We start from the raw sequence: 55,534 nt of genomic DNA on the forward strand, positions 1-55,534 counted from the left end.
AGTCGATCGACGTGGAGGGAACGGACGCGAACGCGGGCGAGACGGGGAAGCCAGTCATCGAGTCCCGCGACCTGAACGTGTTCTACGGCGAGACGCAGGCGCTACAGGGTATCGACCTGGCTATCCCGGAAAAACAGGTGACGGCCATGATCGGACCCTCCGGCTGTGGCAAGTCCACGTTCCTGCGGTGTATCAACCGCATGAACGATCTCATCGACGCGGCGCGGGTCGAGGGAGACCTCTACTTCGAGGGGAAAAACGTCTACGATGCCGACGTGGACCCGGTGGCGCTGCGGCGACGCATCGGAATGGTGTTCCAGCACCCCAACCCCTTCCCGAAGAGCATCTACGACAACGTCGCTTACGGCCTCCGGATTCAGGACCAGACGGAGGACATAGACGACAAAGTCGAGACGGCGCTCAAGCGCGCCGCGCTGTGGGACGAAGTCAAAGACCAACTGGACAAGAGCGCGCTCGACCTCTCGGGCGGCCAGCAACAGCGGCTCTGCATCGCCCGCGCTATTGCCGTCGACCCGGACGTAATCCTGATGGACGAGCCGGCGTCGGCGCTTGACCCGATTGCCACCTCGAAAATCGAGGACCTCATCGAGGAACTGGCCGAGGAGTTCACCGTCGTCATCGTCACCCACAATATGCAGCAGGCGGCCCGGATCTCGGACAAGACCGCCGTCTTCCTCACCGGTGGCGAGCTGGTCGAGTTCGACGACACGGACAAAATCTTCGAGAATCCCGACAGTCAGCGCGTCGAGGACTATATCACCGGCAAGTTCGGATAGCCGTCGCGGCTCGCTTTTGCCGTCGCCGCCTACCGCTCTAGCGTCGCCTCGGTGTCGATGCCGTACGCGTCTGCCGGCGTCTCGACGTGTGCCGTTCTGACTGCGTCTTCGTGGCCGTTCTCCAGTAGCCAGCGGACGCGCCGTGGCACCGTTTTCGGGCCGAGCACTGCGCCGGGACGGTCCGGGTCGTCGATGTAGTCGGTCTCCATCAGGAACGGCTCGTCCGTCTCAACCGCAATCTCCAGTTCGTCCTTATCCGCAAGCACTGATTTGACTGGGCCACGGAGCCGCCCGCCGGAGTAGTGTTTGACGACCTGCATACGGTCGAGGCCACGGTCTTCGGCCCAGCCAGCCACTGTTTCGAAGTCTTCGCCGCCTTCCGTATGGAGTTGTATCGCACAGCCCACGTCGGCGGCGCGTTCGAACCCGTGGCACATCACCGCATTGGAGGCCTCCCAGACGGCGTCGTCAACGTCGTAGTGCGGTCGCCCGGACTTCATCGCGAGCGCGTCACCGTTATCGACGTACTCCGCCGCCACGTCGAGGCCGGTCTGCATGATGTCCCGTGCTTCCGGCGGCGTGTAGCCGTCATCAACGAGTTTCGAAATCAGCGCCGGGTGGACGCCGAGGACGGGCCAGGCGCAGCCATCGAGCACTTCGGACGCCGCTGTAGCGGCCTCGACGGTGAGGTCGAACACCTCGCGGAACGTCTCCGCCTCTGTCGCCTTCTCGACGAGGTGCCAGGACGGCTTGTTGAGCACTAACAAGTGTGTGCCGCCCTGTGAGGCGAACTCCTCGGCTGCCGCGACGTTCCGGCCGTTGACCGGATCGAGATGGAGGTGGTTATCCAGTACCGGCGTGTCGTCGATGTCCATACGTGGCCAATGCACTGGCGGAAAAAACAGTTGGCGTCACGGAGTTCGGCCCTCAGAGCGTCACTGCGTCTTCGGCCGCGTTGCGTAACGCGTCCGAGCGGCCGTATTCTCCCGGCGCGATGGCGACCGTTTTGACCCCTTCCCGTGCAGCCACTTCCAGCGCCGGCTTGAAATCCGTGTCCCGCGAGGCGACGACCAAGACGTCGATCTGTCCCGAGGCGACGGCATCTGTCGCGTCGACGGCGAGTCGGACATCAACGTCACCGCTGGTGGTTCGGACCTCGAAGCCCCGGGCCTCGGCGGCCTGAATCAGCCCCGGCGAGGCGTTCTGGTCGACGTAGAGGCGAGTCAACGCCATCGGGCCGTATTCGACTGCAATGTCCCGGACCTCGTCGAGGTCGACATCGAACTCAGACCTGAGCACGTTCGGACCGTCGACGAACAGTCCAACACGCTGTTGCGAGTCTTTCTCCCCGAATATCCGACGAAACAGCTCCATGCGCCCCTTTCCCTTCCCGGCCCGCTTATGCGTGCCGTTTCATATCGTAAATCAGTAACCGCTATATCAAATGCAACTGCACAACACTTAGGAGGATCCCCTCCTCACTTCATGGATAGTCTTTCCAGACAGCGGCGACTGGCGGCAACTGCTCGATATTCGGTACTATGAGTAAGGAATCTCTTCACAATCGAGACGTCCTAAACGGGCTTTGCGAGATAATTTCCGACCCAGCGATCGTACTAGATGCTGATGGCGTCTTTGTCGACGTCATCCATAATGCCCACAACGGGGCACTATTCTTCAGACAGCCGGAAACGTTGTTAGGCTCAGATCTCTGGGACGTCTTCTCCACAGCACAGGCTGACCAGTTCTACACAGTCATCGAGGACGCTCTGCAGGCAGGCGAACAGCAACACATCGAGTACCACCTATCGCTCGACGACGGGGATCGGTACTTCGAGGCTCGCGTCACGCCGGTTGGCAGTGACAGTACAGAACACGTGCTATGGCTGGCCGAGGATATCACGCAGCGAAAGCGACGCGAGGAGAAGCAGGTCCTCATCGAGCGAGTGTTCGAGATAAGCCCGGTCGGTCTCGTCGTCGTCGAACCGTCAGGCAAGATTTTGTTCGCCAATGACCGCGCTGAGGACTTGCTCGGCCTCGAACGCGGTACAATCACTGGGAGGCGGTACGACGAAGCGGAGTGGAATATCTTCTACGAAGACGGCACTCCGGTCCCTGAAGCGGAGCATCCGGTTACGAGAGTACTCGAATCCGGCGAGCCAGTGTTCGGATTCGAGCACTGGATAGAACTCGCCGACGGGACCGAACGGTGGCTTTCGAGCAATGCCGCGCCGATACTGGGTGATGACGGGACCGTCGAGCGTGTCGCCGTTGGCATGGACGACGCAACGAGATTGAAACAGCGGGAGGAGCAACTGGAGTGGCTTATCGGGACGGAGATGCTCGCCGACGTCGGCGGATGGGAACTGGATCTGGAGACAGGTCTAATAGAGGGAACCGCGGGGATGAAACGCCTGTACGGGCTCCCGGAGTACAATCCGACGCTCGAGGAGGCACTCGAGCAGTACCATCCCAACGATAGAGCGGCCCTTCGTGACGCTATCGAGACCTGTCGCGAAACCGGCGGCCCGATGGAGCTGGAAGCGCGCCGCCAGACCGCGGACGAAACCGAGCGCTGGTTCCGACTCCGGGCAGAAAAAACCGTCCGGGGCGGGGAACCGAAACTGCGAGGCATCGTTCGCGACATCACTCAGGACAAGGAGCGAGAACAGCGGATAATGGTCATGAGTCGGATTCTCCGGCACAACATCCGAAACAAGTTGACCGTGATACGGGGTAATTCGAGGCTCCTCAAAGAAGAACTCGGCTCGTCCGAGTTCTCAGTCGACGCTGCCAGAGGACACATCGACAGAATCGAGAACGCGTCGAAAGAGCTCGATTCACTGGCCGAACGAGCACGGACGTTCGACCGGGTCATCGAGCGCGACCTCCGAAGCGGGACAGTCCACCTACGGCAAGTCCTCACCGATGTCCGTGACGATCTTGTAGACCAGCATCCCGAGGCCGCAATCGAGGTGACACTTACCGACGCGGAGGTGGCTGGTGATAGGATGGCTATCGACCTGATGCTGGAGATTCTTGTCGAAAACGCGCTGGAATACAGTGATCTACCTAGCCCGAGGGTCAAACTTACGGCTGAAGAGACCTCGTCGGGCCAGGTGACAGTCAGCGTCGATACCGACGGGTCCGGTATCCCCGACATGGAGCGCAAGGTCCTGGCTTCGGAGACGGAAGGGCCAGTGGCACACAGTCGCGGTCTCGGGCTGTGGGCGGTTACATGGCTTGTCCGACGTCTCGGCGGGTCTGTGACGCTCGACGAAGACGCCGATGGCGGCGGAACGCGAGTTCGACTCGCGTTCCCGCTGGCGCGGAGCGAGTAACGAACGACAGCGTATTTTCCGTCCCGGTTCTGTCGCTCCATCTAGCGCAATCGGCGATTTGATATCGCCACATATGATTTATCATGAGGCCACAGGCGGTCAAGGGCCAAACGGTAAGACCACGCGGTACGAGAGGTCCGCGTATGACACTGCGGGCACCACCGCTCTCTGCGGTTCACCAGCGAGCCGACGCTTCGTTCACCGATTTCGGCGGGTGGGAGATGCCGGTCGAGTTCGAGTCGATCCGCACAGAACACGAGGCCGTCCGGAGCGAAGCCGGGAAGTTCGACGTTTCGCACATGGGACAGATAACCGTGGCCGGTCCGGACGCGGCGACGCTGACACAGCGGCTGACCACCAACGACGTGACCGTGCTGGACCCGGGCGAGGCCCAGTACGGGGCTATCACAGACGAGGACGGAATCATGCTGGACGACACCGTCGTCTACCGACTGCCGGAAGGCGCAGCCGATGAATTCCTGTTCATCCCGAACGCCGGGCACGACGGGGAGATGACCGAACGGTGGCTCTCTGAGCGGGACGAACGGGGGCTCGACGCGACGGTGGCGAACCGGACCGAAGAGTACGCCATGATCGCCGTTCAGGGGCCCGACGCGCCGGACCTGCTGGCAGCCGAGACAGCTGTCTCGCTCGCTGACCTGTCGCGGTTCGAGGTGGCTGACGGGGCTGTCGCCGGTGTCGACTCGTTGATCGCTCGGACGGGATACACGGGCGAACGCGGCTTCGAAATCCTCTGTCCGCCCGACGAAGCCGAGGCGGTCTGGGGCGCGCTTGAGTGCCAGCCCTGCGGGCTCGGCGCGCGCGACACCCTCCGCCTTGAGATGGGCTTTCTGCTCTCCGGTCAGGAGTTTCACCCGGTCGACGAGCCCAGAACGCCTTACGAGGCCGGTATCGGCTGGACCGTCAAGCTCGATACGGAATTCGTCGGCCGGGACGCACTGGAGGGCATCGCCGCGGACGGTCCCGAAGAAAAGCTCGTTGGCATCGAACTCGTCGACCGCGGCATCCCGCGCCACGGGTACGACGTGACGACGCCGGACGGGGAGCCCATCGGCCACATCACAAGCGGCACGATGAGTCCGACGCTCGGAGCGCCGATCGCCCTCGCCTACGTCCCGGCGGCGTACGCCCAACCGGACGAGTCCGTCCGCGTTGTCGTCCGCGGCGAACCGAAGAAAGCACGTACCAGGAGCACACCATTCCTCGATAGATGAGCTTCGACGTTCCCGACGACCTGCGATATCTGGAGTCACACGAATGGGTACGCGTCTCCGGCGACACCGCCGAGGTCGGCATCACGGCGTTCGCACAGGACGAACTCGGCGACGTGGTGTTCGTCGAACTGCCCGAGGAAGGGGCGGAGCTGACCGCGGGCGAGGACTTCGGCGTGGTGGAGTCTATCAAGGCCGTGTCCGACGTGTACGCCCCCGTTTCCGGTACCGTCACAGCAGTCAACGACCGGCTCCGCGACGAGCCGGAACTGCTGAACGAGGACCCGTTCGGTGACGGGTGGATGCTTGAGGTCGAGATCGCCGACGAGAGCGACGAGCTGCTCTCACCCGCCGCGTACCGCGACCAGATCGAGTAACTTCCCGGTGGGAGTGATCTCTTGCGGGGGTGAAAGGAGTAACCTAATGTGGACACGGTCGCTAGCTGCCGATATCATGTCACCCCGGCGCTACTGGGTGGTTCTCCAATGAGCAATAGTGACTCACACGCGACAGGCAGTCCGTACGCACCGCAGACGGCCGCAGAGACCGCGGCGATGCTCGATGCAGTCGGGGCCGACGACCTCGAATCGCTGTTCGACGTTCCTGAGTCCGTCGCCTTCGACGGCGAGTTCGGTATCGACGCCCGGAGCGAGCGGGCGGCGCGCCGGGAAGTCGCCGGCCTCCTGGGCCGCAACGCCGACCTCACCGAGTTTCTCGGCCGTGGCCACTACGACCACTACGTCCCGAGCGTCGTCGACGACCTCGCCAGCCGCTCGGAGTTCCTGACCTCCTACACGCAGTACCAGCCAGAGGTCGCACAGGGCTTTCTCCAAGCGTTGTTCGAGTTCCAGTCGATGCTGGTCGAACTCACGGGACTGGGCGTCGCCAACTGCTCGATGTACGACGACGCGACGGCGCTGGGCGAGGCGGCGACGCTCTCCCAGCGAGTGCGCTCGGTCTCGGGCGACCGGATTCTGGTTCCCGAGCACCTCCGGGAGGGCAAACGCACCGTTCTGTCGAACTACGCCGATGGCCCGGACCTTACCGTCGAATCCTATCCGATGACCGACGGCGTTGTCGACGTGGCGGCGCTGTCCGACCAGATCGGCGACGACACTGCGATGGTGTACGCCGAGTCGCCGACGGTCCGGGGCGTCATCGAAGAACGGCTCGGGGCTGTCGGCGACCTGGCCCACGACCACGAGGCGCTGTTCTGTCTCGGCTCGGACCCGATAGCGCTGTCCCTGCTGGAGCGCCCGGCCGACGTCGGAGCCGACGTAGTCGTCGGCGACGCCGCGTCGCTGGGGACCGGCACCGCCTACGGATTCGGCCTCGGAATGTTCGTCACCCGCGAGGAGTACCTTCGGCAGGTCCCCGGCCGGCTGGTCGGGGCCAGCGAAGACGCCGCCGACCGCCGCGCGTACACGCTGACGCTCCAGACGCGGGAGCAACACATCCGCAAGGAGCGGGCCACCTCCAACATCTGTACGAATCAGGCGTGGGTCGCGCTTCGGACCGCAATGCACGCCGCGTGGCTCGGCCCGGACGGGCTGATCGACCTCGCCGAGGACTGTGTGACCCGCGCCCGCGACCTCGCCGACCGCCTCGACGACATCGTCGGGGTGCAGGCACCAGTCCACGACCGCCACCACTTCAGGGAATTCCTCGCCCGTACGGACCAGCCGGCCAGCGCCATCGTCGCCGACCTCGCAGCCGAGGGCTTTGCGGTCCACGCGGTCGGCGACCATCTGGTGCAGGTGTGTGCGACTGAGACGACCGCCGAAGCCGAAGACGAGTTCGTCGCGGCGCTCCGGGAGGTGGCGAAATGACACTCGCCTCGCGCTACTCAGCGAAACACCGTGGGACAAACCGCGTCCCACGAGCTTCACGCTCGACACGGGGGTGTCTCTTCGCTTCGCGCTACTCAGCGAAACACCGTGGGACAAACCACGTCCCACGAGCTTCACGCTCGACACGGAGGTGTCTCTTCGCTTCGCGCTACTCAGCGAAACACCGTGGGACAAACCACGTCCCACGAGTTTCACGCTCGACACGGGGGTGTCTCGCGTGAAATACGACCAGGCGCGCTGGACCGACGACAGTGACGACCGGTACGAGCCGCTGCTCTCGGAGAAAGCCAACGAGACGGTCGAGGTTGAGGACTCGCCGCTACCCGACGATCTGACACGGGACTCGCTTTCGATGCCGGACCCCGCCGAACCCGAACTGGCCCGGCACTACACGCGCCTCTCCCAGATGAACTACGGCGTCGAGAGCGGGCCGTTCCCGCTTGGCTCGTGTACGATGAAGTACAACCCCTCCTTCACCGAGGACGTGGCCGCACGGGCGGATGCCGCCATCCACCCGGACCGGCCTGATTCCACAGTGCAGGGGACGCTGGCGCTGTGTCACCGGCTACAGGACTACCTCGGCCGTATCGGTGGGATGGACGCTGTGACACTGCAGCCGCCGGCCGGCGCGGCCGGTGAGTTCACCGGCATCCAGATCGCGAAGGCCTACCACGAGAACAACGGCGACGAGCGCACGGAGGTCGTCATCCCGGACTCGGCACATGGCACGAACTTCGCGACGGCGGCGATGGCCGGCTACGAGGTCGTGGAACTGCCGAGCGGCGACGACGGCCGCGTCGACATCGAGGCACTGGAGGCTGCCGTCGGCGACGACACCGCCGCGCTCATGCTCACGAACCCCAACACGCTGGGGCTGTTCGAGCGCGACATCGAGCACGTCGCCGACATCGTCCACGACGCCGGTGGCCTGCTGTACTACGACGGCGCGAACCTCAACGCCCTGCTCGGGCGGGCTCGCCCCGGCGACATGGGCTTCGACGTGATGCACTACAACGTCCACAAGACGTTCGCGACGCCCCACGGCGGCGGCGGCCCCGGGGCCGGCCCGGTCGGCGTCCGCGAGGAACTGGCCCAGTTCCTCCCGGACCCACACGTCAGAGAGCGCGGCGGCAACTACGAACACTACGAGCCGGACAACACGATCGGGAAGGTCCACGGCTTCTACGGTAACTGGCCGGTACTGCTCAAGACCTTCGCCTACATCGCCAGACTGGGCGACGAGGGACTCCGGGACGCCAGCGCGAAGGCCGTGCTGAACGCGAACTACCTCGCCGAGCAGATCGAGTACGAGGTGCCCTTCGGCCCGTTCCACCACGAGTTCGTCGCCAGCGCCGGCGAGCAGGACGCCGCCGACGCGGCCAAGCGGATGCTCGATTACGGCGTCCACCCGCCGACGACGAAGTGGCCCGAAATCGTCGACGAGGCGCTGATGACCGAGCCCACGGAGAGCGAAACCAAACGCTCGCTGGACCAGCTCGCGGCCGCGTTCAACGCCGTGGCCGGCGACTCCGACGCCGAACTGGCCGACGCGCCGTCGCGTCCGGCGGCGAAACGCATCGACCAGGCGACTGCGGCCCGAAACCCGCGGCTCTCCTGGCAGGCGCTTGACGACACGTAGCTGCTCGTTTCGACAATTGATACTCCCGCCCGAGCGTATATGCCACCTCGTTGTATAGCAGTTACAACGCAACGCTATGTCCGATACGCCGCACCTGTTGTACGTAGGTCCTACCGACGATGACGCGGACACAGCCACACCAGACACACCGGCCCCAGCCACACTAGTCACCAGCGCGGCAGACGCGCTGTCGGAGCTGGCCGACCGCGACTACGCCGCCGTCATCTGCGAGCAAGAGCTCCCGGGGGACGAAACGGGTCTGGACGTGCTGGCGGCGATACGCGAGCAATACGACGCCCTCCCGGTCGTTCTCTGTACGGCCGAACCGGACGGCGAGGTCGCCGCCCGTGCGACGCAGTTGGCCGTCACCGAGTACGTCCCGCGGAGCGACGTGGACCTGGCGACACGGGTCGGCGACATCCTGACAGGGACCGACACGAACGCCGACAGTCCAGCCGATCCCATCGAGCGCAAGCACGAGCTACAGACGAACAACGCGGCGCTTCGGAAGCTAGCACAGCTCGCAACGGAAGACGGGCTCACGGAGACCGAAACGGTCGAACGAGTCCTCGAAATCGGATGCCAGCGGCTCGGCGTGTCACTTGGCTTTCTGAACCGGATCGCGGACGGGACACACGAGGTCGCGGTAATGGTCGGCGATCACCCCCGCTTCGAGCCCGGGGCCACGACCCCGGTCGAAGAGACCTACTGTGATCGGGTCATCGAGACCGGCGAGATGTACGAGGTCGCCGACGCTACTGACGTGGCGGGCGGTCCGCCAATCGCACAGAAACCCGGGATATCCTGCTATATCGGGAGCGAACTCAGCGTCAACAGGACGACCTACGGGACGCTGTGTTTCGCCGACAGCGACCCGCGTCCGGAGCCGTTCTCGGACTCGGAGCAGGCATTTCTCGAACTGCTGACCGAATGGATGAACCGCGAACTCGAACGCCGCCGCCGCGAGGACGAACTCGAACGATACGAGAACATCATCGAAGCGGTCGACGACGGCGTCTATGCACTCGACTCAGAGGGGTATTTCGAGTTCGTCAACCAAGCAATGACCGACCTCACTGGCTACTCCGAGTCGGAGCTGCTCGGCGCCTACACCGGGTTCATCAAGAACGACGCTGTCGTCGAGCGCGCCGAATCAATCGTTCAGGAGATGATATTCGGGGACCGCGACGACGAGGAATCGTTCGAACTGGAGATTCAGCAGGCGTCGGGGAACTCGTTCCCCGCCCAGGACCACATGACGCTGCTGTACGACGACGACGAGCGATTCGCTGGGACCGCGGGCGTCATCCGGGATATCACGGAACAGAAACGGCGCGACGAGGCGCTGTCCGGACTGCTTGATACGACTCGGTCGCTCATGCAGGCCAAGACACCCCAGGAGGTCGCCGAAACAGTCATCGAGGCGACCGAGTCGGATCTCGGGTTCGACCACTCGCTCGTCAGGCTGTACGACGAGGAGGCGGACACGCTCCGACCGGTCGCAGCCAGCGACAAGGTCCCGGAACGACCGGTGTACGACGCCGACGAAGGGTTCCCCGGCGACGCGTTCCAGCGCGACGAGCCGCTGATCGTTGACGAGTTCGAGCGGATCGACAACTACGACTCCGACGTGCTGACAGCGGTGATGTACCTCCCGATGGGAGACCACGGAGTCGTGAGCATCGGTGCGCGACAGGGCCACGAGTTCACCGAGTCGGACGTCTCCGTCGGCAAGATTCTCGCGTCCAATGCGGCCGCCGCGTTCGACCGCGTCGAGCGTGAGCGAAGCCTGTTACGGTACGAGTCAGTGTTCGAAAACGTCCGTGACATGATGTACGTCCTCGACGACGAGGGTCGGTTCCAGCTGGTCACCGAACCGCTCGCAGAGTGGCTCGGCTACGAGCGGGCGACGCTTCTGGGCCAGCACCCGCGCGTTGTTCTCGACCAGGACACTATCGACGAGTTCGCCTGTCGTATCGGCGACCTCTGCCGCGCGGGCGGAACCGGGGCGGTCCAGCTCGAAGCGGCGCTGGAAACGGCCAGCGGAGGGACGCGTCCGGCCGAAATCGAGGTATCGCTGCTCGACGCGGACCAGTTCCGCGGCACTGTCGGCGTCGTCCGGGACCTGACCGAACTCAAGCAGGCGCGGGCAGAGCTGAAAGACGAGCGTGACCGGTTCTCGTACCTGTTCAACACGCTCCCAGACGCCGTCATCGAAACGGAGACGGTCGCGGACGAGTCGGTCGTCAGGTCGGTCAACCCCGCGTTCTCTGACGTGTTCGGGTACGGTCAGGATACGGCTGTGGACAGTCCTCTGTCCGACCTCCTCCGACCACCGGACACTGCACACGACGAACTGCCCCAGTTCGACGACAAGCAGACGAACGGCGACCCCTTCCAGACCGAACTCCGACTGATGACCGAGACGGGGTTCCGTGACTTCCTCTTCCGGGGCGTGCCGTACAGCCGGGACGGTGACAGCGTCCGCGGGTTCGGTATCTACACCGACATCACTGAGCAGCGCGAGCGCGAACGCCGGCTGAAACTGCTCAACCGCGTCCTTCGGCACAACCTCCGGAACGACCTGACTGTCGTCCTCGGGATGGCTGACGCGCTGGACGAGCGTATCGACGACGAGGACCAGCGGGCCATTCTCTACAGGCTTCAGCGAAAGGCGGAGGAGATGGCGTCGCTGAGTGAGCGGGCGCGCGACATGGAGCGTTCCGTTCGCCGCGACCAGTACGGCGTGGACCCGGTCGACGTGCCCGCAACCGTTACGGATACCGTATCCTCGTATCACGACGAGTACGCCGGTGAAATCAAAACAGACCTCCCGGATGTGTCGGTTACGGCGGGTGATGGGCGGCTACATCGAATCCTCGGTGAACTCCTCGAAAACAGCCTCGAACACGCCGGCGACGACCCGTCGATTAGCGTCGACGTGACGGCCGACCAGCGAACCGTCTCAATCACTGTCGCCGACGACGGCCCGGGGATTCCACAGCACGAACTCGACGTCGTGACCGGCGACGAACCGATTACACAACTCCGTCACGGGACGGGACTCGGCCTGTGGCTGGTCGTCTGGGTGACCGAAACCTACGGCGGCACCGTCGACTTCGCTAGCGGCCGGGACGGCGGGACAGTCGTCACGCTAGAACTGCCTCGGTTGGATACCTAGATGGCGTCGCGGATCCGGTCGGCGAGCACGCTGTACTGCTCCGTGCCCGTCCCCTTCTGGACCACGGCAGTGACGCCGTGCTCCGCGGCAGCATCTGCGACGTCGTCGTACTCGCGGGCCGTAAACAGCAGGAACGGGATGTCAACGTCGTTCTCTCGGAGCGCAGCACACAGCTCCATCCCGTCGAGTCGGGGCATCTTGTAGTCACTGACGACGGCGTCGAAATCGCCGTCAGTTGCCAGGTCCAGTGCCGCCTCTGGGTCGGCTTCCGTCGTGATCTCGAACCCGTCTTCCTGTCCCAGAAACGTCCCGACGATGTCCAGAACGTCTACATCCTCGTCTACCAGTAGGACCTCGATACTCATCGGTTCTAGGTCCGTGGTTCCCCGATAAAAACTCTCGGTCACCGCATCGTATTCAGGTCGACGACGACCGCCTTATCCACGGTAATCCACGTCGACAGTTTGGCAATGCCGGAGAGCCCCCGTGGTGACACGGTACAGCGGTCCGGTTCGCCGGTGTACTCAACCACGGTCATCGACAGGTCGTGCGGGGCCTGCGTTCGCTCGGCGGTCGCGTTTCCCGCACCGTCCGGGTCGAGACTCATCGGTAATGGATATCTCTCAGGGACGATGTAAAACGGCTGCTAAGAGGTCTCTATACCGCTCCGGAGAGCTATGCCGCCTGGCCGGTGTCGACTTCGCCGTCGATGCGGACGAACCCGTAGTCACACTCCGGGCAGTGCCACTTGATCTTGGTCCCCAGGTGCATCGTCGTGCTCGCGACCTTCCAGAAGTCGCGGTACTCTTCGCATTCAGGACAGTAGTGTTCGAGTTCGAGGCCCATATCCAGTTGTTTCCGCGGGGGTACAGTTGAATTTCCCGGTTCCACTCGGGGCGTCGAAGCAGGCAAACCGCTCGAACCCCTGTATCCCAGTATGATTCCGAGCGCGTACGAGCCGACCCATCCGACCGAACTGGCCGTCGACGCTGAATCGCTGCCGCCGTCGGCGACCGAGACGGCGACGTTCGGCATGGGCTGTTTCTGGGGGCCGGACGCCCGCTTCGGCGCGACACCGGGCGTGGTTAGGACACGAGTCGGCTACGCCGGCGGCACCGACCCGGACCCCAGTTACTACTCGCTGGGCGACCACACCGAGGTCGTCCAGGTCGAGTACGACCCCGAGGTAGTGCGCTATGAGGACCTGCTTGACGTGTTCTGGGCGAATCACGCGCCGTTCTCTGCCCCTCTGAAACGCCAGTACCGCGGCGTGGTGCTGGCTCGTAACGATCAGCAGCGTGAAACCGCCAAGCGGACGCGCGAGGAACTCGAATCGCGGACGGGGAAGTCAGTCGAGACGGCAATCGAAGCCCTCGACCGGTTCTACTTGGCAGAGGGGTATCACCAGAAGTACGAGCTCCGCTCGACGCCGGTGGTCGCCGACGAGCTCGAAGACCGCTACGGCGACGCGTTCGTCGATTCGACGGTCGCCGCCCGGCTCAACGGCTTCGTCGCTGGCCACGGCGAGGGTGACGAACGCGAGGCGCTGTTCGCCGAGCTGGATATCTCGCCGGCTGCGCTCTCGGAAGTGCGCCGCCGGCTCTGAACGCGGTGTTGGCGGTCTCCAGTCGCCACGGGCTGCCCGCGCGCCCCAACGATTCGCCCACGGCTATAAGACGCTGGCAGTGCCAGATTCAGCTATGACTATCTATACCGGCCGCGGCGACCAGGGCCAGACGGATCTCCGGAACATGGAGCGGGTATCGAAGGACAGCCGCCGTATCGAGGCCTACGGGACCGTCGACGAGGTGAACGCGCTGGTCGGGGTCGTGCGGCCGACCGGCCACGACGACATCGACGAGAAGCTCCGGGTGATTCAGAACCACCTCCACATCGTCCAGGCCGACTTCGCCAACCCCGACCCCGACGAGGACGACCCGCGGATACAGGAGTCCCACGTCGAGACGCTCGAAGACCTCATCGACGAGGCCGATTCGGAGCTTGACCCGCTCGAATCGTTCATCCTTCCCTCCGGTTCCGAACCCGGGGCGAAGCTCCACCACGCCCGTGCGGTCTGTCGGCGCGCCGAGCGCCGCTGCGTCTCCTTTGCTGCCGAGGAGGCTGGCGTCAACGAGACGGCGATCATCTACCTGAACCGCCTCTCTGACGCCCTGTTCACGCTCGCTCGCCTCGTCAACAAGCGCGAGGGCATCCGCGAGGAGAATCCCGACTACTGACGCTGTAGGACGTTTTTTGTCGGGTAGGTAGCCGTCGTGACTTGACTCCATGCTAGCGCCGGCGGTTCGCAATAGCAAAGTGACCGGCCCGGAAGGGTGAGGTATGAAAGCGACCGCGAAGGCACATCCGATTCAGGGGCTGGTCAAGTACCACGGGATGCGCGACGAGGAACTGCGACTGCCGTACCACGACAGCATCTCCGTCTGTACCGCACCGAGCCACTCGAAGACGACGGCCGCCTTCGACCCGGACCGCGAGGAAGACGTGTACGTCATCGACGGCGAGGAGGTCACTGGCCGCGGTGCCGAGCGCATCGACGCCGTCGTGGACCACGTCCGCGACCTGGCGGGCATCGACCACGGCGTCCGCTTCGAGTCGGCGAACAACTTCCCGACGAACATCGGCTTTGGCTCCTCCTCCTCGGGCTTTGCCGCCGCGGCGATGGCCCTCGTTGAGGCAGCAGGGCTCGACATGACGCGACCCGAGATATCGACGGTCGCCCGGCGCGGCTCCTCCTCGGCCGCTCGCGCGGTGACGGGCGCGTTCTCCCACCTGCGGACCGGCATGAACGACAAGGACTGTCGGAGCGAGCGCATCGAGACGGACCTCGAAGACGACCTGCGGATCGTCGCCGGGATGGTCCCATCCTACAAGGAAACCGAGGAAGCCCACAAGGAGGCTGCCGAGAGCCACATGTTCGAGTCGCGGATGGCCCACATCCACGGCCAGATCTCGGACATGCGCGACGCGCTGTACGACGGCGACTTCGACGCCGTCTTCGACCTCGCCGAGAAGGACTCCCTGTCGCTGGCCGCCGCGACGATGACCGGTCCCGCCGGCTGGGTGTACTGGCAGCCCCGCACCATCGAGATTTTCAACGCCGTCCGGGAGCTCCGGAACACCGAGGACGTGCCGGTGTACTTCTCCGTCGACACCGGCGCGAGCGTCTACATCAATACGACTGAGGAGTACGTCGGCCGCGTCGAAGAGACGGTCGCCGACTGCGGCGTCGACACCCGCGTCTGGGATGTTGGCGGCCCCGCACAGATTCTCGACGAGGACAAGGCGCTGTTCTGAACCGGCACTGATCGAATCGTCGCTCCCGAGCACAGGGTTAACCCGACGCCGTCCTAACCGGAGAACACAATGCGCGTCGCCGTTCTCGGAGCCGGATACGCCGGGCTCACGCTCGCCAGAAAGCTCGAACAGACTCTTCCCGATAGCGTCTCGCTGGTCGTCGTCGACGAGGAGCCCGAACACCTCGTCCAGCACGAACTCCACCGGGTCGTCCGCCGGCCGTCGCTGGCCGACGAGATCACTGTCGACCTCGACGCCGTCCTCGACTGCGAGGTCCGACAGGCGACGGTCACGGACGTTTCGCCCGACGAAGGGACGGCGACGCTGGATGGCTCCGAGACGCTGTCCTACGACGTGGGTGCGGTGTGTCTCGGTGCGCAAACGGCCTTCTACGACCTTCCGGGCGTGCGCGAGCACGCGGCGCCGCTGAAGCGCCTCGACGACGCCCGCGAGATCCGCGAGCAGTTCCTCGACCTCGGCGACGGCGACCGCGTGGTCGTCGGCGGCGCTGGCCTGTCTGGCGTGCAGGTGGCCGGCGAACTGGCCGAAATGGCCTCGGACAGCGATATCGAGGTGCTGCTGCTCGAACAGGAAGACGCCGTCGCGCCGTCGTTCCCGGCGTCGTTCCAGTCGGCCGTCCACGACGCGCTGGTCGACGCCGGCGTGACAGTCAGGACCGGAACGGGCGTGGCCGGAGCCGATGCCGACGCGATTGCGCTCGAGGACGGCACGGACCTAGCGATGGACCAGTTCGTCTGGACCGGCGGTATCGAGGGGTCGCCAGCGCTCGATGCCGACCGCCCCGTCGTCCGGGCGGACCTCCGACTCGGCGAGTCGACGTTCGCCGTCGGCGACGCCGCCCGGGTCGTCGACAGCGACGGCGAGGCCGTGCCGGCGAGCGCGGCGGCGGCCATCCGCGAGGCCCGCGTGGCCGCGGACAACATCGGGACGCTCGTCGACCAGCAGCAGGGTGGCCCCGGCGATTTCCAGCCCCGACTGACCCAGTACCAGTTCAACGTCCCTGGGTGGCTCGTCTCGGTCGGCGACGACGCCGTGGCGAAGGTCGGCCCCTCTATCCTCACCGGGCGGGCCGCGCTGGCGCTCAAGACGACTGTCGGCGCGGGTTATCTCGGAACGGTCGGAGCCGTCCAGAACGCGGTCGACCTCGTCAGCGAGGAACTGGACCTCCACGACGAGAAGCCGGACAGTGAGTAAGAGGCAGGAAAGCGGCCCGGGTGACCCTCTCAAAGACGAGAGATTTTCACGGGCGTCAGCACGAGCGGGTACCTGAAACCCACGGCGGAGCGGAAGTTAACACATATATCCGACACCCGTGTATCCCGACGTTATATGCAATTCTGTGATGAGTGTGGTTCGGTAATGCACACGGAGGGCGACACCTGGGTGTGTCGCTCCTGTGAAAACGAGGCGCCCCGGGACTCGCAAGCAGAAGCGGCGATGGCGACCCAGGATGCACAGCGGGATGACGGGGCACCCGCCGTGGCCGACGCGACCCAGAGCACCTCCGAGACGATGCAGGAGCCCTGTCCGGCGGACGACTGCGACAGCGACCGGGCCTACTACGAGATGCTGCCGAAACCGGGCGGTTCCTACGAGGTTCGGCTGTTCACCTGCGTCGACTGCGGCCACAAGTGGCGCGAGTCCTGACGGCGTATCTCGCGAACCCCGCCGGGTACATATGCAGAGACCGATTCAGCCCCGCAACTCCCGGTGGTACTCGGTCTCACGTAGGACCAGACATCGACTTCGAACCAACTCTCACACCGTTCTTGTCGGTCAACGAGCGGTTGGTTCAACGTCTCCGACACGAAAGGAAAGGAGCCTGTGCTGCGTGGAACCGCTCTATGCAGCACGGCAGTTCTGTCCGTTACGAGGGGATGCAGTCAAGCTGAAAACAGTACAGCGGCGCGTCAGTCCTCGCTGTCCGCAGTTACGTTCCCGAGTACGTCGTCGGGCTCGATCCAGATGACGAACTCGTCCTCGCCGTCGCGGTCGACGACGCCGTTGATGTACTCGCCGTCGACCGGGGCGGTGTTCACTTCGGATTCGGCGACAGGGACGACCTGCCGGACCTCGTCGACGATCCAGCCCATCGCGCCCTGTTCCTCGAACACACCTGCGTCGAAGACGACGATGAGGTTCTCAGTCCCGTCGCTGTCGATGTCCATCATCGCCTTGGGGTTGAGAATCGTCGTAATCTGCCCGCGGAGGTCGACGACGCCCTCGACGTAGTCCTCGGTGTTGGGCACGCGGGTGACCGTCTCGCGTTTGACGATCTCCTCGACGTAGTCGATGTCGAGACAGTAGTACTCGTCGCCGAGCGCGAACTCGAGTACCCGGACCATCTCTTCCGTCTGGGTCGCGTCGTCGTCGATAGCCGCGGCGCGAGCGCCGCCTTCGGTCGTGGCGGTGTTGTCCGACGCCATCGCCTCCTCGATGAGTTCCTGGTCCGGCAACTCGACGCCGGTCGGCCCCTGCATCGGGCTGGCCGACGCCGAAAGGTCGTCCGTCGGCTGGTCGGCAACACCGGTGTCGTCGTTCTCAGTGGACACCTGGGCGGAGGCCTCAGCCGCTCGCTGTGCGGCGGCCATCGCGTCAGTGTCGCTCTGATCAGTCGCTGCGCCGTCGGCGCCAGTGTCGCTGCCGCCGTCGTCGGTGGCCTGTTCATCGGCAGCACCCGCTTCGTCAGCCGCGTCACCGCTGGCGGCCGCTGAGTCCGTGGCGACTGCCTCAGTTGCTGTCTCCTCGGTTTCGCCCTCGTCGGTGGGCTGCTCACCGGAGCCGTCCGCGGAGGCGTCGTCTGTCTCCTCGGTGTCGTCGGTGGTTTCTGCCTTGTTCCCCTCGCGCATCTGCCGGATGCGCTCCGCCCTGTCCATGCGTTCGTCGTCACTCATGCTGGTACCTCTGTGTCGGTAAAGCCGAACTGCTCGTCGAGTTCAGCGGCGATGTCCTCGAAGACGGCCGCCATGTCACACGATTCCTCGGTCGCGAAAATCGATTGGCCGGCGCTGAACGCGCGCTGAAGCGCTACCCGTTTGCGGACCTCCCAGACCGGGCTGTCCGGGAACGCCATGTTGAACCATTCGAGCATCGTCTCGTCCTCGGACGTGGTCTCGACGCGGTTGGCGACGACGCCGAGCGTGTTGATCGACGCGTCGGTCTGGCGCTCCATCGCGGCCATCTGATCCATCAGCAGTTCGATGGCCCGCTCGGAGGTGGCTTCTGTCAGTGCGGGGATGAGGACGTTCTGTGCGGCGTACATGCCAGTGTCGGTCAGCTTCCCGTAGAACGGCGGGCAGTCGATGATAACGTAGTCGTAGTCGGCATCGAGTGTCGACAGCGCCCGGTCGAGCGTGTCGAGCGCATGTGACCCCGTGACCATCTCCGGCGTGATGTTGATCGCGAACGAGGCCAGCGCGGCCTGATCGATATCCCCGCCCTGGGTGTTGACCCGGGCGATGAGGTCGGCGATGGTCAGTTCGTGCTCGGCCTGGAGCATATCGATGCTGGAGGGGATCACGTCCATCTCCTCGCCTTCGCAGATAAGCTCACCCAGCGCCGATGGGTCGCCGGTCAGTGCGTCGAACAGCGTCGGGGGGTCGGCGTCGTACGCCTCGACGAGACCCACGCCTTCCGTGGCGTTGCCCTGGGGATCGAGGTCGATAAAGAGGACGTCCCGGCCGCGGTCGTTCAGTGCACCGGCTACGTTGATAGCAACTGTCGTCTTTCCGGTCCCGCCTTTCGCGTTGGTCACACAGAAGCGGGCTGGACCGGTTTCTGATTGCCGGTTCATCATCCAAGTGTCCACAGGTCGACTCCGAGTCACTATAAAAATGTGGTCCCGATTATCAACGTCGCAACTGGGGGACGGAACGCGGACGAGACGGAAACGCCCGCGAGCGTGTGCATGACGGCCGTCTGACGGTGTGCAAGATTTATGATTGTGTAGATTGAAGGGTCAGTATCATGACCATCAACCCGCGTGACTACGACCTCGACGAGTTACGGAAGATGGCTCGTCAGCGGGGGAACGGGATGAGCGACGAAGACGTCCCGGACCCGACGGGCCTCGACATGGGCCTTGACGACTCCGACGAAGAGGTGCTTGCGGGGAGTTCGTTCCGCTCCGGGCTGTACCGTGAACTGCTGCCGTTCCTCGGCGGCGACGCCAACGAGAAGCCCTATCTCGAAACATTGCCCGAGACCTACGCCGCGGAGTTCGTGGTCTTCGAGTGGCTGGAGTTCCTGCTGATGCACTCCGGGTATCAGGGGGCCGACGAAGCGCTCGAGTACTACCGATCCATCGACTGGATCACCGAGGACGTACAGGACGACCTCTCAGACTATCTGCTCGGCATCGACGAGTCGGCGACGAACGACGACAACGAACTGAGCGTCGACGACCACATGCTGAGTCTCGTCTACGTCGCGAAGCTCACTGCGATGACGTAACTCTCGTTTTCAGCACCAGTTTTTCGCTTCGAATCCCCGCTACGGAAGGGGTTTCAGTATCAGCCACCTGAGAGGACAGCTATCAGTCCTGAATACTAGGGAGAGGATATATATCGGGCGGTCGACAAGGACGACCGTATATGAGTGACGAGGATGCGGACGACGGCACCGGGTCCGAATCGGACGCCGGTGTGTCGTCGGACGGCGCTGCCGCTGTTCCGGTCGGGGTCAAACTCGGGAGCACCCGGACCGTCATTGCCCTGCCGGGCGAACACGGCACGGAGAACCGGATCATCAAGACACTGACGTGCATGGCGACGTACGAGGACGCCCTGACCGGTGAGGAGAAGATCCTCTATGGCGAGGAAGCGGCCCGGGAGTATCCGGACCGCGTCGAGTACATGCTTCGGTCGGGGCTCCCCGAGGACGCCGACCGGGCCGAGATGACCAAGACGTTCTTCGAGGCGATCATCGAGGAGCACGACATTCCGGCAAACAGCGGCGTCGTGTACGCCATCCCGACTATCGACAACCCGACCGGGCTGGAGAACCTCCAGAACGTCATCGAGAACTCCTCTATCGGGCTGGAACTCGTCGAGAGCTATCCGGAGTCCCTGTGTGGCTCCATTCCGGCCTTCGGCGACGACCTGGAAGCCATCGACGAGATCTTCGTCGCCGTCAACATGGGGTCGACGAACCTCGAAGCCTCCGCGTACCGCCGCGGTGAACAGCTCTCTCCGTTCACGACGGGTGCGGTGACCGGGAACGAAGTCGACCGGATGATCGCCAACTACGTCGAGGAGGAAACGCAGGGCCGTGTCAACATCGACAACCAGACCGCCCGCGAATACAAGGAAGAACACGCCGACTTCGTCGATTTCGAGCCGTTCACGGACATCATCCAGCAGCCCGGCGGCGGCTCACACGAGTTCACCATCGAGCGCTCGGTGATGGACGCGGTCAACGAGTATCTCGACGATGCTGTCGACGAACTGGCGAACACGTTCCTGCCGGAGCTGGCGAACGATTACATGAAAGTGTACCAGCTAGCACTGGACCGGCCGATCGCCATCACCGGCGGCATGGCCTGTATCCCCGGCATCGTCGACGAGTTCGAGGAACGACTCAGTGCGGAGCTGAACCGTGACATCGAGGTCATCGCCGCCGACGAACCGGACGTCGCGCCGACCATCGGCGCACAGCGGATCGCGGCGCGTCTCGTCGAGACCAACTAGGGGTTCCGCCAGCAGTTCAGCCACCGTTCGATTCTGGGCTCGGACTGTGCCATTTCGTGACCACGATCGGTCGAGAGCAGTTCGAATACGTCAGTGTCGATTCCAAGGCGGGTCGCGTCGGTCGAGAGACCACCACCCTGTCGCTCCTGAGACGAACCCCCGCTGAGACGGGTACGTGGCATGTGACCGAGTACGGAGACATGATACCTAAAGCCAAGTCAGACAGCCGTCTGCCGGCTGACGTACGGTAGGGGGTCACGGCGTAGTCGACAGGGCTGCCGTGACCGAAGAACAGCAGCACGATATGCTCTCGAACCAGATTAATTTACTACAACGATATCAGAATAGATACGTGAATATCAAGTCCTAAGGCCTATTCTACCCGGTAATGGGAAAAATTATCAACTTAGATAATTTCGATGGAGATCCGCCCGACGTTCTCACCGGCACCGGTTCGGGCGGACTCCTCTCGGCCGGATATCTCCACGATGGGCCAGCACTGGGAGCCGTCGACGACGACGAGACGGCACAGTTCGCCCTCACCAGTCGCAAGCACGGCATCGAAATCGGCACGTCGGAGTCCGGCGAGACGGTGCGACCAGGAAGTAACTACCGGATGATCGGGATCGTGACTGACAAGCGGTTCCTGTTGCTGGTGGGCGACGACGACGGCGACACGCGGTTCGCCATCCCACACGTCGATATCGACCAGATTTCGGGTGACCGGTCGCTCGGACACGGCCGGATCACGTTTCGGCGGTGTGGCGACACGGAGTGGCAGGTCCACTGTGGCAAGCAGGGGCTGGTGGACCTGACGGCGTACCTCTCGCACGCGTCACAGGCGTGGGTCCGCGTCGAGAATATCCTGGACGAGGTCAAGCGGCTCCTCGTGACGGCGACCGAGCAGCGCGACCGCGGGGACCACGAGCAGGCACTGGAGACGGTACTGGAAGCCGGGGACCGCCTCGACGCGGCCGGCGAGACGGCCACCGAGTTCGGGCCGCCCGGAGACGCGAACGCGCTCGAAGGGCGTGTCACGACGGTGCGGGAGCGCCACGTTGCGACACTCGCGGAAGTCCGCCGGAGCCGCGCCCGGCGGGCGGTCGACACCGGTGAGCGGCACTGGCGGGAGAACGAGTTCGAAGCGGCGTACGACGCCTACGAGGCGGCGCGAGCGGAGTACGACGAGCTCTTTTCGCTCCCGACAGAGGCCGTCACCGATCTTCCGGATATCCGCGCCGAGCGGGACCGGCTCGACACAGTCATCGAGGACCTCGAACAGTCGCCGCTACGCACTGCGGTCGCGGCCGACAACGAGGCCGTCGCGGCGGAAGACCCCGCTGTCGCCGCCGATCACTGGGCCGAGGCGCTCGAAGCCTACCGGGACGTCCTCGAACTCGACTGGGGCGCGGACGAGCGGCGGTTCGCCGGCGACCCCGAGAAGGTCCGGGACCGACTGGGGGCCGTCGCGGAGAACCTCGTCGCCGCGCGGCGGACGGTCGCGACGGACGCGATGGAGGCCGGGGACTGGTACGCCGACGCCAGCCAGCCCGACGCCGCGTTAGCGGAGTACGAGACGGCGCAAGCGGCGTTCGAAACTGCGCTGGCGGACGCCAGAGACTGTTATCCGGACGCCACCGACCACCTGAAAGCGGAACTGGATGCCGTGGAACAGCGACTCTCGCGGACGGAGGCCAGACTCGATGGCGAACCCGTCGACGTGGACGACCGCTTCGACGAGACTGGGACAACGCCGGACCTGGACATCACGACCGCCGACGAACGCTCGCCGTCACCGACTGACACGACCGACCTCTCGGATATCGAGAACGGTATCGACGGCACCGATCCGAAAATCGACTCGACGGGACACAGCGGGTCGTAGTCCCCACCAGCCATCCGTTCTCGGCTGGCCGTCCATTGCCTGTGACCGTCCGCGCTCTGCAGAAACTGTGTAGCGGTGGCGCTATCGTCACAGAATGAGGGCTTCTAATCAGTGGCGTGTGATGATATAGCATAATTCAGCCGTGTCAGGCCGTCTCCCGGCCGGGCCGACTATGGTCAGGAGAAAATTTATATCCATTAGTGGAATATATACAATTATAATGGATTGCACCAACTGTGGCACGCGGATGTCATACAACGATCAGACGACAAAACTCACCGAGTTCGTCTGTCCCAGTTGTCACGAAACCGTCATCGACTGGAAGGACGAGGCCCGCAACGCCCGCGTTCACTGACCGGTCCAGCCCACTTTTCCACCGACAGTCCCACTCTCAGCCACTGCTCTGGCTACTGACGGCGTTGCCGATATCTCTGCCTCGTCGCTGACTCGTGTTGCGGCCACGCTATGGGCCGCCCACCTGACGCTTCACTGGCCACTCAGCGACGTAACCTACAAGAGCGTGCAAATTCGTTCAGGAACGATTGCCGAATGTTTTTATATTTCAGGAGGGGATAACCGAGCAATGGGAAATTCGCCACGCATCGGCTGTCTCTACGCCGACGCCTGCACGGACGAGCAGGCAGCGGCGTACGACTGGTGTCAGGAGACAGTCGACGATGCCGAGCGATGCGCGCTCTCGTCGGTCGATCCGACCGAGTACGATGTCCTCTGGTGGCATCGGGACGAACTGTTCGACGAGCGAGCGCTGGCCGACGCGCCGGCCCTGGCCGCGTATGTTCGTGACGGCGGTTCGCTCCTGCTGACACTGAGCGCGCTTTCGGCCGTCGAGCCGCTTGGGTTCGACGCCGTCGCGCCCGACGCCACCGGCTGGGAGGAGATTCCGGAGCCGACCGGCCACCTCTGGCAGGCCCTGTACGCCGACCACCCAATCCACGCGGACTACGACACCCTTCGCGTCCACACCCGCGGGGCCGGCGTCACGATCCCCTACGCGAGATACGAGTCCATCGCGCCCCAGTCCGGGGACGTGCTCGCGAGTACGGTCCGTGGCGACACCGACGTGGTCAAGCAGATGTCGATTCTCTCCTGGAAGCCCGGGGCCGGGCAGGTGCTGGGCATCGGGTCGTCCGTAGCGTTCGCCCAGCCGACCCACGACGTGTGCCGGGGCAACCGCGAGACGCTCATCGAGAACGCGCTGGGATTCCTGGCGACGGCCGAACGGCACCCGCTGACCGGCCGTCCGAAGGACGTCGACACGTTCGGGCAGTTGCGCGAGCGGCTCGGCGATGACCCGAGTCGCCCGTCTTACCACGTAACGCCGCCGGCGAACTGGCTCAACGACCCGAACGGCCTTATCCACTGGAACGGTCGCTATCACCTGTTCTACCAGTACAACCCGGCCGGGCCGTTCCACAACACGATCCACTGGGGCCACGCCGTCAGCGACGACCTCGTCCACTGGGAGGACCGCCCGGTGGCGCTCACGCCCTCGCCCGACGGCCCGGACCGGGACGGCTGCTGGTCCGGCTGTGCGGTCGACAACGATGGCGTCCCGACCGTGCTGTACACGGGCGGTCGCGACAAGCGCCAGCTTCCCTGTATTGCCACCGCAGCGGACGACGACCTCACGGCCTGGGACAAGGACCCGGACAACCCCATCATCGAGGAACTGCCGACGGAACCGGAGGTGCTCCGCACCGAGGATTGGGAGGGGGAGTTCCGGGACCACTGCGTCTGGCGCGAGGACGGGACCTGGTACCAGCTCATCGGGGCCGGCATCGAGGGCGGCGGCGGGGCGGCGCTGCTGTACGAGTCTTCCGACCTCCGGGACTGGGAGTATCAGGGACCGATCCTCGCCGGCGACCGCGACACCGCCGGGACCGTCTGGGAGTGCCCGGAGCTGCTCGACTTCGGTGACCGACAGCTCCTCCACATCTCGAATTACGAGGACGTGGTGTACTTCCTCGGGACATACGATGACGGTGAGTTCGACGTCGACCGCCGCGATAAGCTAGACCACGGCGACTTCTACGCCCCGCAGTCGATGTGGACCGACGACGGCCGCATCCTGACCTGGGGGTGGCTCCCGGAAGCCCGCGACGTGAGCGGGCAGTGGGACGCCGGCTGGTCCGGCGCGATGTCGCTCCCCCGGGAGCTGTCGCTGGCTGACGACGGCGGCCTGTGCCAGCGGCCGGCCCCCGAGCTCACCGAGCTACGGGGCGAGAACACCGGCTACGACGTGGTGCGCCTCGACCCCGGCGACACCGAGCAGTTGCCGGTCGAGAGCCGGTCGTTCGAACTCCGCGCCACCGTCCGGCTGGAAGACGCCGAAGCCGTCGAGCTGTCCGTCCTCGAATCGCCGGACGGCGAGGAACGGACGCCAATCAGATACTCCTACGAGAGCGAGATCGCCGTCGACCGGTCGGCGTCGAGCATCGACCCGCAAGCGACCGGCGATACCCAGTCGATGCGAGTCCAGCCGTACGACGCGCCGCTGTCGCTGCGCGTCTTCGTCGACGGGAGCGTCGTCGAGGTGTTCGCTAACGAACGGCACTGCCTGACCAGCCGCGTGTATCCGACCCGCGAGGACGCGACCGGTATCTCGCTGTCGGCCGACGGCGGGCGCGCCACTATCGCGTCGCTGGATATCTGGGAACTGGACTCAGTCTGGTAACCAGCCCGACTGGATTCCTGCGAAAAGACGGATTCCGCGCTCGTTACTTTGACTCGGTGCCAGTCTCGGTTCGGGTGCCGTAGCTCCCGGCGCTGGTCTCGTTGCCCTTTCCGCGCCGGATCAGTTCCCTGTCCGTCAGCGGCAGCGTCTCGCCGTCCAGCGGGATGTGCCAGTGCCCGAGAGTTCCGATGATACGCGTTCGGCTCCCCTCGACATCGAGCCGGAGCGTCGGGCCGAGCGAGCCGCCGAACCGACGCATCTGCTCGGATTCGGACAGATGGGCGATTTCGTCCAGCGTGTCGCCGTCGAAGTCGTAGTAGTTGAAGAAACTCTGGACCAGCACCTCGTCGCCGTGGGGGAACGCCATCCACGAGTAGGACTGGAACGGCGCATTCTCGGGATTCGTGGCGACGAGTCCGGACTCGTTCAGCGGGACGTACTCGCCGCGGAGGTCCGTCGCGACGAAGCCATACAGCGCGTCGAAGCCCTCGACCCCCGGCGCGAACGTGTGGAGGTGGCTGGAGATGAACAGGTAGTACAGGCCCTCTCGATACACGACGTGGGGCCGTTCGAGCTCCTGATTGACGCCGACGGCGTCCAGCAGCGGGTCTTCGAGGTCCCACTCCAGCGGGTCGCCCGTCGGCGAGCGGGCGACGCCAACGCTCCCGTTGAACTCCTGTAATGCGGCGTCGCCATCGCAGACGTCGCTCCCCTCCGGAACCGGCGTGTTCGCTTCGAACAGGAGCCAGGTCTCGCCCGTCTCGGGGTCCTCGAAGAACCACGGGTCGCGGAAGGTGTATATCATCCCGCGGGACTGGTCTTCGCGCTCGTAGCGGTCGCCGTCGGGCTGGAGCAGTTCGTGGTGGGTCCACGGCCCCGAGAGCTCGAACCCGTCCGTCGTGTCGATGCTGCCGCCGCCCGCGCCGACGATCCGCTGCGTGTAGGTCAGGTCGTCGGCTCCCTCCTCGCCGGCCGCCGTATAGAACAGATAGACGCTGCCGTCGTCGTACAGCGCGGACCCGGCCCACTGGCGCTGGCCCAGCGCGTCCTCGAACACCGGGCCGGCGTTGTGCCAGTTCCGGCCGTCGTCGGAGTAGAAACAGCGGATAGTCGCCACGTCGTGGCGCTTGCCGGGTAGCAAGTCGGACGGAGCCGTCAGCGAGAAGCAGACCCGGTAGCCGTCGACCGTCGCCAGCGTGCCGTCGCGGTTGCGGAGGAACCAGGTATCCCAGATGTGGACCTCAGGGATCTGTTCGGTCGCGGGCGGGTAGACGATGGGGGCAACGGTGTCGTCGGTCCGCTCGATCCGACTCGCCTGCTCGCGTGTCCACCCGGCGCGTCCCTTCGTCCCGGGACGACCCTCGCCGAGCGCCTCGTTTGTCATAACTCACGTTGGGCCGACCACGGGTATAAATGTTGTCAGGCGGGTACCACAGGTGTTGTATGAAAGATATTCAATATTCCAGTTCTTGCGACGTAGCTGGCTGAGAAAATTGATGGCCGGTAGTCAGGTGCGGCCGAGCAGCGCGTTACTCGCCCGAGTCCTCGCTTCGGCTGACGCCCTCTGGACCGGTGATATCGAGCGGCCGGACCCACTCGTGCCAGATGAAGACGACGCCGAGGCCGTACCCCAGCGCCCAGGCGGCGCTCCCGATCCAGGGGTAGCCGAGCGTGCTGAACCCCCAGTTTGCGAGGCCCGGGAGGATGATCGCAGCGACGACCGTCAGCGCCAACACTACTGCGTCCTGGCTGTTCACGGTCGCGGCCTCCCCGTCGCTGTGCCGTTCATACTTACAGTTAGACTCGGACACTGGTGAGTCTGTCGAAACATCGAACCGTGACGGGGATCGAACTGACGCCGTAGCCGTCCCATTTTTATCATCGTATGCCCTACCCCGGATGTCGGGAATGTCTCAGAACCACACAGACCGGTCGTCTTCGGAAGACATCGAGTGGTGCTACGATGCCGTCCATCGTGTGTCGCGGACGTTTAGTCTCACAATTTCGGAACTCAACGAACCGATGGCCCGGGACATCTGTCTGGGCTATCTTCTCTGCCGTGTGGCTGACACGATCGAGGACGCCGGTCACCTCCCTCCAGCGGTGCAGACCGAACTCCTGCAGACGTACAGCCGCTCGCTCGAACCGTCGAGCGGGACGACCGTGTCGTCGTTTCACGACGCCGTCGAGGAGTGGATTCCAACGACGACGAACGCCGACTGGGAGGTCGTCGAGAACGCGGGCCGCATCGTCGACGTGTTTCACACCCTCGACGACCACTCCACGCAAACGATTCGCGGGCCGGTCCGGGAGCTCGTCGACGGGATGGCGATGTTCGTCGACCGCTACGCCGACGCCGGCGGACTGCGAATCAAGACGCTCGACGAACTCGAAGAGTACTGCTGGTACGCCGCCGGCACCGTCGGCACGCTGGTGACCGGGCTGGTCTCGCACGAAGCCACAGACGAGCAGATCGCTCAAATGGAGGAAAACGCCCGCTCCTTTGCCCTCCTGCTCCAGCTCGTCAACGTCGCCAAGGACGCCGCGACGGACATGGAAGAGGAGAACAACGTCTACCTCCCGCTTGAACTGCTCCACGAGCAGGGGCTCGACCACAGCGACGTGAGCGACACCGACAACGTCGACTCGCTGGTCCCCGTCATCGAGCAGGTCACCGAGCGAGCGGAGGGCTACCTCGACGACGCGCAGGCGTGGCTCGAAGCCATGCCGGAGACCCGCGGCAACACGCTCTCCGCGTGGGCGATTCCGTTCCTGCTTGCCGTCGGGACGATCCGGGAACTCCGCGAGCGACCCGCCGACGTCATCGAGCAGGGCAACGTCAAGATCTCCCGCGAGGAGGTCCACTCCGTGACACAGCAGTTCGGCGGCGACGGCGACCCCTCGATCGGGGAGCTGCGGGCCAAAATCCGCCAGCAACCGCTCCACCAGTACTGACGACCAACAGAGACATTCCTCTTTTCGAGGCTCGCTTCGCCGTTCACGCGAGCGCCGATTGCTCCGAACCGCGTTTGTCGTACCGCTGCACGATCTCTCTGAGCCACCAGAGCTTCAGCCCGCTCATCGCCAGCGTGGCAACCGCGGCGCTGACCGGTCGTCGACGCCAGGCGGCGTACAGCGCGAGAGCCGACGCCAGCGCGCCGCCGGTGTTACACACGTTCGGATAATCGAGGCCCATCGTTCCGTTGTCCTGCTCCCCGAGCCACCACCGCTCTGCCAGCACGGCGCGGGTCATCCAAGCATCCTCGGTGTCCGGCGGCGCGAACAGGATTGGGTTGATAGCTGTCCATAGCAGCGCCGCGGCCAAGAGTCGCCAGCGACGCTGATACACTGCGTACACAATGACAGCGCCGGTCGGAACGCGCGACCAGCCGCTCTTGGGATTCGAGTGGCGGCTCCAGAACCAGTCCCGGACGCTGTTCGGTAGTGGTGCTGTCATATCTACCTATCGACCGTGGCAGAAGATAACACTGCTGCCGGGTGGTGTGGCCCAGAGCGGCGGCCCCGATCTGATTCTCCGGGGACAGAACACTCATGTCCGCCCTGTGTGAACGCCGCCTATGGCCACAGCGGCGTCGGGACTCTCCGAGCCACAGGTACTCGCCCGGACGAAAGACCGGCTGTTCGCGGACCGCGAGGACGCCTACGTCGTCGCGGACACGCAGTTCGCCCAGCGGCGCTGGCTGGACGAGACGCCCATCGAGGCGTCCGTGCAGGCGACGCTCGCGCCGTTCAACCACGTCCAGGTCGGAACGGGCTATCCCGACCTCGTCGGCGTGCAGACGCTCTCGACGGACCTGCTGTCCGTCGACCGGCTCGGCGACCGGCCGCCGCTGATCGCTGTCGAGGCGAAGGGCTACACGGGCGGCGGTGGCGTCGACGCCGAGCGCGGGGTCGTCCAGGCCCACGACCGGCTCAACGAGGCGAACGTCGCTTTCCTGACCGCCCCGCGAAGCGGCATCTCCACCGCCGCGCGGACGATGGCCCGCGAGCTGAACGTCGGCGTGCTGGGCGTCGACCCCGACGGCTCGGTTTCGGTCCTCGAACGGCCCCGCGTGGTCGGCCACGGATCGATGGACGCCGCCTCGGCGATCCGGTTCCAGGCCAGTGCCCAGGGCGTCGCCGACCAGAACTTCGGGCTCAACCATCCGAAGAACTACATCGCTGTCCCGCTGGCCGTCTACCATGACGGCGACGCACGGGACCTGCTTGCGTCTCATGTCGTCGGGGCCGTCGACGGCGCTCTCGCCGGTGCGGAGTTCTTGAACCTGATCGACGCCGGCCAGGGATCGCTCACGCTGACACCGCTGGGTCGGGAAGTCGTCCGGTTCGCGCTCCGGACGGTTGGCAACGTTGAGGCTGCCCTCCGACGGTTCGAGGACTGGCAGCGCTCCCGCAAGCGATTCATCGACGTCGCGCCCCAGTGGGGCCAGCTCGTCCGCCGCGTCGTCTCCGACTACCCGGCCACGGAGCTGCTCGTCGACGGGCTCTACGCCTGCCACCGGGACGGGTTCCACTCCCCGTCGCTCGTCGAGTTCGTCGAGTACCTCCACGCCCTCCACCCCGAGTTCACCGTCGAACTGTTCCTCCGTGGCGACGAGACCGTTCGCCAGCGAGTGTTGACCGGCGACGGCGAACTCCGCCGCTCGGAACTCACCGACGGCAGCGTCTATCACTCACCCACCGTCTTCCAACTGAAGGCGATCTACTACCACGCCGGCATCGTGACCGACCGCGGCGCGGAACCCTCGAACCTCGACCCCGAGCGCGACGAGTGGGCGCTGTGTGACCCGCTCGTGTAGCGGCGCTGCTCCGGTGGCTCCGGTATTCCTACCGACGCATAATCCTGAAACGTGGGTAGCCCCTACAGTAGCGTAATGTCCCGAACCCTGGAGCTCCCCAACGGCGACGTCGTCTCGCCGGACGACGTGTTCTGTTACAACGACTACCCCTATCGGGTTGTCTGGCTGGAGGACGACACCCACGAGTTCGCGCTCTCCCCGCTGTACTGGGGCGACAGCGGCATGGACATCCCGTTCCGCGACCGGGAGGCGCTCGTCGACCAGTGGGAGGTCGATTCGCAGGGCCGGATGACGGCCGAGGAGTGGGCGGACTGGCTCGACGACGCGACGGCGGACCACCGCTACAGCGACGACGAGGTCACGTCGCTCGCGGCCGAGCTACCGACGGAGTGGGACCCTGAGGGCGAGGATTCTGACGCCAGCGGCGGCGGTATCCGGGACCGCCTCGGACTGTAAGTTCTGTCGCCGGAGTCTGAAAGGTATTAATCCGTTCGTCCTGCAACCCTTGGCATGGAACCGATCTGGCTCGCCGCCGGCGGAGCCGCCCTCGCCGTGGGCCTCGCGCTGGCGTTTGCGATTACCCGCCGTTCATCCGGCAGTGCGTCGAAACGCGCTCACGAGGCCGCACAGGAGCGAGACCCGCCGGTCGAACTCGGCGAGACCTACGAGTTCGGCATCACCGAATTTAGCGACCATCACTCCGGCGACCGCGTCGCTGTCGGGAAAGTCGAGGGATTCGTCCTGTTCACCGAGGACGTGCCGTCGTCTGTGTCGGCCGGCGACGTGATCCGGGCGAAGGTGCTGTCGTTCAACCGAGATCACACCTCCGCCGACGCTCGGTTCGTCGAACGCGCGTGAGCGAGGGGAGCGGGTACAGCCTCGAGGCGAGGCACGTCCCGCTCGACGCCGGATCGCCAGTCCCGACGGAGGGAGAAACCGATATGTGCCTACCACGAAAAAAACAGACCATGAGCGAATCGGACGGGCAGAGCACGCCACAGGACACCCGCGAGGTCATCATGGAGGCCACCTTTCGGGCGCTGAGCAAGCACGGCTACAAGGACTTGCGGGTCCGGGACATCGGCGAGGAGATGGACATGTCCCGGCAGGTGATCCACTATCATTTCGACGGCAAGTACGACCTGATATCTTCGTTTCTGGAGTACATCATCGACCAGTACGAGGGTAGCGTCGAGGTCGACGACGAAACCGATCCCCGCACAGAGCTCGATGTACGCATCGACCGATGCCTGTTCGGCCCGGAGTTCGACGACTTCTCGCACTGGGACCGGATGAAGGTGTACCACGAACTGTACGCCTACGCGCAAAACGACGCGGAGCACCGAGCGCTGTTCAACGAGCACTACGACCGGCTTCGCGAAAGCATCTCGACTGTCATCGAAGACGGAGTTGAGCAGGGCGCGTTTCGCGACGTCGACGCCGAACTGATGGGCCAGCTCGTCACGGACGTGATTCACGCGGCCCGGGGCCGACGGATCGCCCTTGGCCACGAGGACGCACCCGACGAAGCCAAGCGCGCCGTCAACGAGTTCATTCTCGACTCGCTGTACCCGCCGCAGTAGACGGGACTGGAAAAGACAGCGTCAGACGGGGCTGATACCGACGCTGAGCGCCCACGTCCCGGTTGCGGACGCCGCGACGACGAGCGCGCCGCCAGCGAGCGTCACGTTCTTCAGGAAGCTGTTCAGTTCGTCCTGCCGGTCCTCATCCGGCACGGCCCAGAAGTCGTGCATCGCAACCGCCGAGACGATGAGGAACGCGGCGAGGGCGACCGCCGCGACGACCGGGAAGACGCCCACGGTCACACCGAGCCCGCCGAGGATGAGGAGCCCGCCGGACGCGAGGACGGAGAATTTGGGCGCCGGGAGGCCCTTGTACTCGGCGTAGCCGGCCATCTGTTCGGTCTGCGTGAAGTGGCTCAGGCCGGTGAAGGCGAGCACGCCGCCGAAGAGGACGCGGCCGACGACGAGCAACACGACGTCGAGTCCGGGTGCCATCACAAACTCACCACCGAGGTCAGACGAGTGTTTCCAACAGTACAATTCGGGATAGTAGCGGGATTCATTGTGTTTGTAGATTCCGGCTGCATCGTTAGAGCTCCGGCACGTCCGACGGCATGTCGAAGTCGTGGTAATACTCGCCCTTTTCCTTCGAGAGAATGTCGAGGACGGCGGCCGCGCCGTCGCCGGCTGCGATGACCGCCTGCCACTTCTCCGCTCGCCCCATTGCACCGGTCGCGTACACGTTCTCGACCGACGTTTCCATGTCGACGGTCACGTCGACGACATCCTCATCGGTGAACGCACAGCCAAGGTCCTCGGCGAGGCTGCGGTCGCCACCAGTCGCGAGGACGACGTACTCCGCGGTGTACTCGTCGTCGTCCGTCGTCAGGACGAACCCGTCGTCGGTCTGTTCGATACCCGTGACTTCCGTCTCGTGCAGCGTCGCGCCCCGGTCGCGGGTCTGCCCGCGAGCGATCGTGAGGAACTCCTCGCCGCTGATGCTTCGCACGGCGGGGTAGTTGAACAGGTGTGCCTTGTGCACCCACGACTCGTCCGTGTCGAAGGCGACCGTTTCGAGGTCGTTCTTCGCAGCGTACTGTGCCGCACTCAGTCCGGCGGGGCCGCCGCCGACAACTGCTACATCTGCCATGTCTCAAGCCAGGGGCCACCAATAAAAGAGTTTTACCATCTGGTAAAATTCGGCCGGAAGGTCACATATGTCTCTCAACCGGATAACGCCGGCCACTCATAGAACGTACGGCCTGCGCTGTCGGATCGGCTCCCCGTGCGGACGGCCCGAGACGGCGACGACACGGAGCGACTCATCGCTCCGGAGTGTCACTGACCGCGCATCAGTGACCGGCAGAACATCACCGTCAGTGAACGAATGCCCCTCGACCGTTCCGTTCCCACTGACACCGTAGAGGAACCCGGACCACTCCTCCGGAACCGACCACGTCCACGCGTCGGTCACTAACACGTCCAGATACTCCATCGGCGTATAGAGGCTGATCGGCGAGCCCTCGCCGACAACTGTCGTGACCGTCGCGCCGTCCCGTTTCTCCGTCGGAAGCGCGTCGGCCGTCGCGTCGACGTAGTCCGGCTCAGCGTCCTTCTCCGCCTGCGGCAGATTCACCCAAAGCTGGAGTCCGGTACAGGCCTGCCCATCCGCGGGGAACTCGGAGTGGCGAATCCCGCTTCCGGTCGTGATTCGCATCGCATCGCTCTCGTACGCGGTGTTTGCGACGCCGAGCGAGTCCTCGTGTTCCATGCCGCCTTCGATCATGTACGAGACGATCTCGAACCCCCGGTGGGGGTGCATCGGGAACCCCTTGTCGGGGTCGATATAGAACTGCTCGAACAGGACGAACGGGTCCAGATTGTGCGGATAGCCGTCCGTCGGAAACGCACGGTTCGAATTCACACCCGTCCCATGGCGGACCGACTCTCCGGAGATGGGCCTGTCAGTCGACGCCTGCGACTCGCTCTCAGTCATACTCCTCCTTGTTTACCGAGCGGTAAAAACTGTCGGGAGTGAACTGCAATCACTCTTTGGTCTTGGTTCGGTGACACTGCCGTCACCGGTATCGAATCTGCTCTCGCGGGTGGAACAAAGCCCTGCAGACGGGCAAACCCCTCTCTCCGTGTACTACTGGCCTCGATGGAAACTGCCGTAGCACAGCCTCATACAGTGGTATTCTGTCCTTCAAAGGTGTGAAGCGAGCGTATGGGTTGGGGCGGATTCTCACCGAAACGAGACTCACTGCGTTCGTCTCGCAGGGTCCGAATCCGCCGGACCATTCTGCTCCTCACGCCTGTTCGTCACAAGAATGGGTTGGGGCGGATTCGAACCGCCGACTTCCTCCGTGTGAAGGAGGTATCATAACCGAACTAGATCACCAACCCGATACACTCGACTCTATTCGAGCGTATCCCTTAAGAATTGCTTTCCGACTACGCTTCCGGCTCTTCCTTCCCGCGGTACTCGCCGATCTTTTTGCGGGCGTCAGCGATCGCTTCCTCGGCTTCGCCTTCGGCTTTCCCCTGCAGTTCTTTCAGGTCAGCCTTGACGGCCTCCAGTCGGCTGGGTTCGGGCTCGGCTTCCTTCCCAGTAAGCTCTCGGAACCGTTCCTCGACCGGTTCGAGTTCTTCCTTGACGCCCTTGGTGGCGGTCTTGCCGGCGCGCTTCAGGTAGTATCGTGCGTCTTCGAAGTGCTTGTTCATATATGACCTTACGCGAAGGACGAATATATCTCTTGTGCCCGGAACACAGTCCCCAATCACGGCTGATCGAGGGACTGCGGGCGGCCACGATGGTAAACGTGTCCCGCGGGTACGAACTGTTTTGCGCCGGCACCTGCAACGGGGAGACATGTTCACACGGGTTTCGATTCCCACGCCGTTTCAGGTCGGGCCAGTCAATGCATATATCGCGCGACGAACCATCGTCGATCCGGGACCCGACAGCGAGGAAGCGTGGTCGCGTCTGGTCGAGGCGCTTGAAGCACGCGAGCTGTCGCCGGATGACATCGAGCAGGTACTGGTCACACATCCGCACCCGGACCATTTCGGCATGGCAAACCGGTTCGCCGAGCGGGGGGCGCGTGTCCTCGCCAGCGAGCCGGCGGCCGATATCATGCGCGATTTTGCGGCGCAGCTACACACCGAACAGTCCTATTTCGCGGATTTCTTCGAGCGGTGTGGCGTCTCACGCGAGACTGCCGAGACGGTCACACAGCTACCGGAAGCGTTTCTACCCTACGCCCAGAGCGTCGATACCGACCGCCCGCTCGCGGCTGGTGATATCGCTACCGTCGACGACACAGAACTCACGGTCGACACCGTACAGGGCCACTCCGCCGGCGAAATCATCTTCTCGTACGACTTTCAGGGTCGCCGTGAGGCGATTGTCGGCGACAACGTGCTGGGCGACATCACGCCCAACCCGTTCCTGCAGGTGCCCGACGAGAGCGGGACGCGCCCGCGGGTGCTGCCGGCGTTCAACGACTCGCTCCGGTGGCTCCGCGAGCAGGGCCACGACCGCTTTCTCACCGGCCACCGCGAACCCGTCGAATCACCGCAGGAACGCATCGACGACATCCTCGCGGAACACGACCAGCGCACCGCGGAGGTCGCCGACATCGTCTCCGGCGGGGTGACAACACCCAGTGACGTGATGACGGCGTTGTTCGGCGACCTGCCCGCCACGGAGTACTTCGCTGGGATGAGCGAGGCTGTCGGCCACCTGGACGTACTCGAAGTCACCGACCGCGTCGAGAAGCGCGAGAGCGGCGGCGTGTTCGTCTACGAGTCGGCGTAATCGCTGTTAGTGCCTGAACGACCGAGAGAGAAAGGAACAGTCAGCGCGGCAGACTACAGCAACTGCGCGGCCTGGAACGCGATCTCGGAGACGCGGTTGAAGCCGGGCAGCAGGAGTACCGTCACGATGGCGGCGCCCACCACAGCGGTGTACAGCCCCATCGGGTACGACTCGATGGTCCGGCTGCCGGTCGGTTCCTCTATCCACATCGCCTTGACGACGCGGGAGTAGTAGAACAGGCTGAGCGCGCTGTTGATGATGAGCGCGGCGGCCAGCGACCACGCGCTGACGTTGAGCGTCGCCTGGAACAGGTAGAACTTCGAGAAGAACCCACCGCCGATCGGCAGGCCGGCGAGGCTGAACAGGAACACCGTCATCGCCGCGCAGGCGACTGGTGCTTCCTTGCCGAGGCCGTTGTAGTCCTCGAAGCGGCGGCCGACGCCCCAGTACTCGGCCAGCGCGATGAACAGGAACGCGCCCGTGTTCATGAAGCCGTAGACGAGCAGGTGGGACATCCCCGCACTCATGCTGAGACTCAGGCCCTCACCGGAACCGGACACGGCGGCGAGTCCGATGAGGACGTAGCCGGCGTGGCCGACACTGGAGTAGGCCAGCATCCGCTTGACCGTCTCCTGGGTCGCGGCGGCGAAGTTCCCGACGAACATCGTCGCGATGGCGAGGATCTGGAACGCCATCACCCAGTTGATCGCGCCGCCGGCGGCGAGCAGGTCACCGATCGGGAAGGCGACGGCGAAGACGCGGAACGCCAGCACGAAGCCGGCGGCCTTCGACGCCGAGGAGAGGAACGCCGAGATCGGCGCCGGCGCGCCCTCGTACGCTTCGGGTGCCCAGAAGTGGAACGGCACGGAGGCCGTCTTGAACGCGACGCCGCCGATAATCATCAGGATACCGACGCCGAGGATAGCCATCGGGACGGCCGGATCGCCGGACTGTGCCTGTATCGAGCCGTCGACGATGGTCTGGACCGTGCCGCTGGAAATGGCTGTCGCGACACCGTCGAACCGAAGCACGCCCGTCGCGGCGTACACCAGCGAGATGCCGTAGGCGAGAATCGCCGAGGACACCGCGCCGATGAGGAAGTACTTCAGCCCGGCTTCGACGCTTCCCTTGTTGTGCTTGAGGAAGGCGACGAGCGCGTAGGATGGCAGCGACACCAGTTCGAGGGCGATGAACGCCGTCGCCAGGCTGTTGGCCGCGCTCAGGAGACTCATCCCGGTCGCGGACAGCAGCACCAGCGAGAAGAACTCGGCCTGGTAGTCGTGGCCGGCGATGTAGTCGTAGCTCGCAAGCACGACCAGCGTCGTGACACTGCCGACGATGGCCATGAAGAACAGGGCCATCTGGTCGACGACGAGCTGATTGTTGAACAGCGCGACGCCAGTGCTATCGGCGATTCCAGTGCCGGCGGTGATGAACCAGCCGGCGAACCCGAAGGAAAGCAGGGAGCCGATTCCCGAGATCCCGGCCAGCAGTCCCGTGTTCGTCGAGTCCGGGTCGATCGAGTCCGCTAGCAGCAACACCAGAGAGGCGAGGCCCAGCGAAAGTGCCGGGGCGAGCGCCATCCAGTCAGGAAGTGCGACCATCTATGCACCACCTCCGATCTCGAGAACCGGTGAAATCGAGTCCTGTATCATGGCAAAGGAGAGATCCGGTGCGACACCGAGTGCGATGACCAGCAGGAGCAACACGGCCAGCGGCGCGACGTCGTGGAACGCGGCCGGGCTGACCTCGTAATCCGTCTCCAGACTGAAGGCCCCGAACAGCGTGCGCTGCATGGCCCACAGCAGGTAGCCGGCCACGATGACGATGCCGAACATCGCCAGCGAGGTCAGCACGGGCGCGGCCCCGCCAAGCGTCGGTGCGTTGAACGACCCCTGGAAGATGAAGTACTCCCCGGCGAAGCCGGCCATCAGCGGCAGGCCCATGTAACCGAATGCGGCGGCGACGAAGATGCCGACGGTCCATGGCATCCGGTCCGCGAGGCCGGACATATCGCCGACCATGCGCGTGTGCGTCGTGTTGTAGATGACACCGACACACATGAACATCAGCCCCGAGATGAGGCCGTGGGCGATCATCTGGAAAGTCGCCCCGCCCATGCCGTAGGGCGTGAACGCGACCAGGCCCAGGATGACGTAGCCCATCGAGGAAATCGAGGAGTAGGCGACGATGCGCTTGAGGTCGCGCTGTGCCAGCGCGAGCATCGCGCCGTAGATGACGCTGACGACGCCGATGATAGCCAGCGGCACGGCGAGCTGGCGCGCCGTGTCAGCGAGCATCGTGAAGTTGAACCGCAGCAGTGCGTAGGTCCCCATCTTCAGGAGGACGCCGGCCAGCATGACCGACACCGGCGTCGGGGCCTCGACGTGTGCGTCGGGCAGCCATGTGTGCAGCGGGAAGACGGGCACCTTCACCGCGAACCCGAAGAACATCATGATGAACGAGATGGTCATCAGGTTCATGCCGGCGATGGTCGGCAGGCCGCTTGCGGTGCGGAACGCCTCGGCCATCGCGGGCAGGGACAGCGACGTGAGGTCGGTGCTGAACACGAGTGCGAACAGACCCGCGAACATGATCAGCGACGCCACGTTCGTATAGACGAAGAACTTGATCGCGGCGTACTTCCGACGCGGCCCGCCCCAGATACCGATGAGCAGGTACATCGGGATGAGGACGCCCTCCCAGAAGACGAACCAGAGGAAGAAATCGAGCGCGGAGAACACGCCGATGAGGCTCACTTCCATGAACAGCATCAGTCCGTAGAACTGGGACTGGCGCTCGTCGATTGGCGTCCACGCGGACACGATGGCGAGCGTCGTCAGCACTGTCGTCAGCGCGAGCAGCGGCATACTGATGCCGTCGAGGCCGACGTAGTACGACACTTCCAGCTCACCCAGCGTGATCCACGGGAGCTGCTGGCCGAACGCGATGTCGGCGGGCGACAGCAGCGCGTTGCCCGTCCCGCCGTACTGCGTGAGGTACACCCAGTACATGTAGATGCTGCCAAGCGCCGGAACCGCACTGATAGCCGCGGCGAGCTTTCCGGCGTACCGGTCAGGCGAGAGGAACACGAGGCCGGTTCCCAGCAGGGTCACGAGCAGGAGCGCGGCAACCCACATCTAGAACCACCCTCCCATGATGCCGAAGGCGGCAAGCAAAAGCACGAGTCCAAGCGTCAGCAGCGTCGCGTAGTTGCTGACGACGCCGGACTGGATACGTCGGATGCGGCTGCCGCCGAACAGGCTCACGCTGGAGATGCCGTTGACGACGCCGTCGACGACACCCTGGTCGAACTTGTTCATCACACGGGCGAGCGGGTAGGTGACACCCGTCGCGAGCCACACCTGATATTCGTCTTGGTAGTAGTTGTGCATGAGTAGCGTCTTCAGACCGCCAAGCTTGTCCGTATGCTCGACCGGGTCAGCACCGGCATAGAGGGTCCGCGCGACGAGCACACCGGCGAGTGCCAGCCCGAGCGAGACGCCTGCAGAAGCGAGCAGTGTCGGCGTCTCTCCAAGCGGGTAGCCCTTCACAACGTGTGAAACATCGTGCAGGAGGCCCTCGTAGTGGTGCAGTCCAGTGTTGAGCGCCGCAGGCCAGCCACCGTTCTCCGGCCCGTTCAGCCACTTGTGGAGGAAGTCGATCTCAGCGCCGGTGAGCTTCGCGACCGGGGCCATGTTGATAAACCCGATCGTCGTCGCGAGAATCCCAAGCACCGTCAGCGGGCCCTTGACGTTCCAGCGGACGGGCTCGGGGTCGCGTGCGGTGTCCGAGCGGGCGTCGCCGTGGAAGGTCAGGTACACCATCCGGAAGGTGTAGAAGCCGGTGAAGAACACGGCCAGCAGCCCCATCGCGTACGCGATGAGGTAGGCCGTCCCGAGGCCGCCCTCAGTACCGAAGCCGTGGATGAGGGCCTCGTACAGCACCTCGTCCTTGGACCAGAAGCCGGCGAAGGGAACGATGCCGGCCAGTGCGAGCGAGCCGGCGAGGAACGTCCAGTAGGTCACCGGCATCCGGTCTTTCAGGCCGCCCATGTCCCACATGTTCTCGTTGTGGTGCATGGCGATGATGACCGACCCCGCACCGAGGAACAGGAGCGCCTTGAACACGGCGTGGGTGGTCAGGTGGAAGACAGCGGCGATGTAGCCACCCGAGCCCAGCGCGAGCATCATGTACCCGTACTGGGAGATGGTGGAGTACGCGAGCACCTGTTTGATCTCCTGCTTGACGAGACCCATCGTCGCCGCGAACAGCGCGGTGAAGCCGCCGATGAGAGCAATGACGGCCAGCGCCGTCGGCGAGAGGGCGTAGAAACCGTACATACGTGCGACGAGGTACACACCGGCCGCGACCATCGTCGCCGCGTGGATCAGCGCTGAGACCGGCGTCGGACCTTCCATCGCGTCGGGCAGCCATGTGTGCAGCGGGAACTGCGCGGACTTGCCGACGACACCGCCCAGCACGAGCAGGCCGAGCACGGTGAACCACTGCTGTGGCCCCATGCCGACCGTCTCAAGCATCGCGATGCCTGCCGTCTCACCGTCGACGATGGCGTGTTCGGCAAGCATCGGGAAGCTCTCGGCGACCACTTCGCCGCCCTGCGTAATGGGGGCGAAGAGACCGGTCCCGAAGGTGGCGAAGATGCCGACGACGCCGATGAGGAAGAAGTAGTCACCGAAGCGGGTGACGAGGAACGCCTTCTTCGCGGCGCTCGGCGGGCCGTCGTCGCGGAACCAGAAGCCGATGAGCAGGTACGAGCACAGGCCCACCAGCTCGAAGAACATGAACGCCATCAGGAGGTTGTTGGCGACGACGAACCCGAGCATGCTCGCCGTGAACAGGCCGAGCCCGGCGTAATAGCGCGGGAGACCGGTCTCGCCCTCGTCGTTCATGTAGCCGAGCGAGAAGATGTGGACGAGGAACGAGATAAGACAGACGATGAGCAGCATGAGCGCCGACAGCGGGTCCAGCAGGAGTCCGAAGTTGAGCTGGAGCGTCTCGACGCTCGTGGTCCACTGGTACAGTATCTCGTTGTGGACGTCGCCGCCGGCCACAGTCAGCGCGACCCAGATCGACAGCAGGAGCGATCCGCCCGTCGCGGTGATGCCCGCGAGCGCGCCGCCTTTCGGCATGCGGTCGCCGGCAAACAGCGCGACGAGGAACGATACGAACGGCAGCAGGACAATCGCCGGAGCGTATGTGAATGCAGCCATCTGTTACCACCTCATCGTCGTCGCCTTCGTCACGTCCACGTCTGTGAAGTTGCGGTACAGGACCAGGATGATACCGATCCCGATGGCGACCTCTGCGGCGGCGAGTGCCATCGTGAACAGGCTGAACACCTGACCGGTAAGGTTCCCGTGTTGCAGCGAGAACGCGACGAGGTTGATGTTCGCAGCGTTCAACATCAGCTCGACGGACATCAGGAAGATGAGCGCGTTCCGTCGCGTGAGGATGCCGAACAGGCCGATACAGAATATAGCCGCCGACAGGAGCAGGTACGTCTCAGCGGGAATCACGAGTCGTCACCTCCGTGGTGGGTGCCGCCATCGGCGACGACAGTCTCTTCCTCGTTGTCGCGTTTCGCCAGCATCAGCGCACCGTCAAGGGCCGCGTCGAGGGCGATCGCGATGAGGATGAACGCGACGAGGAATCCTTCGGCGGGAACGGCCGCGTCGCCGACCAGCAGGCCCGGCTCGATGTCGAACATCGCCGCGCCGAGGCTTTTGGTTATCGCCGCTCCCTCGCCGAAGCCCGCTGGCGCGGGAAACGAGACGCCCATGAACACTGCACCGAGAACGACGAACAGGGCGATTGCGGCCAGTCCAGCGACGAAACTCCCCTCCGTCTGTAGTTCGGGCTTTGTGGTCATGGTGTCACCTCAATCACCGACTCGTCCTCGCGGGTCAGCATCACCGCGAAGGTGATGAGGATGAGGACGCCGCCGACATACACCAGGATCTGCATGGTTGCGACGAACGCCGCCTGGTTCATGACGTAGAACACTGCGACGCTGATGAGTGACACGCCCAGTAACAGCGCCGAGTGCCAGACGTCCCGGACTAACACGACGCCCGCAGCGCTGCCCACCGTTACCATAGCGAACAGCGCGAACGCAATTGACTCTGCCAGTGCCATCTTACTTGGAGACTCTTTGCGGCGTCCCTTTGAAGATTCCTCTTTCGTCTCGCCAGTAGAGCCACTGTTTGCCGGTATGGCCCCCAGATTTCGGGGCACTTCCGGCCTGCTGGCGAGCACCTATCACTTCGCGGATAGGTTGCAGCGGTGGAGCCCGTAGCTCTACCCAGGGAGTGATACTGGAAGGTCGGCCTCGCTGAGCGGACGGTCGTTTCGGCGAGTCACGTACAGATGACAGTTCAGCAACGACGCTTGACCCGACAGAGAACCGCTGAAAGCCGTCGCAAAAGGAGTTACTGGTAGTCCACTTCGCCGTCGCCCTCGCCGATCCACGCGCCCCGGTCGGGTTCGCGGGACTCGAGCGGGTCGATGTCCTTGTACCACGGTACGTTCTTGAGCTGCTCCTTGTCGTACGCGAACTCGTCTTTCGTATCTGCGGTGAACTCGAAGTTCTGGGTCAACAGGATAGCGTCGGTCGGGCAGACCTCCTCACACAGCCGGCAGTAGATACACTGGCCGATGTGGAGGTTGTACTGCTCGCCGTTGCGCTGCTCGTCCATCACGATCTGGATGGTGTTGTTCGGACAGACGTTCTCACACTGCCGACACCAGATACACCGCTCCTGGCTCCACTTGTGGACACCGCGGAAGCGAGGGCTCACCTCGGGAGCGACGTCCGGGTACTCCACCGTGAACGTCTCCCCGTCGAGGGCGTGTTTCATCGTCGTCGCCATTGATTTCAGGATTCCAATCATGACAGGTCACCTCCGGTCGCTCGTGGGTCGGTTCGCGTGGCCGTCATCAGACGGTCACCCCGACGATAACCGCGGTCAGCAGTAGGTTCGCCAGCGATAGCACCAGCATTCCCTTCCAGCCGATCTCGATAAGCTGGTCGATCCGGACGCGGGGCACGGCCGAACGGGCCCACTGCGTGAACAGGAAGACGCCCCAGATCTTGATGAGGAACCAGACGATACCCGGCAGGACCGGACCAGCCGGTCCACCGAGGAAGATTGTAGCGATGATCGCCCCGCCGAGGAAGATGTGGATGAACTCCCCGAGGTAGATCAGGACGAAGTACACCGAGGAGTACTCGGTCTGGTACCCGGCGACAATCTCGGTCGGCGCTTCCGGGATGTCGAACGGGTTCCGGCCGACCTCCGCGAGGTTCGCGATCATGAACAGCACGAACGCGAAGGGGTTCACGAACGCGTACCACGACGGCAGCGGGCCGATCAGCGACTGCTGCTGTGCGGCGACGATCTCGCTCATCTGGAGCGACCCGGCGAAGATGACCACCGACGCGCCCGTCAGGATGAGCGGGATCTCGTAGGCGAGGTTCTGCGCGACGGCGCGCAGGCCGCCGAGGAACGAGTACTTGTTGTTCGATGCGTAGCCGGCCATCACGAGGCCGATCGACGTGGTCGAGGCCACGGCGAACACGTATGCCAGCCCGACCTCGGGGTCGGCGAGGTGGATGCCGTTCCCCATCGGAATCACAGCAAAGCCGAGCAGCGCGGTACTGGCGATAATCAGCGGCGCGAGGTCCCACGCCGGTCGGTCGACGCCCTCCGGAACGATGAGTTCCTTCGACAGCAGGCGAACGGCGTCGGCCACGATAATGAACAGCCCGTACGGGCCGATACGGTCGACGGCGATGCGGTCGGTGAATGCGGCGGTAATCTTTCGTTTCGCCCACGGACCGGCAAGCGCCGTGTTCGTCATCATAAGCGTCCCGATGAGCCCGGCCCCGACGAGGCTCATCACGATCATCACGGCCGTGCTGTTGGGATCGAGCCTCAGCAGGTTCGCGAGCGTTTCCGGTAACGGCGCCGACTGCATTACCGGTCCACCTCCCCGAGGACAATGTCGAGGCTCCCGAGCGAGGCGATCATGTCAGGGATGTACTCGCCCTGGGACATCTCCGGCAGCGTCTGCAGGTTCGAGAAGCACGGGCTGCGGATCTTGAACCGGGCCGGCTTGTCCGTCCCGTCCGAGCGGATGTAGATGCCGAGTTCGCCCTTCGCGCCCTCGACGGAGCGGTAGATCTCCTTGTCGGGGTCCGGACGGAGCGTCCGCGGGACGTTCGCCTGAATCTCGCGGTCGTCCTCCGGCCACTGCTCCAGCAGGTCGACACACTGTTCGATGATGCGGGCCGACTCCTCGACCTCGCGAAGGCGGACGAGAACGCGGCTGAAGTTGTCGCCGCCTTGCTCGGTGACGACGTTCCAGTCGAGTTCGTCGTAGTAGCCGTAGGGGTCGTCGCGTCGGATGTCGTAGTCGACGCCCGAGCCGCGTGCCACGGGCCCGGTCGCGCCGTACTGCTTGACCTGCTCCGGGGAGAGGACGCCGGTGTCGACACACCGCATCTGGAAGATCTCGTTGCCGGTGACGAGGTCGTGGACCTCTTCGAGCTTGTGCGGGAGGTCGTCGAGGAAGTCGCGGATCTTCTCGAAGTACTCGTCGCGGGGCTCAGGGAGGTCCCAGGCGACCCCGCCCAGCCGGAGATAGTTGAACATCAGCCGCTGGCCGGTCAGGTCTTCCAGCAGGTTCTGGACGATCTCGCGGTCGCGGATGCCGTACTGGAAGACGGCGGTGAAGTCGCCGAACACGTCCAGCGCGAACGTCGCCAGCGCGAGCTCGTGGGAGGCGATTCGGCACATCTCCGCCGCCATCGTCCGGATGACCTGCGCGTACTCTGGCACCTCGATATCAGCGAGGTCCTCGGCCGCGCGCGCGTACGCCCATTCGTTGAGGATTCCGGCGGAAATGTAGTCCCACCGGTCGGGGTAGGGCATGATCTGGTGGCGGTAGGTACCCTGCTGGCACATCTGCTCCTCACAGCGGTGCAGGTAGCCGATGTCGGGTTCGAGGTCGGCGATCTGCTCGCCGTCGAGCACCGTTTCGACGTGGAGCACGCCGTGGGTCGCCGGGTGGTGCGGGCCGATGTTGACGAACATCGTGTCCGGATCGTCCTCGCTGCGCTTGTCGTCCTTGAGCGGGTTCGCGTGCTCGCGCAGTGAGACGATCTGTGGCTGGTCCTGGTTGTAGTCCTGACTCAGGGGGTGGCCCTGCCAGGTCTCGGGTAGGAGGATGCGACGCAGGTCCGGGTGGTCGTCGTAGTCGATGCCGACGAGGTCGTACGCCTCTCGCTCGTGCCAGTCCGCGGTGTCGTAGACGCGAGCGGCCGACTCGTTGTGCGGATCGTCCTTCGGCGACGGGACGACAATCGACAGCTCCTGTGTCGGGTCGTTGTACTTCCGCAGGTGGTAGATGGATTCGTACCGGTCGTCGTACTCCTGTGCTGTGACACAGGCGCAGTGGTCGAACCCGGCCTCCTCTTTCAGCGTCGAGAGGACTTCCTGGACCTCGTCGGGACGGATGACGAACCCCTCAGCGTTGACGTGCTCCTCGCGGTCGAGGACGTGGCCCCCGAGCAGGTCCGCGAGCGCGTCGTAATCGAGGCCGTCCTCCGTAACGCCGACGTCGAGCGCCGTATCGCGTGATGGTTTTTCTAAACTCATGGCAGGTTAGGGAGAGTCGTTCCAGTTGTACCGCATGACGAGGTCTTCCTCGTCGATTTCGCTGGCGAGTTTATCCACGAGCTCGTCCTGTTCGAGGTCACCGAACTGCTCCAGTTCGTAGGGTTTGACCGTCACCGGCGAGGACTCGCCTTCGGCGATGCGCTCCTGTAGCTTGGCGACGCCGTAGATGAGTGCCTCGGGGCGGGGCGGACAGCCCGGGACGTGGATGTCGACCGGGATGACCTCCTCCGCGCCCTTGATGACGTTGTACCCTTCCTGGAACGGGCCGCCGGAGATGGTACACGACCCCATCGAAACGACGAACTTCGGCTCGGGCATCTGGTCGTAGACGCGCTTCATCCGCGGGGCGAACTTCGAGACGATGGTCCCTGGGACGATGATGACGTCCGCCTGGCGCGGGGACGCGCGTGGCACCCCTGACCCGAAGCGGTCGAGGTCGTGTTTGATCGCGTAGGTGTGGATCATCTCGATGCTACAGCAGGCGATCCCGAACTGCAGCATGAACATCGAGGAGCCCCGGACCCAGTTCATGAACTTGTCGAACTTGGTCAGGATGAACGGCGTCGACCCGAACGCCTCGCGTAGCGTCGAGTTGAAGCGGTCGTCGGCCCCGTCACCCATGCGGGCCTCCTGTGTCGATACGTCTTTCGCGGCCGGTGGTGTCTGGTCACTACTCATATGTGTCTGCCCCCTTCGTGGCGCGCGGACTGCGCACCCACTGAACTGCGCCGTTACGCCAGGCCCAACCGAGTCCGACGGCGAGAATCCCGATGAATACGACCATCGGTAGCAGTGCCTTGGTCATCCCGACCTCAGCGACGGCGTCGCTGTAGATGACCGTCCACGGGAAGATGAAGACGGTCTCGATGTCGAAGACGACGAACAGCAGCGCGACCATGTAGTACTGGATATTAAACTTGATCTGTCGACTGCTGCCAGTCGGCACTTCACCGGACTCGTAGGTGGTGCGTTTGCCTTGTTCCGGCACGCTGGGCCGCAAGAGGCTCGAAACTGCCATCATCGTCAGTGGGATGGCTAGCGCCACGACCGCGAGCGCGCCGATGGCGATCCATGGATTACTCATTCCGGTATCTCCTATCGTCTGCCGGTTAGAAGTACTCGCATATAAGGGTTCATTGTTCGGTTTTTCGGCCCTGTGGGTCTTTAAGAGCCGACGCGCTCTCGGATGGCAAGTGACCTGTAACTGCCGCACCTCCCGGGGTGTGACGCCCCCTCGATTGTCACTCGTCCCAGTACTCGCGCTTGAACCCGGGCGTCCCGAGTTCGTGGAGGTCGCGCGACGCCTCGCCGACGTCGGTCTGGAGGCCTTCGTGATACGAGACGAGACGGTCACGGAGTTCGTCGTGCTGCCGTGCGAGAATCTGTACCGCGGAGAGCGCGGCGTTGAACGACTTGCCGGCGTCGACCGCGGTCAGCGGTGCGCCCTGTGGCATCCCGATGACCGAGTCGACTGATTTCTCCTGCACGGGGACGCCGATGACCGGCAGCGGATAGGCGATGCTGGCGGTCATGTTCGGCAGGTCCGCTGACTTGCCGCCAGCGCCGGCGATAATCACGTCAATACCGCGGTCTTCGGCCGTCTCAGCGTACGCGTACATCAGGTCCGGCGTCCGATGGGCCGAGCAGACGAACGTCTCGAACGTGAAGCGGCTCTCGGGCGCGTCGGTGTAGTCCGTCTGTTCCTCGAAGCCGAGTTCGTCGGCGAGCGCCGCGTAGGCCCCGGGTCGCTTGCCCTGCCCGCCGGCCATCGTCGGCAGATCAGAATCCGATCCCATGACGATGCCGACATCGGGAGTCAGGTCGTTCGGGCGGTCCATCTCCGCTTCTTCGTGTAACTGGTCGATGAGCGACTGGACGCTGTCTGCGGGCATACGACGGACTGGAACCGGGACCGGCGTAAGTGTAGGCGGTTTCCGCTCAGTCGGCCAATGCCTGCTCCAGTTCAGTAAGGAGCGTTTGTGGCTCTGCAGGGAAGCACCTGAGTGGATCGGTACGGCCGGTGACCTGTATCCTGAGTGCGTATCGTTTACGATACGTGAGCGCGAGGCTGACGGCGCCGGCGACTGCGAAGGCCCCGCCGAGGAGGACAGACCGGTCGAGCGACAGCAGGCCGAACCCGACCAGCGCGGCGCTCATCACCGCGAGAAACCAGTCGATGTCCTGAAGACTTACCTCGACCACGTCGTCGAGGTCGACGACCACCGGACTGTCGCCACGGTCGACCACCAAGCGATCAGCACCGAGAATGACAGTCCCGCCGGTTCGGAGCGTGCCGGCGTACCGCTCGTCGCTAACAGGCGATGCGGTGTCAGCAGCCATATCGTCGCTATCGTCCTCCACGGTCAGTCGTCGCTCACGGCTGGCGGGCGGTCGCCGCCGCGGCCGCGGATGCGGTCCAGTGACGAGACGTATTCGCTGTCGTCCTCCGTGAGCGCGGCCCAGGCCGCGAGGCCGCGCTCCTCACGGGTCCCGGGCACGGTGTTGTCGAGGACGAAGGCGGCGATGCCGCCGACGACCATCCCGGTGCCGCCCATGACGAACAGCGTCGTCGCGACCACATCGGTCCCGAGTACGCCCCCGAGGACCGGGACGGCCGCGAGGCCCTGCTGGAGAGCTGTCGCACCGCCGACGTCCATCCCCTGCCCGACCTGGCTCATGTACTCGGGCACTGCGAGGCCGGCAAAGAGCGCGAAGCCGACGATGAACACGTTCCGGTTGGCATCGAGGTCGACGTACTTGAGCTGTGAGAGGCCCACGGCGGCGATCTGGCCGAACATGACGATGTAGAGGCCGCCGATGATCGGCGACGGGATCGTCGCGAACAACTGGCCCGCCGGCCCGAAGTACCCGACCAGAATCATCACCGCGGCGCCGATTTGCACGACGTAGCGGGATGCGACGCCGGTGATAGCGATTGCACCGACGTTTTCGGTGTAGGAGGTACAGCCGTTGCCGGTGCCCATGATGCCGGCGAACACGTTGCCGACCCCCTCCATCCCGATCCCGTCGTTGATTCGGCGGCTGTTCGGCGCACCGCGGCCGGCAATGCGGGCGACGGAGTGGTAATCGCCGAAGCTCTCGACGACGGAAGCGAGCATCCCGGCGAACATCCCGACGACGAAGCCCGGCGTGAACTGCGGGAGCCCCCACTGGAACGGGTAGATGGGCTGGACCAGCGGTGCGCTCGTGACCGACCCGAGCGAGACGTAGCTGATCGAGTCGGCGGCGAAGACGCCGGTGATTGAGAGCACGGCCGCAACGCTCCACGCAAACAGAATACCCAGTAGCACGGGGAAGAGTTTGAACGCCCGGTGGCGTCGGTCGAGGTACTGCGAACACGCGATGATCGAGAGCATTGTCAGCCCGAGCAGCCACCAGTTCTGGCCGGTCCCGGGGTCGCCGAAGTTCGGATTCGCTATCTGTGGGACGTTGAACAGCGACAGTCCGATGAGCGCGATAACCGGCGCGATGACGACCGGCCCGACGTACCGCTTCAGCTTCCCCATGAGGCCACTGTAGCCGATCACTACCTCGACGATGCCGGCGACGATGACGGCCCCCTGTAACTCGACGAGCATAGTCTGCCAGTCCGCCCCCTGCTGGGCCAGCACGCCGATGATGGCCAGTCCGGGCGCGAGCATGGAGAACGTCCCGCCCTGGACGATGGGATATCTGTTTCCGAGCGTCGTCTGGGCGAGCGTCGCGATACCGGAGACGACGAAGAACGTCCCGATGAGACGGCCGACCTGGTCCGGCGCGGCCTCGAACATTCCCATCGCGCCCGCGAGTCCGAGCGGGATCGCCACGGACGCGCCGATCATCGTCAGGTAGTGCTGGACGCCGAGCAGTATCGCTTGCTTTCGCGGCGGCTTGTCGTCGATGCCGTACTCGACGAAGCCGGCGGTTTCCGGTTCCTCGGGTGTGGCCGGGTTTTGTCCGTCGTCCGGCGGTGTCGCGTCAGTCATGCTCGCTACCCATGGCACTGCAACTCCCGATACATATTCTTTGCTCGTTGGCCCGGCAGGGACGGGACTGTCCAGCCCGCCTCGAAAGGAAAACGCTCTTGGCCCGCTCCGACACAGTCTTGGACATGAGCAACGGGGACGACGATGCCGACGCGTCGGACGACGCCGAGGCAGCAGACGAGATCGACGTGACCGCCGAAGAACTGGAATCGCGTCTCACAGAGGCCGGCGAGGAGCTTGAGGCCGCAGAGACGGAGGCCGACCTCGACGACGTCGAGTCGTCCCTCGACGACATCGAGAGCGACCTCGAAGCCGCCGACCTGCCCGAGCCCGACGAGGATGACGACGAAGCCGAGGACCCCCGCGAGGAACTGGAGTCCCAGCTCTCGGACCTGCGTGACGACCTCGAAGCACAGCGCGGCCCCTACGCCGAGGACGTGGTCACTATCGTTTCCGACGCAGCGGACACCGTCACCGACAGCGAGTGGACCGACGACGGCGAGGGCGAGGCCCAGGAGGCCGTCGAGACGTTCCTCGACGAAAGCGCCGAGTTCGTCGACCACGACGCCGACACGGGCGGCGATTTCGTCGCCGCCGGGGACGCGCTGGCTACAGTCGCCGACGCCATCGAAGCGGCAAACCTCGACCCCGACGAGGACACGGAGACTATCGAAGGACTCCTCGAAGCGGCGGAAACGCTGGAAACGGGGCTGGACGAAGCCGAAGTCTGGGACGACCTCACGGTACAGGAGCAACTCGACGCTCGCGGGTTCTACGACATCCTGACCAACGAGAACCGGAAGGACTTCCCGCCGGAGTGGAACGCCGCGAAGCTCCACGCCGAGGAGGGGGACTTCGAACAGGTCCTGTTCGCCTACGACAAACTCGGGTCGGAGTTCTTCGACGGATACATCGTCGACCTCCTGTACAACCTCGGCAGCGACGCCGAGCCGGCCTTCGACGCGATGCACCAGCGCGCCCAGAAGCGCGACAAAGGGCCAATCGAGGTACTGGGGAAGATCGGCGACGAGCGTGCGACCGAGACGCTGCACGACTACATCGACGGCGACGGCGACCCCGCACTCCAGAAAGTCACGCTGCGCGCGCTGGGCGCTATCGGCAGCGCGGAGTCGGTCCAGCCGGTCGCAAACCGACTCGACGCCGACAGCGAGGAAATCCGCTCGGTCGCCGCCCGCACTCTGGGCCTGCTCGGTGACACCCGCGCTATCGAGCCGCTCGGCGACATACTCGAGTCCGACGACAGCGACTCCGTGCGTGCCTCCGCCGCGTGGGCGCTCCGACAGATCGGGACCGAAACGGCACTCGAGGAGGCTGCCCGCTACACGGACGACCGCGCGTACATCGTCCAGGCCGAAGCCGAGAAGGCGTCAAGCGCCTGAGTCAGGGAACCTTTTTATACGAACGGGGGGCCAGACGCCCCGATGCGGTCGCTCGCTCCACTCGTCTGCTGCGTGCTCGTCCTCGCCGCGCTAGGTCCCCATATCGCAGTTGGACAGGCGTCTCAAGCCGGCACAACAGCCAGCCGTCCTGCGGAGCCGTCGATTCACGCAGTGTACCCGGACCCTGTCGCTGGCGGCGACGCGGGGGAGTTCGTCGTCCTCGACGTTCCCGACGGGACCGACATCGGGCAGTACGCCATTACCGACGGCGACGGGACTGCGGGTATTCCGAACACCAGCGCAGGCGGGCGCGTCGTCCTCTCGACGGCACCGAACCGGACACGGGAACTCACCGACTGGCCGGTCGTCGGCCTCGACGGACATCTCGCGCTGGCAAACGGCGGCGAGCGGGTTCGCCTTCAGCGTGCCAATCGGACTGTCGATGCCGTTCGGTACACCGAGACCGTCGAGGGGGAACTCGGTATTGTGAACGGGTCGGTTATTCGCTGGCGGCCGCTGGGCGCGACGGCCCGTCCGGTCGTCAGGGCCGCCGGCGGCGAGGTACAAGCGTTCACGCTTCCGGACTCGCCCGCTGCGCCGATGCAACCGATTCGCAACGCTACCGAACGGGTGTACCTCGCCGGCTACACGCTCTCCTCGGCCAGGGTCGCCGACGCTCTCATCGCCGCCCAGCGCCGCGGCGCGACGGTCCGCGTCCTTCTCGAAGGTGAACCGGTCGGGAGCCGCACCGCCGCGGAAGCCCGCACCCTCGACCGGCTGACCGACGCCGGCGTCCCGGTTCGGGTAGTGACTGGCCCGCGCGCCAGATACCGCTACCACCACGCGAAGTACGCCGTCGCCGACGGGCGGGCCGTCGTGCTGACGGAGAACTGGAAACCCGCGGGAACCGGCGGCAACAGCAGCCGGGGCTGGGGAGTGGTCACGGCACAGCCGCGGGTCGTCGACGGGCTGAATCAGACGTTCCGATCTGACGCCGGCTGGCAGGACAGCGAGCGGTGGGGGGAGTACCGCCAGGGGCGACAGTTCGAGCAGGGCGAGCCGGCGACGGGCTCGTACCCGAGCGAGTTCCGGACGGAGTCGGTGGCCGTCCAGCGGACGGACCTCTTGGTTACCCCGGACAATGCCCAGGACGAACTCGTCGCGACGATAGACGACGCGGACGACTCCACCGACGTCATCCAGCCGACGGTCGGAGATTGGGAAAGCCCACTTCTGCGGGCGCTCCGCCGGGCCGCGTCGCGCGGCGTCGAGGTCCGCCTACTGCTGAGTGACGCGTGGTACGTCCGAGAGGAGAACGAGCAGACAGCACAGCGGTTTCGGGAGTGGGCCGACCGCAACGACGCGCCACTGACAGCGAAGGTGGCGGACCCCGACGGTCGCTACGAGAAGATCCACGCGAAGGGCGCAGTCATCGACGACAAGCAGGTCGTCGTCGGCAGCCTCAACTGGAACGAGGCGGCAGCGACGTCGAATCGCGAGGTCGTACTGGTGCTTCACGGCAGCGACGCGGCCGACTACTTCGGTGCCGTCTTCGACGCCGATTGGGACGCCGGCGGGTTCGACACGCCGATTGGGGCACTCGTGGCCTTGCTCGGACTCATCGTGGTCGCCGGGCTCGCCGCTCGTCGGGTTTCGTTCGAGGCGTAAAAACGGGTATCGCGTGTCGAGCGGCGTTACACTTCTTCCGGCAGCGCCGTCGAACTCCCGAGTTCCTCGTCGATCTCGGCCTCGGCCATCTTCTCGACGAGGGCGTCGATGACCGACTCCCGCCGGCCCTTGACGAACTTGATGGAGCCGACGACGAGGTGGCCGCCGCCGGAGACGCCGCCGCCGTCGACCTCCTCGGTCAGCTCGGTAACCATCCGCGGGATGTCCAGGCGAACGCCATCCGAGCGCAGGACGGCGAAGTCCGGGCCGTAGCCGATGGTGATGACAGGATCGCCCGTCTCGGCGACCTTCCGGTCGTGGATTTCGCCGGTCGTCTTGCCCGGGGCGGGGTAGGTGAAGCGGTGGGCGTGGTTCTCCACGTCGATTGTGTAGAGGTGCGCGCCGTTGTCGAGGCGCTCGTGCTCGACGTGGCTCATCGCGGCGTCGAGCTGGTCCTCGACGTCGCGTTCGGCCCGGTCAGCGAGGAAGTCGACGACTTCCCCGTGGCGGTCCCGGTCGTCACAGTCGACGTTCAGCACGTCGGTGATGAGCTGTTCGCCGGAGTTGTAGCGCAGCCAGTGGGTCGCGTAGTCCAGCGCTTCGCCGATGTCGCGCAGGTCGGCCTCGTCGTAGTCCTTCTCGGCGGCGAGGTCGATGTAGTCCCGCATCGCCTCTGCCTCGGAACGGTCCGATAGGCCCGCGACCGCGGGGACGTGCCGGAGGTCCTCGGTGAGGTCGGGGTCGATCATCCGGGCGAGTTCGACACACAGCATCCCCGTCGTGATGCGGTAGTCCTCGTCGTGGAGGTAGGGGTTGACGTGTTGCTCGATGAGTGGCTCGACGGCCTCGGGGTCCGGGTGGTGGTGGTCGACGACGACCACCGGGATGTCGTAGTGCCGGAGGTTCCGGTAGGCCGGCGTGTCCTCCTCGGTGGAGCCGTTGTCGAGCATCAGGAGCATCGGGAGCTTCTGGCCGTGGCGGGTGCGGTCCTCCAGCGCGAAGTTGAGGTCCCGGGTCACGTCCTCCATCTCGTAGTACGGGGCCTTGCTCGGCAGGCGCTTGAGGAGGTGCTGGGGCGCGCTGGCGTCCTCGTACTGGGAGGCGATGAACGATTCCAGCGCGACCTGCAGCGGCACGCTCGCACAGAGCCCGTCGCCGTCGGCGTGGTGTCGCATGCGAATCGGGCGGCCCGAAAGCACCGTCTTGCGGAGTTCGGTCGCGACTTCGCGGAGGTCGTCCCACAGTTTCTCGAAGGCGGGCCACTCGACCAGCGGCTCGACGTCGGCCGGCTCTGCGGCCTCGGCCAGTGCGTCGTCGAGGTCGCTCTCGATGTCGTCGGCTTCCTCACCGTCGAGGACGGTCAGCGATTCAGCCTCGACCTGCAGGCCGTCGTCGCGTTCCTCGGCGCGCCCGGAGACGCGGACGATGTCGTCGATTTCAACGTCGGGGTGGGCACGGACACCGGCCTCCTCGAAGGCGGCACACGGGACGATACCGGTCTCGTCGCGGACCTGGAACACAGTGGGGCCGCCGGTCTGTTTGATCTGGACGACCTGGCCCTCGATGATGACTGTCTCACCGGTCGCGTCGGCGAGATCGGCGACGGTGGTCGCGTTGCCGTGGGCAACGCGCTGTTCCTCGTAGTCGGCGACCCGTACTTCCTCGAAGCTCAGGTCGCCGTCGGGGCGGATCTCGCCGAGTTCGACGATGAGGTCCTCGCCCACGTCGTACTGGCCCAGAAGATTAGAGTCGTGGACGAGACCGGAGACAGCGTCGGAGAGATCGACGAACACGCCGTATTCGACGGTGCCGTTGACAGTTGCGTGGTACAGTGCGCCTTCTTCGAGATCGTCGGACGTACATTGGTCCGCGAGATCGTAGACGATGGTCCCGCCGTCGGGGACCGTAGCACCGTCACCGGTGCCAGTTGGCGAAGACATTTGTCAATCCTTCGGTGCTCCCCCGTTTGTACTCTTCGGAATCCGCGGAGGGACGAACACAACGCGTAAAAAGCGTCCGACCCGACCCAGTGGTATGGGGTTGTTCCGAACGAGCGGGATACTCGGGATCGCGGAGTCCGCACTCGAGTTCGCGCTCGCAGCCTCCGAAGAGGCCCATCCCAACGAGTATATGGGCTTTCTCCGGGGCGATGACGCCAGCAAGCTCGGGCTCGACGACGACGGGACCGTTCTGACCGACGTTCTGGTCATTCCGGGAACGGAGTCGAACCCGGTCAGCGCGACCGTCAAGACGAGCATGGTTCCGAACGACATGCGAGCAGCGGGGTCGATTCACTCCCATCCGAACGGCGTCCTCAAGCCCAGTGACGCCGACCTCGCCACGTTCGGGCGCGGCGACGTCCACATTATCATCGGCTACCCGTACGGTCGCGACGACTGGAAGGCCTTCGACAGCGACGGCTCGGTCGTCGACCTCCCGGTACTCGACGTCGAGCCCCCGGAGGAGTCCTTTTTCGATTTCGACCAGTCCGACATCGACGCGGAGCTACGCGAGGAGGAGTTCGATCAATGACCCGCGTCGTCGCACAGGGGACGTTCGACATTCTACACCCGGGTCACGTCCACTATCTACAGGACGCCGCCGACATGGGCGACGAACTGCACGTCATCGTCGCCCGCTCGGTCAACGTCACCCACAAGGAGCCGCCGGTCGTTCCGGACGAGCAACGCCGGGAGATGGTCAGCGCGCTCAAACCGGTCGACGAAGCACACCTCGGGCATCCCGAGGACATCTTCGTTCCTATCGAACGCATCGAACCGGACATCATCGCGCTGGGCTACGACCAGCACCACGACGACGAGCAACTCGAAGCGGCGCTGTCCGCCCGGGGCCTCGACTGTGACATCTGCCGGGCCAGCCCGCTGGAAGCAGAGGCGGCTGACCGGCTCCTGTCGACAGGCCGGATTATCGACCGGATTGTCGACGAGCGTAGCTGACTCGGTTCCGCAG

At 64.7% G+C, this 55,534-nt stretch carries 57 protein-coding genes and 1 tRNA gene (1 of these 58 cut by a window edge); 27 read left to right on the forward strand and 31 right to left on the reverse strand.

Annotated elements, in window-relative coordinates; all coding sequences use genetic code 11:
- Positions 1–797, forward strand: partial view of a phosphate ABC transporter ATP-binding protein PstB gene (gene pstB / locus VI234_RS02920; RefSeq protein ID WP_336329191.1) — the 3' portion only. It extends 103 nt beyond the left edge of the window; the window shows 797 of its 900 coding nt (coding positions 104–900); the start codon falls outside the window, past its left edge; the stop codon is at positions 795–797.
- A 29-nt stretch (positions 798–826) separates the two neighbouring features.
- On the opposite strand, the gene VI234_RS02925 is transcribed toward pstB, so the two are convergent.
- Entirely contained in the window at positions 827–1,672 is an 846-nt protein-coding gene (locus tag VI234_RS02925) for a TatD family hydrolase (RefSeq protein WP_008311577.1), read from the reverse strand.
- A gap of 52 nt (positions 1,673–1,724) precedes the next feature.
- Positions 1,725–2,171: an NYN domain-containing protein gene (locus tag VI234_RS02930; RefSeq protein ID WP_008311579.1), complete on the reverse strand. Its 447-nt coding sequence runs from the start codon at positions 2,169–2,171 to the stop codon at positions 1,725–1,727.
- A gap of 167 nt (positions 2,172–2,338) precedes the next feature.
- On the opposite strand from VI234_RS02930, the gene VI234_RS02935 reads away from it, so the two are divergent.
- The 6 genes from VI234_RS02935 to VI234_RS02960 all read left to right on the forward strand — a co-directional run bounded on the left by VI234_RS02935 (position 2,339) and on the right by VI234_RS02960 (position 12,040).
- On the forward strand, positions 2,339–4,138 hold the full coding sequence (locus tag VI234_RS02935; protein WP_336329192.1) for a sensor histidine kinase: 1,800 nt from the start codon (positions 2,339–2,341) through the stop codon (positions 4,136–4,138).
- A gap of 143 nt (positions 4,139–4,281) precedes the next feature.
- On the forward strand, positions 4,282–5,373 hold the full coding sequence (gene gcvT, locus VI234_RS02940) for a glycine cleavage system aminomethyltransferase GcvT (protein ID WP_336329193.1): 1,092 nt from the start codon (positions 4,282–4,284) through the stop codon (positions 5,371–5,373).
- On the forward strand, positions 5,370–5,747 hold the full coding sequence (gcvH, locus tag VI234_RS02945; RefSeq protein ID WP_008311586.1) for a glycine cleavage system protein GcvH: 378 nt from the start codon (positions 5,370–5,372) through the stop codon (positions 5,745–5,747). Before gcvT ends, gcvH begins: the two co-directional genes overlap by 4 nt.
- A gap of 108 nt (positions 5,748–5,855) precedes the next feature.
- Positions 5,856–7,199 carry an aminomethyl-transferring glycine dehydrogenase subunit GcvPA gene (gene gcvPA / locus VI234_RS02950; RefSeq protein ID WP_336329194.1) on the forward strand — a complete coding sequence of 448 codons (1,344 nt, stop codon included), beginning with the start codon at positions 5,856–5,858 and terminating at the stop codon, positions 7,197–7,199.
- A 238-nt stretch (positions 7,200–7,437) separates the two neighbouring features.
- A complete protein-coding gene (gcvPB, locus tag VI234_RS02955; protein WP_336329195.1) occupies positions 7,438–8,859 on the forward strand; it encodes an aminomethyl-transferring glycine dehydrogenase subunit GcvPB in 1,422 nt (473 codons plus the stop codon).
- 76 nt (positions 8,860–8,935) lie between these two features.
- The gene (locus VI234_RS02960) at positions 8,936–12,040 is read left to right on the forward strand and encodes a PAS domain S-box protein (RefSeq protein WP_336329196.1); all 3,105 of its coding nucleotides are present in this window, start codon (positions 8,936–8,938) and stop codon (positions 12,038–12,040) included.
- On the opposite strand, the gene VI234_RS02965 is transcribed toward VI234_RS02960, so the two are convergent.
- The 3 genes from VI234_RS02965 to VI234_RS02975 all read right to left on the reverse strand — a co-directional run bounded on the left by VI234_RS02965 (position 12,037) and on the right by VI234_RS02975 (position 12,886).
- A complete protein-coding gene (locus tag VI234_RS02965; protein ID WP_008311595.1) occupies positions 12,037–12,405 on the reverse strand; it encodes a response regulator in 369 nt (122 codons plus the stop codon). The two genes, VI234_RS02960 and VI234_RS02965, sit on opposite strands and share 4 nt — an antisense overlap.
- A 38-nt stretch (positions 12,406–12,443) precedes the next feature.
- A complete protein-coding gene (locus VI234_RS02970) occupies positions 12,444–12,647 on the reverse strand; it encodes a DUF7511 domain-containing protein (RefSeq protein WP_008311597.1) in 204 nt (67 codons plus the stop codon).
- A gap of 68 nt (positions 12,648–12,715) precedes the next feature.
- The gene (locus tag VI234_RS02975; protein ID WP_004591646.1) at positions 12,716–12,886 is read right to left on the reverse strand and encodes a DUF7838 family putative zinc beta-ribbon protein; all 171 of its coding nucleotides are present in this window, start codon (positions 12,884–12,886) and stop codon (positions 12,716–12,718) included.
- A 91-nt stretch (positions 12,887–12,977) separates the two neighbouring features.
- Here VI234_RS02975 and msrA point away from each other — a divergent pair, with 91 nt between their 5' ends.
- From msrA to VI234_RS03000, 5 genes are all read left to right on the forward strand, one after another.
- A complete protein-coding gene (gene msrA, locus VI234_RS02980; protein ID WP_336329197.1) occupies positions 12,978–13,646 on the forward strand; it encodes a peptide-methionine (S)-S-oxide reductase MsrA in 669 nt (222 codons plus the stop codon).
- A 94-nt stretch (positions 13,647–13,740) separates the two neighbouring features.
- Complete coding sequence (locus tag VI234_RS02985; protein ID WP_336329198.1) at positions 13,741–14,277, forward strand: cob(I)yrinic acid a,c-diamide adenosyltransferase; 537 nt, start codon at positions 13,741–13,743, stop codon at positions 14,275–14,277.
- 103 nt (positions 14,278–14,380) lie between these two features.
- A complete protein-coding gene (gene mvaD, locus VI234_RS02990) occupies positions 14,381–15,355 on the forward strand; it encodes a phosphomevalonate decarboxylase MvaD (RefSeq protein ID WP_008311607.1) in 975 nt (324 codons plus the stop codon).
- A gap of 69 nt (positions 15,356–15,424) precedes the next feature.
- Positions 15,425–16,570 carry an NAD(P)/FAD-dependent oxidoreductase gene (locus VI234_RS02995; RefSeq protein WP_336329199.1) on the forward strand — a complete coding sequence of 382 codons (1,146 nt, stop codon included), beginning with the start codon at positions 15,425–15,427 and terminating at the stop codon, positions 16,568–16,570.
- A 135-nt stretch (positions 16,571–16,705) separates the two neighbouring features.
- The gene (locus tag VI234_RS03000) at positions 16,706–17,023 is read left to right on the forward strand and encodes an RPA12/RPB9/RPC11 RNA polymerase family protein (protein ID WP_049943004.1); all 318 of its coding nucleotides are present in this window, start codon (positions 16,706–16,708) and stop codon (positions 17,021–17,023) included.
- 263 nt (positions 17,024–17,286) lie between these two features.
- On the opposite strand, the gene VI234_RS03005 is transcribed toward VI234_RS03000, so the two are convergent.
- Together VI234_RS03005 and VI234_RS03010 are read right to left on the reverse strand one after the other, a co-directional pair.
- Positions 17,287–18,270, reverse strand: a complete 984-nt coding sequence (locus tag VI234_RS03005; protein ID WP_336329200.1) for a chemotaxis protein CheW — start codon at positions 18,268–18,270, stop codon at positions 17,287–17,289.
- Positions 18,267–19,172 (reverse strand): ParA family protein, encoded by a 906-nt coding sequence (locus VI234_RS03010; protein ID WP_080505498.1) that lies wholly within the window; start codon positions 19,170–19,172, stop codon positions 18,267–18,269. The genes VI234_RS03005 and VI234_RS03010 overlap by 4 nt, the downstream gene beginning before the upstream one ends.
- 170 nt (positions 19,173–19,342) lie before the next feature.
- Here VI234_RS03010 and VI234_RS03015 point away from each other — a divergent pair, with 170 nt between their 5' ends.
- Together VI234_RS03015 and VI234_RS03020 are read left to right on the forward strand one after the other, a co-directional pair.
- Positions 19,343–19,828, forward strand: a complete 486-nt coding sequence (locus VI234_RS03015; protein WP_008311618.1) for a FlaD/FlaE family flagellar protein — start codon at positions 19,343–19,345, stop codon at positions 19,826–19,828.
- A 140-nt stretch (positions 19,829–19,968) separates the two neighbouring features.
- Positions 19,969–21,063, forward strand: coding sequence for a rod shape-determining protein (locus VI234_RS03020; RefSeq protein WP_008311619.1), 1,095 nt, complete (start codon positions 19,969–19,971; stop codon positions 21,061–21,063).
- Here VI234_RS03020 and VI234_RS03025 read toward each other — a convergent pair.
- Entirely contained in the window at positions 21,060–21,245 is a 186-nt protein-coding gene (locus VI234_RS03025) for a hypothetical protein (RefSeq protein ID WP_008311620.1), read from the reverse strand. The two genes, VI234_RS03020 and VI234_RS03025, sit on opposite strands and share 4 nt — an antisense overlap.
- Positions 21,246–21,451: 206 nt before the next feature.
- Here VI234_RS03025 and VI234_RS03030 point away from each other — a divergent pair, with 206 nt between their 5' ends.
- From VI234_RS03030 to VI234_RS03040, 3 genes are all read left to right on the forward strand, one after another.
- The gene (locus VI234_RS03030; RefSeq protein ID WP_336329201.1) at positions 21,452–22,948 is read left to right on the forward strand and encodes a hypothetical protein; all 1,497 of its coding nucleotides are present in this window, start codon (positions 21,452–21,454) and stop codon (positions 22,946–22,948) included.
- A gap of 220 nt (positions 22,949–23,168) precedes the next feature.
- Entirely contained in the window at positions 23,169–23,303 is a 135-nt protein-coding gene (locus VI234_RS03035) for a hypothetical protein (RefSeq protein WP_275039412.1), read from the forward strand.
- A gap of 228 nt (positions 23,304–23,531) precedes the next feature.
- Complete coding sequence (locus tag VI234_RS03040; RefSeq protein ID WP_336329202.1) at positions 23,532–25,643, forward strand: GH32 C-terminal domain-containing protein; 2,112 nt, start codon at positions 23,532–23,534, stop codon at positions 25,641–25,643.
- Positions 25,644–25,686: 43 nt separating this feature from the next.
- On the opposite strand, the gene VI234_RS03045 is transcribed toward VI234_RS03040, so the two are convergent.
- Both VI234_RS03045 and VI234_RS03050 read right to left on the reverse strand, forming a co-directional pair.
- Positions 25,687–27,027, reverse strand: coding sequence for a glycoside hydrolase family 68 protein (locus tag VI234_RS03045; RefSeq protein ID WP_336329203.1), 1,341 nt, complete (start codon positions 27,025–27,027; stop codon positions 25,687–25,689).
- A 145-nt stretch (positions 27,028–27,172) separates the two neighbouring features.
- Positions 27,173–27,400: a hypothetical protein gene (locus VI234_RS03050; RefSeq protein WP_049943041.1), complete on the reverse strand. Its 228-nt coding sequence runs from the start codon at positions 27,398–27,400 to the stop codon at positions 27,173–27,175.
- A gap of 151 nt (positions 27,401–27,551) precedes the next feature.
- On the opposite strand from VI234_RS03050, the gene VI234_RS03055 reads away from it, so the two are divergent.
- The gene (locus tag VI234_RS03055) at positions 27,552–28,598 is read left to right on the forward strand and encodes a phytoene/squalene synthase family protein (protein ID WP_050038237.1); all 1,047 of its coding nucleotides are present in this window, start codon (positions 27,552–27,554) and stop codon (positions 28,596–28,598) included.
- A 43-nt stretch (positions 28,599–28,641) separates the two neighbouring features.
- Here VI234_RS03055 and VI234_RS03060 read toward each other — a convergent pair whose 3' ends face one another.
- Entirely contained in the window at positions 28,642–29,100 is a 459-nt protein-coding gene (locus VI234_RS03060) for a DUF6653 family protein (RefSeq protein ID WP_008311629.1), read from the reverse strand.
- 121 nt (positions 29,101–29,221) lie between these two features.
- Here VI234_RS03060 and VI234_RS03065 point away from each other — a divergent pair, with 121 nt between their 5' ends.
- From VI234_RS03065 to VI234_RS03080, 4 genes are all read left to right on the forward strand, one after another.
- On the forward strand, positions 29,222–30,463 hold the full coding sequence (locus tag VI234_RS03065; RefSeq protein ID WP_336329204.1) for a hypothetical protein: 1,242 nt from the start codon (positions 29,222–29,224) through the stop codon (positions 30,461–30,463).
- A 75-nt stretch (positions 30,464–30,538) separates the two neighbouring features.
- A complete protein-coding gene (locus tag VI234_RS03070) occupies positions 30,539–30,919 on the forward strand; it encodes a hypothetical protein (protein ID WP_336329205.1) in 381 nt (126 codons plus the stop codon).
- A gap of 54 nt (positions 30,920–30,973) precedes the next feature.
- Positions 30,974–31,321: a TRAM domain-containing protein gene (locus VI234_RS03075; RefSeq protein WP_336329206.1), complete on the forward strand. Its 348-nt coding sequence runs from the start codon at positions 30,974–30,976 to the stop codon at positions 31,319–31,321.
- Positions 31,322–31,431: 110 nt separating this feature from the next.
- Positions 31,432–32,046 carry a TetR/AcrR family transcriptional regulator gene (locus tag VI234_RS03080; RefSeq protein WP_336329207.1) on the forward strand — a complete coding sequence of 205 codons (615 nt, stop codon included), beginning with the start codon at positions 31,432–31,434 and terminating at the stop codon, positions 32,044–32,046.
- A 21-nt stretch (positions 32,047–32,067) separates the two neighbouring features.
- On the opposite strand, the gene VI234_RS03085 is transcribed toward VI234_RS03080, so the two are convergent.
- From VI234_RS03085 to VI234_RS03105, 5 genes are all read right to left on the reverse strand, one after another.
- Positions 32,068–32,481 (reverse strand): DoxX family membrane protein, encoded by a 414-nt coding sequence (locus VI234_RS03085; RefSeq protein WP_008311637.1) that lies wholly within the window; start codon positions 32,479–32,481, stop codon positions 32,068–32,070.
- A 94-nt stretch (positions 32,482–32,575) separates the two neighbouring features.
- Positions 32,576–33,136: an NAD(P)/FAD-dependent oxidoreductase gene (locus VI234_RS03090; protein WP_336329208.1), complete on the reverse strand. Its 561-nt coding sequence runs from the start codon at positions 33,134–33,136 to the stop codon at positions 32,576–32,578.
- 96 nt (positions 33,137–33,232) lie between these two features.
- Positions 33,233–33,982, reverse strand: coding sequence for a pirin family protein (locus tag VI234_RS03095; protein WP_336329209.1), 750 nt, complete (start codon positions 33,980–33,982; stop codon positions 33,233–33,235).
- A 335-nt stretch (positions 33,983–34,317) separates the two neighbouring features.
- A tRNA-Val gene (locus tag VI234_RS03100) sits at positions 34,318–34,392 on the reverse strand.
- 48 nt (positions 34,393–34,440) lie between these two features.
- Complete coding sequence (locus VI234_RS03105) at positions 34,441–34,710, reverse strand: DUF7553 family protein (RefSeq protein WP_008313024.1); 270 nt, start codon at positions 34,708–34,710, stop codon at positions 34,441–34,443.
- Positions 34,711–34,858: 148 nt separating this feature from the next.
- Here VI234_RS03105 and VI234_RS03110 point away from each other — a divergent pair, with 148 nt between their 5' ends.
- Entirely contained in the window at positions 34,859–35,806 is a 948-nt protein-coding gene (locus VI234_RS03110; protein WP_336329210.1) for an MBL fold metallo-hydrolase, read from the forward strand.
- 53 nt (positions 35,807–35,859) lie between these two features.
- Here VI234_RS03110 and VI234_RS03115 read toward each other — a convergent pair whose 3' ends face one another.
- From VI234_RS03115 to VI234_RS03180, 14 genes are all read right to left on the reverse strand, one after another.
- Entirely contained in the window at positions 35,860–37,410 is a 1,551-nt protein-coding gene (locus VI234_RS03115) for an NADH-quinone oxidoreductase subunit N (RefSeq protein ID WP_008313028.1), read from the reverse strand.
- Positions 37,411–38,946 (reverse strand): complex I subunit 4 family protein, encoded by a 1,536-nt coding sequence (locus VI234_RS03120; protein ID WP_008313030.1) that lies wholly within the window; start codon positions 38,944–38,946, stop codon positions 37,411–37,413.
- A complete protein-coding gene (gene nuoL / locus VI234_RS03125; protein WP_008313032.1) occupies positions 38,947–41,040 on the reverse strand; it encodes an NADH-quinone oxidoreductase subunit L in 2,094 nt (697 codons plus the stop codon). It lies immediately after the preceding gene.
- A gap of 3 nt (positions 41,041–41,043) precedes the next feature.
- Complete coding sequence (gene nuoK, locus VI234_RS03130; RefSeq protein ID WP_004518191.1) at positions 41,044–41,346, reverse strand: NADH-quinone oxidoreductase subunit NuoK; 303 nt, start codon at positions 41,344–41,346, stop codon at positions 41,044–41,046.
- Entirely contained in the window at positions 41,343–41,699 is a 357-nt protein-coding gene (locus VI234_RS03135; protein WP_008313034.1) for a hypothetical protein, read from the reverse strand. Before VI234_RS03135 ends, nuoK begins: the two co-directional genes overlap by 4 nt.
- Positions 41,696–41,965 (reverse strand): NADH-quinone oxidoreductase subunit J, encoded by a 270-nt coding sequence (locus VI234_RS03140; RefSeq protein WP_008313036.1) that lies wholly within the window; start codon positions 41,963–41,965, stop codon positions 41,696–41,698. Before VI234_RS03140 ends, VI234_RS03135 begins: the two co-directional genes overlap by 4 nt.
- A gap of 293 nt (positions 41,966–42,258) precedes the next feature.
- On the reverse strand, positions 42,259–42,720 hold the full coding sequence (locus VI234_RS03145) for a NuoI/complex I 23 kDa subunit family protein (protein WP_004518194.1): 462 nt from the start codon (positions 42,718–42,720) through the stop codon (positions 42,259–42,261).
- 46 nt (positions 42,721–42,766) lie between these two features.
- Positions 42,767–43,807: a complex I subunit 1/NuoH family protein gene (locus VI234_RS03150; RefSeq protein ID WP_336329211.1), complete on the reverse strand. Its 1,041-nt coding sequence runs from the start codon at positions 43,805–43,807 to the stop codon at positions 42,767–42,769.
- Positions 43,807–45,489 carry an NADH-quinone oxidoreductase subunit D gene (locus VI234_RS03155; protein WP_336329212.1) on the reverse strand — a complete coding sequence of 561 codons (1,683 nt, stop codon included), beginning with the start codon at positions 45,487–45,489 and terminating at the stop codon, positions 43,807–43,809. Before VI234_RS03155 ends, VI234_RS03150 begins: the two co-directional genes overlap by 1 nt.
- A gap of 6 nt (positions 45,490–45,495) precedes the next feature.
- Positions 45,496–46,188: an NADH-quinone oxidoreductase subunit B gene (locus tag VI234_RS03160; protein ID WP_008313056.1), complete on the reverse strand. Its 693-nt coding sequence runs from the start codon at positions 46,186–46,188 to the stop codon at positions 45,496–45,498.
- Complete coding sequence (locus tag VI234_RS03165; protein WP_008313057.1) at positions 46,181–46,594, reverse strand: NADH-quinone oxidoreductase subunit A; 414 nt, start codon at positions 46,592–46,594, stop codon at positions 46,181–46,183. The genes VI234_RS03160 and VI234_RS03165 overlap by 8 nt, the downstream gene beginning before the upstream one ends.
- Before the next feature lie 157 nt (positions 46,595–46,751).
- Positions 46,752–47,402 (reverse strand): AIR carboxylase family protein, encoded by a 651-nt coding sequence (locus tag VI234_RS03170; protein ID WP_008313058.1) that lies wholly within the window; start codon positions 47,400–47,402, stop codon positions 46,752–46,754.
- A 46-nt stretch (positions 47,403–47,448) separates the two neighbouring features.
- Positions 47,449–47,871 carry a hypothetical protein gene (locus VI234_RS03175; RefSeq protein ID WP_008313059.1) on the reverse strand — a complete coding sequence of 141 codons (423 nt, stop codon included), beginning with the start codon at positions 47,869–47,871 and terminating at the stop codon, positions 47,449–47,451.
- 2 nt (positions 47,872–47,873) lie between these two features.
- Entirely contained in the window at positions 47,874–49,496 is a 1,623-nt protein-coding gene (locus VI234_RS03180; RefSeq protein ID WP_336329213.1) for a uracil-xanthine permease family protein, read from the reverse strand.
- Positions 49,497–49,621: 125 nt separating this feature from the next.
- Here VI234_RS03180 and VI234_RS03185 point away from each other — a divergent pair, with 125 nt between their 5' ends.
- Positions 49,622–50,896 carry a HEAT repeat domain-containing protein gene (locus VI234_RS03185; RefSeq protein WP_336329214.1) on the forward strand — a complete coding sequence of 425 codons (1,275 nt, stop codon included), beginning with the start codon at positions 49,622–49,624 and terminating at the stop codon, positions 50,894–50,896.
- Between the two features lie 42 nt (positions 50,897–50,938).
- Positions 50,939–52,564: a phospholipase D-like domain-containing protein gene (locus tag VI234_RS03190; protein ID WP_336329215.1), complete on the forward strand. Its 1,626-nt coding sequence runs from the start codon at positions 50,939–50,941 to the stop codon at positions 52,562–52,564.
- A 26-nt stretch (positions 52,565–52,590) separates the two neighbouring features.
- On the opposite strand, the gene VI234_RS03195 is transcribed toward VI234_RS03190, so the two are convergent.
- Complete coding sequence (locus VI234_RS03195; RefSeq protein WP_336329216.1) at positions 52,591–54,504, reverse strand: DHH family phosphoesterase; 1,914 nt, start codon at positions 54,502–54,504, stop codon at positions 52,591–52,593.
- Between the two features lie 94 nt (positions 54,505–54,598).
- Here VI234_RS03195 and VI234_RS03200 point away from each other — a divergent pair, with 94 nt between their 5' ends.
- On the forward strand, positions 54,599–55,096 hold the full coding sequence (locus tag VI234_RS03200) for a Mov34/MPN/PAD-1 family protein (protein WP_008313067.1): 498 nt from the start codon (positions 54,599–54,601) through the stop codon (positions 55,094–55,096).
- Positions 55,093–55,521, forward strand: coding sequence for an adenylyltransferase/cytidyltransferase family protein (locus VI234_RS03205; protein ID WP_008313068.1), 429 nt, complete (start codon positions 55,093–55,095; stop codon positions 55,519–55,521). The genes VI234_RS03200 and VI234_RS03205 overlap by 4 nt, the downstream gene beginning before the upstream one ends.
- Positions 55,522–55,534: the final 13 nt, after the last annotated feature.

This window comes from Haloarcula sp. CGMCC 1.2071, from assembly GCF_037078445.1.
GTDB classification, from domain to species: domain Archaea; phylum Halobacteriota; class Halobacteria; order Halobacteriales; family Haloarculaceae; genus Haloarcula; species Haloarcula amylolytica.

What these genes read in the sequence shown, in the direction of transcription:
- VI234_RS03190 (WP_336329215.1), top strand. Translation starts at nt 50,939, where the DNA reads ATGCGGTCGCTCGCTCCACTCGTCTGCTGCGTGCTCGTCCTCGCCGCG.
- VI234_RS03015 (WP_008311618.1), top strand. Translation starts at nt 19,343, where the DNA reads ATGACCATCAACCCGCGTGACTACGACCTCGACGAGTTACGGAAGATG.
- VI234_RS03030 (WP_336329201.1), top strand. Translation starts at nt 21,452, where the DNA reads ATGGGAAAAATTATCAACTTAGATAATTTCGATGGAGATCCGCCCGAC.
- VI234_RS03045 (WP_336329203.1), bottom strand. Translation starts at nt 27,027, where the DNA reads ATGACAAACGAGGCGCTCGGCGAGGGTCGTCCCGGGACGAAGGGACGC.
- VI234_RS03110 (WP_336329210.1), top strand. Translation starts at nt 34,859, where the DNA reads ATGTTCACACGGGTTTCGATTCCCACGCCGTTTCAGGTCGGGCCAGTC.
- VI234_RS03075 (WP_336329206.1), top strand. Translation starts at nt 30,974, where the DNA reads ATGGAACCGATCTGGCTCGCCGCCGGCGGAGCCGCCCTCGCCGTGGGC.
- VI234_RS03140 (WP_008313036.1), bottom strand. Translation starts at nt 41,965, where the DNA reads ATGGCACTGGCAGAGTCAATTGCGTTCGCGCTGTTCGCTATGGTAACG.
- VI234_RS03005 (WP_336329200.1), bottom strand. Translation starts at nt 18,270, where the DNA reads ATGAGTGACGACGAACGCATGGACAGGGCGGAGCGCATCCGGCAGATG.
- VI234_RS03060 (WP_008311629.1), bottom strand. Translation starts at nt 29,100, where the DNA reads ATGACAGCACCACTACCGAACAGCGTCCGGGACTGGTTCTGGAGCCGC.
- VI234_RS02925 (WP_008311577.1), bottom strand. Translation starts at nt 1,672, where the DNA reads ATGGACATCGACGACACGCCGGTACTGGATAACCACCTCCATCTCGAT.
- VI234_RS03170 (WP_008313058.1), bottom strand. Translation starts at nt 47,402, where the DNA reads ATGCCCGCAGACAGCGTCCAGTCGCTCATCGACCAGTTACACGAAGAA.
- VI234_RS03055 (WP_050038237.1), top strand. Translation starts at nt 27,552, where the DNA reads ATGTCTCAGAACCACACAGACCGGTCGTCTTCGGAAGACATCGAGTGG.
- VI234_RS03020 (WP_008311619.1), top strand. Translation starts at nt 19,969, where the DNA reads ATGAGTGACGAGGATGCGGACGACGGCACCGGGTCCGAATCGGACGCC.
- VI234_RS03085 (WP_008311637.1), bottom strand. Translation starts at nt 32,481, where the DNA reads ATGGCACCCGGACTCGACGTCGTGTTGCTCGTCGTCGGCCGCGTCCTC.
- VI234_RS03080 (WP_336329207.1), top strand. Translation starts at nt 31,432, where the DNA reads ATGAGCGAATCGGACGGGCAGAGCACGCCACAGGACACCCGCGAGGTC.
- VI234_RS03150 (WP_336329211.1), bottom strand. Translation starts at nt 43,807, where the DNA reads ATGCAGTCGGCGCCGTTACCGGAAACGCTCGCGAACCTGCTGAGGCTC.
- VI234_RS03205 (WP_008313068.1), top strand. Translation starts at nt 55,093, where the DNA reads ATGACCCGCGTCGTCGCACAGGGGACGTTCGACATTCTACACCCGGGT.
- gcvT (WP_336329193.1), top strand. Translation starts at nt 4,282, where the DNA reads ATGACACTGCGGGCACCACCGCTCTCTGCGGTTCACCAGCGAGCCGAC.
- VI234_RS03155 (WP_336329212.1), bottom strand. Translation starts at nt 45,489, where the DNA reads ATGAGTTTAGAAAAACCATCACGCGATACGGCGCTCGACGTCGGCGTT.
- VI234_RS03105 (WP_008313024.1), bottom strand. Translation starts at nt 34,710, where the DNA reads ATGAACAAGCACTTCGAAGACGCACGATACTACCTGAAGCGCGCCGGC.
- VI234_RS03025 (WP_008311620.1), bottom strand. Translation starts at nt 21,245, where the DNA reads ATGCCACGTACCCGTCTCAGCGGGGGTTCGTCTCAGGAGCGACAGGGT.
- mvaD (WP_008311607.1), top strand. Translation starts at nt 14,381, where the DNA reads ATGAAAGCGACCGCGAAGGCACATCCGATTCAGGGGCTGGTCAAGTAC.
- VI234_RS03010 (WP_080505498.1), bottom strand. Translation starts at nt 19,172, where the DNA reads ATGATGAACCGGCAATCAGAAACCGGTCCAGCCCGCTTCTGTGTGACC.
- VI234_RS03090 (WP_336329208.1), bottom strand. Translation starts at nt 33,136, where the DNA reads ATGGCAGATGTAGCAGTTGTCGGCGGCGGCCCCGCCGGACTGAGTGCG.
- VI234_RS02970 (WP_008311597.1), bottom strand. Translation starts at nt 12,647, where the DNA reads ATGAGTCTCGACCCGGACGGTGCGGGAAACGCGACCGCCGAGCGAACG.
- VI234_RS03145 (WP_004518194.1), bottom strand. Translation starts at nt 42,720, where the DNA reads ATGATTGGAATCCTGAAATCAATGGCGACGACGATGAAACACGCCCTC.
- VI234_RS03200 (WP_008313067.1), top strand. Translation starts at nt 54,599, where the DNA reads ATGGGGTTGTTCCGAACGAGCGGGATACTCGGGATCGCGGAGTCCGCA.
- VI234_RS03160 (WP_008313056.1), bottom strand. Translation starts at nt 46,188, where the DNA reads ATGAGTAGTGACCAGACACCACCGGCCGCGAAAGACGTATCGACACAG.
- gcvPA (WP_336329194.1), top strand. Translation starts at nt 5,856, where the DNA reads ATGAGCAATAGTGACTCACACGCGACAGGCAGTCCGTACGCACCGCAG.
- VI234_RS03040 (WP_336329202.1), top strand. Translation starts at nt 23,532, where the DNA reads ATGGGAAATTCGCCACGCATCGGCTGTCTCTACGCCGACGCCTGCACG.
- VI234_RS03070 (WP_336329205.1), top strand. Translation starts at nt 30,539, where the DNA reads ATGTCCCGAACCCTGGAGCTCCCCAACGGCGACGTCGTCTCGCCGGAC.
- VI234_RS03165 (WP_008313057.1), bottom strand. Translation starts at nt 46,594, where the DNA reads ATGAGTAATCCATGGATCGCCATCGGCGCGCTCGCGGTCGTGGCGCTA.
- VI234_RS03180 (WP_336329213.1), bottom strand. Translation starts at nt 49,496, where the DNA reads ATGACTGACGCGACACCGCCGGACGACGGACAAAACCCGGCCACACCC.
- VI234_RS03035 (WP_275039412.1), top strand. Translation starts at nt 23,169, where the DNA reads ATGGATTGCACCAACTGTGGCACGCGGATGTCATACAACGATCAGACG.
- msrA (WP_336329197.1), top strand. Translation starts at nt 12,978, where the DNA reads ATGATTCCGAGCGCGTACGAGCCGACCCATCCGACCGAACTGGCCGTC.
- VI234_RS02965 (WP_008311595.1), bottom strand. Translation starts at nt 12,405, where the DNA reads ATGAGTATCGAGGTCCTACTGGTAGACGAGGATGTAGACGTTCTGGAC.
- VI234_RS02960 (WP_336329196.1), top strand. Translation starts at nt 8,936, where the DNA reads ATGTCCGATACGCCGCACCTGTTGTACGTAGGTCCTACCGACGATGAC.
- VI234_RS03095 (WP_336329209.1), bottom strand. Translation starts at nt 33,982, where the DNA reads ATGACTGAGAGCGAGTCGCAGGCGTCGACTGACAGGCCCATCTCCGGA.
- VI234_RS02995 (WP_336329199.1), top strand. Translation starts at nt 15,425, where the DNA reads ATGCGCGTCGCCGTTCTCGGAGCCGGATACGCCGGGCTCACGCTCGCC.
- VI234_RS03185 (WP_336329214.1), top strand. Translation starts at nt 49,622, where the DNA reads ATGAGCAACGGGGACGACGATGCCGACGCGTCGGACGACGCCGAGGCA.
- gcvH (WP_008311586.1), top strand. Translation starts at nt 5,370, where the DNA reads ATGAGCTTCGACGTTCCCGACGACCTGCGATATCTGGAGTCACACGAA.
- VI234_RS03065 (WP_336329204.1), top strand. Translation starts at nt 29,222, where the DNA reads ATGGCCACAGCGGCGTCGGGACTCTCCGAGCCACAGGTACTCGCCCGG.
- VI234_RS03000 (WP_049943004.1), top strand. Translation starts at nt 16,706, where the DNA reads ATGCAATTCTGTGATGAGTGTGGTTCGGTAATGCACACGGAGGGCGAC.
- VI234_RS03195 (WP_336329216.1), bottom strand. Translation starts at nt 54,504, where the DNA reads ATGTCTTCGCCAACTGGCACCGGTGACGGTGCTACGGTCCCCGACGGC.
- VI234_RS02975 (WP_004591646.1), bottom strand. Translation starts at nt 12,886, where the DNA reads ATGGGCCTCGAACTCGAACACTACTGTCCTGAATGCGAAGAGTACCGC.
- VI234_RS03120 (WP_008313030.1), bottom strand. Translation starts at nt 38,946, where the DNA reads ATGTGGGTTGCCGCGCTCCTGCTCGTGACCCTGCTGGGAACCGGCCTC.
- VI234_RS03135 (WP_008313034.1), bottom strand. Translation starts at nt 41,699, where the DNA reads ATGACCACAAAGCCCGAACTACAGACGGAGGGGAGTTTCGTCGCTGGA.
- nuoL (WP_008313032.1), bottom strand. Translation starts at nt 41,040, where the DNA reads ATGGCTGCATTCACATACGCTCCGGCGATTGTCCTGCTGCCGTTCGTA.
- VI234_RS02935 (WP_336329192.1), top strand. Translation starts at nt 2,339, where the DNA reads ATGAGTAAGGAATCTCTTCACAATCGAGACGTCCTAAACGGGCTTTGC.
- VI234_RS02930 (WP_008311579.1), bottom strand. Translation starts at nt 2,171, where the DNA reads ATGGAGCTGTTTCGTCGGATATTCGGGGAGAAAGACTCGCAACAGCGT.
- VI234_RS02985 (WP_336329198.1), top strand. Translation starts at nt 13,741, where the DNA reads ATGACTATCTATACCGGCCGCGGCGACCAGGGCCAGACGGATCTCCGG.
- VI234_RS03115 (WP_008313028.1), bottom strand. Translation starts at nt 37,410, where the DNA reads ATGGTCGCACTTCCTGACTGGATGGCGCTCGCCCCGGCACTTTCGCTG.